We start from the raw sequence: 57,671 nt of genomic DNA, 5'->3' as shown, positions 1-57,671 counted from the left end.
TGTAGACCAGTAATCGAGTGCATAACTTTTTATCCGACCCAGATAAGCATCGTGAATTTCAAGGACCTCTCCGGGTTTGAGCTGATTCATGATTTCTTCTAAATCAATTTCCCTTACAGAGAACCTTTTTTCACTTTTCCATCTTTAAATCGCTCAACCGTTTCACTCTTTTGGTATACGCGATTATTCATTTTGAGGCGAGAGATAACATATAGATGGTTGAACTTTTTTCAAAACGGGGCAACTTTATTACAAACGGTTGAACTTTGTTTTAAATACACATAAACAACTTTCCTAAATGAGCATCATACGGACTTGTTGAAAGTAGCAAAATGGAACAACCTTATTGTAAGAATCTACCTTGAATAGGTAATTTTTAAATGACTTTATTGTCACTTATTTTCCGCATTTGTTGCTAAAATCTTTTTAGGGAAATGTACTCTTTTATTCCTTTACTCAAATCTTCTCTTCTATACTAACTTGTTTAATAAAATTTCAGCCCTATGCTTAACCCCTTTAGAACTGTGTTTAGCTTTCATCACTGAAACACTTTGCTCTTCAATACTTTTTAATGACTTACTTGTCCACGTACCACTATTATTCACAAGGTTTACTAACAATCTATCATAAATCGATTTCCAATCATTTATTACAAGTGATGATAAAATTAGCATTGATAAAGAGCGATCTTCTCGCTCAACTTCAATAATGTTGAATTTCTTACCACTTATCATATATACTTCTGCAACTACATACTTTCTTTTTGTAATATTGTCGCTTAATTTTGCAAATCTACGCTCTTCTATACCATCTGGTAACACATCCATAAATGCTAGTATCGTCCTCACTTCTGGATACTGTTCCATTATTTTAAGGACATTAATGAAGTCTTGTAATTCACCTTGTGTTTGAATTTCAGATAACATTTGATGTTCTATCCCTCTTGCTAGTTTTTGACCTCCAGTGTCTGCTGTAGATCGAATTGAATCATTATTGCCATAGTATTTCTTAGTATTTTCATCTTCTTTCATTCGCTGCTTTGAGGAACTACTTTTAATTCGTTTGATTTTAGGTACCGATGTATATTCATGTTTCAAATGATTCATTTGTACAAGGTCAAAATTTTCTGTAGAACCATCTAATTGTTCATTTAATGTAAATCCTTCTTCATCGTTCTTTTTATTCAGAGAGAGATAAGTATATTTCTTCGCCTCATTAGATTTCACTTGATCCTGTATTTCTGGATGTGAAATTGAAATATGTTCATATGGAATATGTTTATTTTTCACATTTACGATTTGTAGAACCGTCCACGTATTATTATTCTCTTTTACACGAGCTGTTATTGTAATCGGTTGTGTAAAACTCCATGCAAATTTCAAAGTCTTTTCCTGCAAAAAAGTAAAGGCTATATTTTCAAAGGCTTTTCGTAGATCGCGATTCGTTAGCAACCACACCAATTGATAAATGAACGTTGTCTTTGTGTATTTCAATTCATATTGTGATGAAAAGCTAAGATGAATTTTATTAGATTCATATGTTTCTGTGAAGAACTGAGGAAATGAATTCGATTCAAACAAGCGATATAAAAGGAAACCATTCGGAGCTAATATGCTACGCAATACTTCAATGACTGGTAAAATAACATTTTTGCCATTAAAAGAGAACACGAAACTACAGGAAGTTGCAGGATCACTGCTTCCTTGAATAGACCAAGGGCGTTCGTGATATTTAACAATATTAGGATAAATAGTCATATCGATTTCTTGTACACCTTTAGGAACTTGACTAGCCGTAATGATGCCATCAGTATAATAATGTTGGATTGCTAGGCATGGTAATGTACCCCAATCCATTAAAATACCTTCTGTACGACCTTGTGAGCGAAAATAAGCTTTAATCATCATTTTATGATCATATCGGAATGGCTCACCAATCCATATCAGTTGTGCTTTTTCTCCTTTAGCAAAAGGCCAAGTAATTTTAACCTGTTGTTTGTTCATTACTTTCCACTTCCTGTTTTATTCGTAAATATTCTTCCAAATACGGTTTTATTTCATGAAAATGATGTGACTTAACAGCGCTAATACGCTGTACTTTCCATAATACAACTGGTTCTTGCCTCTGTGACATTCGATCAATAATCTTACAACAACGTCTGATTTGGAATTGCTGAGTAGATTCCGTAGTTTCAGATAGCAGCTTTTTAGTCTGGGGGAGCTTATCAAGATGTTTCTCCAAGTTTGATAATATTCCAAGCCGTTTTCCAATAATCGAGATTGTAATTCGAACAGGTTTATCTAGTTCGATTAGCTCCTTGTAAAGCTTCTCCACTTTTGAGCAGTATTCTCGATCACGTGAGGCCCAATCGACAATTGCTTGGTTATTCTTCTTCTCCTGAATTATTATAGGCAACTGTTTAAACAGCCATTCTTTATCGTGATGATACAAGTACATATATTCTTTTGGAAAACACTTACGAATTTGTGTTCTTGAATAACTTGGGTATTGCCGCATTCCTTTTAATAATTGTTTTCGATAAATTAGCAACATCGAAGGAATATCGTTTTCTGATAATCCTTCTATTTTTATCTCTGAAGAAAGATATTTTTTAACCGTTTTCGAATCTACACCAAGCATTTTAGCTAATGTTCTTGTACTGTACGTCCCTTCGGCTTCCAACTCACGTAATTTAGCCTTCCAGACGTCTCCAAACGCTTTTATACGTCCAATACGATATTTATCTTCAGATAATCTATCAGGACCTTTTCTAGCGTAAATAAAGCCACAAGAGCATTCAAACGTACCAATGGGTGCTTTTGATTTAAAATCTCTCGTAACATTTACTTCAGGAATCACAAATTCCTTATAATGATTAGCTGCTTTATTTAAACAAGGCCATGGGCCACTACCGAAAGGACCTGTATCAGCTTCAACTTGTAAAAAGGAATCTACATCTTGCTCTAAGAAATAAAGCATAAGCAAATGACGGAAAGGATGGGCATGACGTTTAAGATTGCGTGTAATGACCTTCAGCCAATTATACTCATCATTTACATTGATTTCTGATTCGTACTTATCTAAAAATCCTTTTGGAAACTTTGATTGAAATGCCTTGTATAGCTCATTTTGCCGAATTCGGTTAGAGATTGTTATTAAATTACGCTCTCGTAAAAGAGCCCGATATTTAAGATTAATAGATTCCCTTGAAAATTGATGTATTGGAACTTGCAGCAGTTGATAAGCCATCTTTGCTAAAGCAATTTGAATGGCTACAAACTCTTTTGGTTCAACTTCTTGAATTATTGATAAGTTCATTAGCTTTTTATCGAATCGAAAAAACTCTATTCGGCTCTGCTTTGAAAAATCGACAGGATACTCCTTTAATTTCAATTCATGATACGCACAGAAATCAATCCCCTGTAGTTGATGCTCACGATGAATATAGGGCTCTCCATGCTGATCAATATCATTAGCTGCACATTCTGGACAATAATAGAGTCCGCCCTTTTTACAAATACCTCCTGCCACCATTCCAAGTCTTGTATAAAGTCCTTTTCCATCTCCTTGAACATCTTGTAGAAGTTCTTCTTGGCGTTGTTTGGAAAGAAACGGAGAATAGTAAGGGTAAATCGTATGCCTTGCTAATAGACTTTCAACAGAATAGTTGGAGCCTAATTGCTCAGCTAGTACAGAAAAATGGCTGCCAATCTCTACACTTGGTATAACAGAACGACTTTGAAATACTTCTTCCAACGTATCTTTGCAATCAATATTTCCACTGTAAAAGTGATAACGTGCGACCGCTGAATAAATCAATTCATCCGGATATGGATCAGTAAAGAATGGCAGCATGTGATTCCCTCCTAGTAGAATTCCTCCAAAGGATTTTTAATGTATCCATTTGCTTTTAATAATTCATAGGGGTGTTGCTTTTTGTCTAACGCTTGCTTTCTTAGCTTTAGCAATGGTAGAATCTCTGCATTTTTTGCTTTTGCCTTTGCTTTTTGATCTTTCTTTTGTTGATTTAATGCAATCGCTTGCTGAATCACATCTGATTTAAGTTGATGAAATTCAGTATCAAGTGGATTTTCCTCAACTATTTTTTGTGCGAGCTTTTTAATATCGTTTTCTTTCAAACTATCAAAAATACCAAGGGCTGCCTCTTCAACACTTAAGTTCCCAATCATGTCTTGACGTTTATACTCGATTGTATTTTGGCGCTCTTTAAATGCTTCTTGAATACGTCCTTTCATTTCAGTATTTCTCTTGTGATTCAGCATGACTTCATCCAAGTTAATCATAATATCTTCATATTTCATCATATCGGCAAAATTGTTTGTCCGTATAGCTGTCATCATTGGTTGAATCGTTTGCATATCTTCCCTAGCAGTCTTTTTTAATACTTGTGGTGAAATGATTTCAGCCGGGTTATCCTCATCAAATAATACTCGTTCTTGTGCTAGAATAAATAGATTCACGGCAACAGCAGTAATCCCTTGGCATTCATAATAAAATGCCTTCTTTGTCTCCTCTGTAAGCTCAGAATGGGTTTTTAAACACTGTAATTCCCAAAGTGTCTCTAGGAAAAACTCCCACTCTTCACTATTTTCGTCCATACGATCCCAAATAATAGCTCCATCACTTGCTGCCCGTCTTGCCTGTCTGAAGTTTCCTTTGAATAGTTTTTGTGCTTTAGAAGTACCGATTAGAACCGTAGGAATGCCAACTGTATTAGACAGTGTTACAAAAAAATTTAACATTTCTTCCTGTTCATTTTTGGAATGTAGTAAGTGCTGGATTTCATCAATTACTAGAACACCGATGCCGTACATACTTGCTAACGATGTCATGTGCAATAACATTGTCGATGTCACACGGTTCAAATAACCGTACTTTTCTAAATATCGAGTGCCTAGTAAATCATCAATTGCTTTGAAAAAGCTTTTGCAAAGTGTAGATAAACTTCCATCATACGGGCAGTCAATTTTAAGCCAAACAATTTGAGTTCGATTAAACGGTTGTCCTTTGTATTCTTCATGCTTGATCACTTGTGGATACATAAGCAAAAGACGTTCAATTGCTGTTGTTTTACCAATTCCAGAAATACCGATAATGGATAAGCTATCGGCAGTTGAACGAATATAATTTAGTCGTTCATCTATATATTTATGAGCTGTTTCCTCTTCTTCACGCAATTCATGCAACACCCGAACACGCTCTAGAAATGTTCTATCTAATGGATTTCGCGCCAAGTAACCTCTCCGAATCAATGTAGACAATCGGCGTTCTACCTCGAAATGAATTGGTAACGGCTGGATAAAATTCCTTACACGTTTTAAGACGTGATAACGAATATTCGTTTCACTTAACTTATCTTGCTCACTAATTCGTGGAGTCACCATAAATCGCTCTAGCACATCATCCTCATTAAATATAGGTGGAAGAGCTTCGATGAAAGGATTATTGGTATATTCATTTAAAAGTTGCTGCTTATAGACAGCTTTCTCAAAATCCCCTTTTAAGACAACCATGTCATTTGTCTTTCCCAAATTCCTCATCTCGCTTCTTCTTTAGTTTTTCCATAAGACGTGAGCCTGATTTCTTAGGTGGTGTTTCATCAATCTTCTCTTTTGTAACAAAGTCGATTACGTCAGCTGCTTCACTAACCTTATTAGGTGATAAATCAAACTTTTCAGCTTCACGATTTAACTGTTTTTCAACATCCTTGTTTTCACGAATAGCTGCTATTTTAGCTTTCTTACTAGTTGGCTGATTGAAAGATTCCTTTTTGTTCTTCACGGCTTTTTTTATAATCTTTTCTAATGCAGCATCAGTATTTACTGTAAGCTGGATCTGATTTGTTCGTTCCATTTCTTCTAGTTCATTCCGAAGTTGTTGCTGAAAGACAATTTCCTCCAAGAAATCCCCTTTATATTGCTGACTAGGTTCTAATAAAATACACGTCTCAAAATCTATTCCGTTATCGTGAGGGATATAAATTTTTTCAATATTTCGTGGGTCATAAACGATATCCACACTACGATTTTTCAACTTTAAATACCACTGTTCTTCAATCGCTTGGCGAGAGCCATACAGAAGATTTTTAAACTTGATCCCAGCTCTTGAAATTGTCGATTTTCCACGTGGAAGCACGTTCAAACGAAGAATATTTCGATCAACTGTTCTTAACCTTCCTTTGCGATTTTGAATGCCCCAATTCCATAAGTTAATTGGCGTTGGCACTAGTCCATCAGCTACCATTTCCTTTTCAACAGGATATTTATCAATGACCTTTTGGTTATGATGAAGCGCCATCATAATAATTAGAGATGTAAATTCCTTTAAATTCAGCGTAGCATTTAAACGATAATCCTGATCTCCACGTTCTCGATATTCCTTTTGAATTGCTCCGGGAGCTTTTTGCTTTACCTTCCCATTAAACGTACGGAATTTCCTTTCAACAATCCCTTTCAAATCTCCACGATAAGCTGTGGTATTCTCAATTTTAATATTAAGATTGTTAATTAAATTCTCTACAGAATAGCCTTCAAACTCCCCCCGGTCGGCGATAATAATTTCAGGCAAATGATGTGTTGGCCATTGCTCAGGTGTAATATCAATTCCGTATTGCTTACAGAACTCTACTTTGTCAGCAACCATATTATCTAAAGCCATCATTGCACCAATCCATGACGGCCCTTCTAGCCCAACATAAAGACCCGTAATAATACGTGAATATACATCAAGTACTGCATAAATAACTGGTCGCCCAATTACTTTATTTACGTCAAGCGAACTAACCAAGTAGATGTCTGCAATGGTAGCGTCAATTTGAAATCTAGTACCAGGACCATTGGTCTCGGATTTAGAATCGCTTATAATTGGTCGATGCTTCAACTCAAACTCTTTTGTACTCTTACGGAATTGTATATCTTTTGCCGGGTCCTCAAGCTTTTTAAACCAGTAATAAAACTGATTGTAAGAAGGAATACGACTAGCATCCCATATGTGATATTTCATTTCTCCATTTTCTTTATATCGGTCAGAATAGAAATCACGCAGGATAAAATGATAAACATCTTTCAACGAATAATTGTTTGAAGCACGATAGTATTTATTAATTGCAAGCTCAAATTGCACTTTCACTTCATCAGTAATATTAATACCAACCTGATATTCATTTGCTATATTCACTTTTCTAGGGCGACCTACTTTTTCTTTTTTTAAATCTTTTGCTTTCCCTTTGCCTCCAGAATTTGAGTAATCGGGTAATAAAGCATTCTTGGTCATACCTCGCTGCCAATAACGGCTTAATAACTTTTTGATCTTAAATGGACTTAGATTAGTTTTTTCTGCAATCTCTCGAATTTTCTTTTCTCTACCTTGCTTTTGAAGCAGCATCTCCATGTGTTGCAAACAATGTTGTTGGATGATTTCCCAGTCTTCTTCACGTTTACGGATTTGTACTTCTGTTAAGTCAATATCTGAAACAACTTTTGCATATGGATCACTAACAACAAGTAGTTCACTTTGCTGAATTTCCGTTGCTAGGTTCGAATATATTTCTTTCTTAGGCATCGAACTTGTCGCATCAATTTCTACAATAAACACATGCGGTTCTTCCATTTCGATAATACGAATTCGCTTAGACTCGGCAGTATATTGAAGCACTTGATTAATATAAATCATCCGTATTTCACCTTCTTCAGCTTGCTTTCATCAATGGATTTAATATCAATCTGTTGCTCTAAATTTAGTGGCTTAAGCATATCAATAACGATGACTTTTTGAGCAAGCAAATGATAAAAGAGTGTTACACCACTCCCAAAAGGTAAATGGGTATCGGTATCAAATTCATTCGTAATTGTACGGATATTTTGTTTGTTATTTAGTAGCCTTTGCATTAAAGATAAGGATAAATCTCCAATATGTAATGAACTCATTTCTTGGAATACATCATAATCTTGAATGTCATAATAATCATGAATGTAGCCAATGTTTCGTGCCATTATTTTAGATATTTCTTCCTCTGTAACAATGGTCCAATCGATATCCTTCCGTTGCCAATACTCTCTTTCAATCTCAAACTTTTCGAGTACACGTTCCTTCAGTAATTCATGCTTCATTTTGATTGTACGAGCTATTTCAAACACACCTTGTCCCATATCAACTGTTAATAAAAAATCCGTTGTCATCACAATCGGAACACCAGTTTTAGGATCAGTAGGATGTTTAATACCTAACTCATCTGCAATAACAATGGTTTCTTCTAATGGTAATAAAGGAAATTGTTCTCGGATATCAACAATGAAGTTTGAATATTCAGTTATATAAAAATAATTTTTTTCCAAATCCGACAGAAATTCATGCTGTCTGTTTGTTTTTATTCCTTTTAAACGAGTTGAACGACCCTTTGAAGATACATCTTGAATCTTTAACCAAGGTTTATAATCTACTCCAATACCGGCCCCTCGACCTTGTTTAATCCACTGTTCAATCTCAGATGTTCTTTTTCTTTTCGACATAAAAACACCCCTTTAGATAATCATATCTAAAGGGGGAAAACGGTGCAACTTTTTTATAAACGATTCGACTTTTTTCAAAACGGTTTAACTTTTTTCAAAACGATTCAACTTTATTTCAAACCCACAATTGGGTGGAACGCTTTTCGATGCTTGCGGGTAATGGATTTAAGCCAGCAGCTTTCACTATCCCGATTAATGGGAGATTGCAAGAGCGTTAGTAACTCATCACCATAAAAATGCTGAAATTGCTCACCAAGTGTATGTTGATCAACTTTTCCATTGACGTTGGCGAATCCCATTTGTTGGAGTAAATACTTATACGCCTTCTGTATCACTTCCCATGTTAAACGATAGCGATTATGTATCATCTTCATACTTTCGTTAGTAAGATAGACTAAGTGCTTCATTGTTTTATGAGTGTATTCAGATGTTTCTTTATGTGATAGTAAAATGCTTGTCGATGCACCCGTATAAGTGTGTTTATTAGTACCACGGAAAGGTACATAACTTGATAAAAGCAATCTTTCATGTTTTGGACAAACGAAAACACTGGGTAATTGATGTGAAAGATGCCAATAGGTTTCTCCATACCGTTTTATATCTTCGCTTACACAACAAGGACAGTAACGAAAATAATGAAATTCGGTAATCTTACTGGCCATGACTCCAGTCAACATATGAATGGAACCTTGCCCCTTTCCATCACGCATCGCATCGTACACCTTTTTCTTCACGTCCTGTTTCGCAAACGTTGTGTAATACAAATAAAACGTATGCTTCTCAATCCACTTATTTACATCAGGCATGTCAAAATGCTTCGTGCGATCATAAACCTTATTCAGATGTGTTGGCATATCTGGAACAGCCAGCATACTTGGTGTACCAAACAAATCTCTCATTGTCGCTTTTGGACTAATGTTACAGGAGCGATTGTGGTAACGTGCAAACCAGCTATAGAGCAGTTCATCTTCATAGAGAGTTGGAAAAAAGGATAGCATCTCAAAGCCCTCCTATATGGCAAACTCGTCTGACGGATTTTTAATATAATTCGAATCAAGTAAGGATTCATAAGCAGACCGTTTTTTCTTCTTGCCTTGATCAACAATGTGCTGAAGTTGGTTAGCGGTAACTTTCTTGTTACTTTTGGGTTTTTGTTGTTCTTCAATATAGATAAGAGCTTTTTGCATTAATTCAGCTTGAGACGACTCTGGATACCGTTTTAGAACATTAGTCGCTGCTTTTTCTGCTAGTTTGGCGTCTAAATCTAACCCGATCAGTGCTAGAATGACCTTTTCCAGGACAGAGGATTGTTGCTTTTGCCTCGCTTCAGTTTGTTTTTCCTTTTTCTTTTGTATAGTTGCTTTGAGGTCAATTTTGGGCGACCGATATTGGAGATACTCTTCAATATCCATTGGCATAATATCTTCATACTTTTCAAGCTCTGATGGTAATCCGGATTTAAGTGCCTTTAACATCGGTTGTACAAGCTTTAAATCGTCATTCGCAACCTTTCGGATCATGGCAGGTGTAATCGTTTCTTCTTCAGTTTCAATCGCACGACCTTGCGAAAGAGCAAATAATTTTACCGCAATGTCAACGATCCCTTGGCTTTGTTCATATAAGGTTTCGTTCAGTTCCTTTGTCAATTTGACTCGGTTTTTAGTCCACTGGTAGTTCCACATGCTTTCGATGAGAACATCCCAATCATCATCTTTTTTCATTTGCTGCCACACCATATCACCTTGACCACTGCCACGACGTGCTTGGCGGAAATCCTGCTGTAGGACACTTCTGGCTCTCATCGTGCCAATCATCATAACTGGAACCCCGATTTCATTAACTAATGTTACAAAGAAGTTCATCATTTTTTCAGATCCACTATCTTTTGCAGTTAACAAGTGTTGAATCTCATCAATAATCAAGGCTCCAATGCAATGTAGTCGTGCAATTTGTCCCATTCTCGTGACCATTGAACTAATGGAATTGCGTCTGCCCCCAAACCGATTATAGTAATTGGTTCCAAGCAATCGGTCAATCTTCAAGTAAAAGTCCATACATAAAGATTTAAGAGAACCGTCATGGGGACAGTTCAGTTTAAGCCAAACTATCTGGGTAAGGTTAACGGGGTGCTTATGGATAATTAATTGGGGATACAGGGACAAAATTCGTTCAATCGCTGTCGTTTTCCCAATCCCAGAGAACCCCATTAACGTAAAGCTTGAAGCTGTAGAGCGAATATCATATGGAACAGTCTGTCCCTTCATGACTTGATGAGCAGCATTTAACTGCTTTGTAAATTCAGGAGAAAGAGGATTGCGTCCAACGTATCCATAGCGTAAAAGCCTCGAAAACCGTTGCTCTAGATCAAGATGTTGCATGACTGGCTGAAAAAAGCGTTGTAACCGTGGTATGGCATGGTAACGCAGATGAGAGGCCAACATCCGTTCTTTTTCATCATAATCCGGATAATAGCTTAGCTCTTCAAATGCCTCTTCAAGAGAACGAATAGGCGGTAAGGCTTCAATCAAAGGATTGCCCTGAAAGTCAGTTAATTCTTGCTGATGATACGTCGCTACCTGAGCATTAGCTATTCCAATCTCTTGATTATCACTCATCTTTCTTTTGCTCCTTTCTTCGACGTAAAAATTCCTTAATGGATGGGCGTGCGTATTTTTGTTCATCATCGTTTTGATTAAATGGTAGAACTTCACCAGTCCTTTTGTTTGGTTTGTCATCCCCTAATTCGATGATTTCTTCTTTTTGACGTTCTTCTCGTTCCGCCTTGCGATGTTCTTTGATTGATCTCGTCTTTTCCGCCTTGCTAATGTCATTTGATTGCTGCTCATTTGCAAGCTTCACAGCAGGTTTAACGATATCATCAACTTCACTGATAAAATCGATTTCCTTTTGCAATTGGCCGTGCTCTGCCTGTTTGTGCAACTGCTTCTCATGTTCTAATAAATACGTAATCTCATCTAACGTTCGGTTGGCGTAACGCTTCTGGTGCTCTAGTAAATGACAAGCTTCGAACTGATAACCATCACTATCCAGTAAATAAACCGTAGACATGTCCCTCGGATCATAAGAAACCGTCACTTTCCAACTTCCTTTTTGTCTAGCCGTAGGAAACCATGACTCTTTTAATGCTCGTTCACAGCTGTAGAGCATATTTTTCAATTTGATTCCCTTAAACGTAACGGTCGCTTGAGATTGGGGTAATAAATGCAATTTGACCGTATCCTCTGAAAAATAGCGGAGCTTCCCAGAACGGTTTTGAATGCCCCAATTCCACAGTTCAAGAGGAGTAGGTTGTACTTCATCTCGGATCATATCCTCATCACGAAGATAGTCTTTTAAATAGTGTTTCGCATTGTAGTAGATCACTTGCTTGATAATCAGTTGTGTAAATTGTTCTAATGTAAGCTTCGCATCAAGGCGGTAGTCGCGAGCGCCACGCTCTTGGAAGTCCTTGTCCACATAGCCCGGTAAAAATGGCTTTACTTTACGCTGGATGGTGTCAAACTGCTTTTCGACAATTCCTTTCCAATCGGCTCGATATGGGGCCGCATTTTCTACATGAAGGTTAAAGGCAGAAATCAACCTCTCTACATGAAAGCCTTCTATCTCACCTCTATCCGCCAAAAGAACATCGGGAAGATTCTCACTTGGCCATGCCGATTTAGGAATATCTATGCCATAATCACGACAAAAGGCTTGCTTATCTGTAACTACATTCGTAAGTGCCATCATCGCTCCTGCCCAGGATGGACCTTCTAGGCCAATATACATTCCGACAACCATTCTGCTAAATACGTCCACGACAAGATAAACAACAGGTCTACCTATAATCCAGTCAGGATTATAGCGAGAGATTAAATAGACATCGGCAACGGTAGCGTCAATCTGGTATCGTGAACCAGGGCCAATTGCTTCCGTAGTAGAGGATCCCAGTACCGCTCGAAAATCTTTTTCGTACTTTTTACGACCTTGTCTCGAAATTGTTGATTCTTGAACGGTGTACTCCTTGTTGTACCAGTAGCGAAATTGAACGATAGTTGGCAATTTATCTTCATCTTCAAGGATAACTTTTGGAACACCGTTTTCGTAATAATAATCCTTTGCATAAAACTCACGAACCATCATTTTATAAGCATCTGTTAATTTATTTTTCTTTGTGGTCAAGTAGTATTTTTCTAAAGCAACTCGAAAGATTTTCTTCGTTTGCTCATTAATATTAATTCCTGATGTGTCTTGTTTTCTGGGACGCCCTCTCTTTTTGGAGCTTGCCTTTTTCTCTTTGCCCTTTCCCCCAGATTTATGATAGTCGGGTAATAGGGCATTAGGAGTTTTTCCTCTTTGCCAGTATTTCCGTAGGTATTTTCGAACGGCTGGATAAGAAACATTGTGCTCGTTCATTGCATTTTTAATATGTTCTGCTCGTTCATTTTTCTCGTAAATAGCCGGCTCATCTCGAACGATATTTCCAACAACAGCCCATGCATTGTCACGCATTTCTAAAATTTTTTCCGACTCTTCCACTTTTTTTAAAAACATAAACGGATCTTCTTTAATCTTAATAAACTGCTCTTGAATAATTTCGTCAATAAGCTCTGCTACTGATCGTTTAAAGGGTAGAGCTTTATCATCATAGATGTTAATCAAATAGGCAATGACGTTTCCTTCATCAATCCAAAGAATGCGAAAGGTGTCTTTTGTGTCTTTATCTTGCAATAACTCATTAACTAATAACATCATGTTGCCAACCTCTTTTCATTTGGCTCCTGAATGGGAAAATCTAAAACATTAATTGAATCAGAAATGTTAAAGGGAGTTTTTATATCAAACGATATCTTCTTAGTTGCAAGTAAATGCTTAAATAAAGACAAGGCACTGCCTTGTTCAAGATGATAGGTTTTATCAAAGTGGCGCAGGCTTTCACTTATTGTTTTTGTACAAGTTTGAAGGTAATGATAATAGTCAGAAATAAGTTGACGATCTAAAGAATCTGTCATTTCACCCGAGGAATGTAACCATCCAATATTCTTTACAGTATCACTCGGTATCTCCTTTTCGGTCACAATTCCCCAGTCCACTTTCATCTCATCCCAGTACTCACGCTCAATTTCAAACTTTTCAATGATTCGATTATCGTTAAGGTTGTCACTAGGCTTAATCGTTCGAGCCACGTATGATATGTTCTTCCCCTTTCTCAAAGTAATAAAAAAATCCGTCGTAAATACGATCGGAGTCTGAGATGTCGTATCTATAGGGTGTTTAATCTGTTTTTTTTCAGAAATTTTTAGGGTTTTTTCACGATTTAAAGGGTACTGTTCTCGAATATCAATCACTTCATCTGCCCATTCTAATAAATAAAAGTAATTACGCTCTAAATCAGATAGCAGATGGTGAATACGATTCGTTTTCCAACCTTTTATCCGGTGAGCACGTCCGGATGAAGGTACGTCCTGAATGGTCAACCAAGGTTTATAATTGGAGAGTTCACCTTGTCCCCGACCTTCTTTTTGATATCGGGCTATTTTAGATTCAGTCCACTGATTCTTTCGTTTCACCATATTAACCTCCTGATTATTGATAAAGGAATTTAGTGTAAAGGGCCAAGCTTAATAAATAATCGCGAATTTACTTCAAACGCATAAACATCATTTTCTTTAATTCCAAAGCATAATTTTAATACATTTCCTATTACTATTCCTTGATTTTTAATTATGTACTCACAAAAAAATCACGTGTTAGAAGTTACTTCCATCATACTCCTAAACACGCGATTTTTAAACAACTTTATTATGAATTAAACAACTTTATTATAAATTAAACAACTTTTTTATTACTTAACATTAATGTCACTCTTAATGGTATCTATTTGACCAAAGACGGAAGAGACTGTAGAAGACTATCAGAAACGACATAGCTTAGGATATACAGTTTCTGTTCGTCAGTTCGGTACTTTCACCCTAGAGACTGCACCCATGCTGGGCGCACCAAAAAGTCAGTAATAGCAAGGGTTATGCTATCACTGACCTATGACATTTCATATTAAAATTCTATGACAAATTATATTCAAGGTTGTGACATTTCATATTAAAATTCACACAAGACTAGACTATTTAGTTTGATGGAGACGAAATATCTCGAATACATCGCCGAGGATGGAAATTGTGATTGTATCCCTTCTTATAACCCCGTTTGTATACTTAACCTCAAAGACAAATGTAGCCGGACCATTTTTTAATGAAGTCCCACCTTCTATAAAGGATGGATCATACAACTCCCCTTTTCTTAAAATTGGACTAGAATCGGTCAGCTTCACCGTCTTTTTGTATAAGTTACCGTTGTTTTGATAACCTTCAAAATCTACAGTTAAATAATCTATTGGATAGTCTACTACATCAGCTTCTAGCAAGAACCGCTCTCCACTATAAAAATCTAGCGGGTTATGTCCTAAAGCGCTATGTTTGGACTCCCATTCAGGAGTATGAAGGACATTTCCTACAATTGTTAAATTGTATACATATATTGAGGTTGAGGCGGTTGCTGAATCACCAATTGTATCTGTAACAGTCTGCTTAAACGTGTAGTTACCAGGGATATCTGGTACATACGTAAAGTTAGGAGTCGTAAAGGTCACTTTGCTACCATCTGGTTTTGTGATTTCGTAGCGGTGTGTAATACTCTGTCCATCCGGATCAGAGGCTAGGCTAGTAACATTAATATTGTCCCCTATATAATATCTACTTTTGTCGAATTTAAAAGATGCAATCGGCGGGGTGTTTAACTGATATTCGCCATTAACAACAGTACGTGTATTCCCGACGTTGTCCTGCATTTGAGTATGAAGATACCATTTTCCGCTCTGTTTTTTTATAACAACATAATTCGCATTATTGGTCCAGTTTGACCATTGGCTGGCGCTCGGTGTATTTGGTGATTTTGTCCAAGCATAACGTGACCGCTTATACCCAGAATACGGGTCATTGAATTTCAAGCGAACTTCAATGTCGGATGACGACCACGGTCTACTTATAAAGTCGCTAGTGTCCTCTTTATTTTTATAGAGTACATTTGGTGCAATGTCATCCACTCTTACTCGCTTACCCGTACTTTTGTACCCACTATTATTACTAACATTATCCCTATAGTAATATTGAACATCATAAGTGTCGCCATGAGTTAAAGGTGTTATATTCCAACTAACATTTCCATAAGCTGTGTTTTCCGTTCTGTTTACAGAACTCACGTTTATACGAGAACTTGAATAGCCATTAAGTTCATAAAAATAGGATGAACTTTGATCAAAGTCGTGGACAGCTCGCTGGTCAACTCCACTACCATATAATCTTAAATATTGACGTTCGTTCCCAGAATTATAATCACGTTGTCGTAATCTTATTTGAACATTATCGTCGGACCGTACCCAATAATCGTTTCCGTCTATGTATCTAGCACCATAAATGTTACCTGCGATATGATCGGGAGCCTTTCCATCCACACCAATATAATATCCTGTATTTATATATCCCCTGTTATTCCCTACGTTATCTCGATAATAGCCTTGGACATTAAATTTTCTTCCATGTGAGTTATTTCTGGCTTGAACTTTATACCTATATTGAGCTGTCCAACCATAGTAAGGAGAGTAACCACTGATAATATTAGTATATTCTCCAGAATTAAACTCGTTTAAAGCTCCTTCAGAATTATCCCAATCATGATAAACTCTATTGTCGTTTCCATCACCATAAAGCCTTAAATAAGTTCTATCATGACCCGACATTTTCTCGTAGGAGACAAGCATTACATCAAAATAATCGCCGGGTCGTACCCAATACGTATTACCATCTATATATCTTGCATTATATATGGTTGGTGTTCTATGAGTAGGTGCAACTCCATCAACTCTTAAATTCATGCCTGTATCATTATACCCAACGGAATTATTGGCATTATCTCTATAATAATAAAGGATATTGTAACTCTGTCCGTGGGTTTTAGGTGTAACAGTCCAATTAACAGCCCCATACTGAGTGTTTTCAGTTCGGTTAGCTGCATGAATACTGACATTTGGATTTTTCATAAAATCGTTGTTGTACGATGTCCCTTCATAAAACTTATGTTGTGATCTCACGTCCACCCCACTTCCATCTAACCGCAAGTACTGATACTTATTACCCGATTCTCTATCTCGTTGTTTCAAGCGTATATACACGGTATCATTTGGCTGGGTCCAATAGTCATTCCCATTTTGATACATTTCAGACCACAAACTATCAGCAATATGGACAGGTGGATCATCATCAGGCAAAGTAATAGTAGTAGTATATTTTTGTCGATACTTAAAAAGGTTAATTTTAACTTGATATTTAATCCAAACTCCTCTACGGTACTTGTTCAAATTCCCAGATTCTGAACGCCACCAATAAGAGCCATTACTATATACCAATTTGTTTCTGTATGATGACCCCTTTGAAGCCCAGGAATCAGCGTTTACCACCCTTGACTCATCCCAACCATAATCTACTAATTGCCAATCGTATAATCCTAGAACAAAAGGATCTCCATAATAACGATCAGGAGCTTCACCAGGCATAGAATCGGACCATCTTCCAGCATAATAATAACTAGAGTTATTTGACATAAACCCTAAATAGTTATTATTATCCTTATCGTAATTACTTGCTCTACCGTAGGAAGTATAATAGGTCCAATCTACCTTTTGATCAACATCATAAAGGCCACCTGATTTTCGAGCGGTATAATCGACGTATTGCCCACTATCTGAGTCGTAATACCTTCCACTTATAGTAGATGGTTCATTTACATCACCTGTAGAGTTCACCCAATCGCTTGTCCAATATTTTGTTATTGTCTTTGTTCTTAGTTCTGCACTAACAGGTTCTGGCTGCATCACTGCTAATATAACATTCATAACTATTACCGTTAATGCAATTCGAACAACATATTTAAAGGACTTTTTTCTGACGTTCACTTTCCCACCTCCCTTCAAAGCGTTGAAATGTCAGGAAAGCTCCTTTGGCGAAAGAGCCAAGTCTATTCGATTGATTCCCTCGTCAAAAAAGCTTGCTCATTATCACTTAAAGTACTTCCCCTGTGATTACTTCCATCATATAGATGGAAGTAATCAACAAAGGAACATTATTGAAATCCTAAATGTCTATAGAGTCCAGGTTACAACTATTTCAGAACCCTTTTTCATCGCTTGTACATTACCTATTTCAGCGAATCCCGAGCTGTTGTTAATTACTTGATTTATGGCTTCTCCTATATTAGTTGTATTACCACCTAATGCACCAGCCCCTCTTACTCCTGCTTGAATATCGGCGTTAGATGAAGAGTTAAGGTACAAACTACTATGAGTAACACTTGCAATAGTCGTTCCATTGCGTTGGATTAATACAGATGAAGAACCATCAGCTGCTTGATAGCCACTAGGCAGAGCATTTTGAACAGCTTGAGCTGTTGAACTTAACTTAGGCTCTTGCGGTTCTGGCTCTGGCTCGGGAGCAGGCTCTTCTTCCTCTGGCTCAGGGGTAGTTTCTTCTGGTTGAGTTTCCTCTTCTTCCGGCTTAGGATCAGGTTTAGACTGAGTTTCCTCTTCTGGCTTCGGTTCCGGTTCAGGCTCGGTTTTTTCTTTTGTTGGCGAGCTTGTTTCCGTATTAGTTTGAGTAGAGGTATTTTCCTTGCTAGAAGTAGTATTAGTAGAAGTTTCACTTTCATCGCTCGATTGTTCAGTGGTGTTTGTTACTTTAGGTTCCGTTTCTTTTTGTTCCTCTTGAGTAACCTCTTCTTTTTTAACTACAGCTTTTTCCTCATTACAAGCTGTACTATCATCTTGGCAACCACTTTCTTGGATATCCTTGTCTTCTGTCTTTGAAGCTTTTTTTTCTTCGGTAGCCTTTTCATCAGTTTTTTCTTTAGCTGTGCTTGCTTTAACTTCCTTTTCCTCACTTGTCTCAACTTGTTCGCAATCGCAATCTTCTTGAGATTCATTTTTGCTTTGAGCACTATTCACGTTATCCTTGGTTCCACATCCAGAAACGACTAACAGTAGACTTATTATCAGAAAAGCAATTTTCATTTTCATTACTACGTCCCCCTTGAATTTATTAAGAATTATCTTTCCTTGCTCCGAACAAATGACGCGATCTTGTAGTCCTCTCCTCATTAAATGATCCCCTCTCTTCGGTTTTGTCTCCTACTCTAAATTTCGGGAAATAAAAAAGCGCTCTTTAGAAAGTAGATTAATAGACACACAAATAGTGCGCTAAAATCCACGTTCCAAAGAACGCTGTCGTTTGCTTACTTTCGACCCGCTAACCTAGAATAGGTTGCTACATAAATGAAATAGAGTAAGTATTAATAATTATTATACCATTAATACTATTTATTTCTAGCATTTTATTGGAAGTGGATGTATGAATTTAAGAGAGAACAATCATTCAAAATACTCATAGACTACAGTACGACGGATTGTAATACCGTCGCCCGCAAAATATCGGGGGCTAGTGGTAGATAGAACTGCTATAACACTTGGCCCGTTTAAGGTATCAATAATGGCATAGTCGGGATTATAATAGACCGAAGGAAAAGTTCTATTGCTATCATCCACAAATTCAATGTGTTCCAGGTAAAAGTCATCCTGATAGAAAGAGTCAGCAGTAGGGGTATAAACATAACCCATACCTGATGAAAGCTCCAAATTATCCTCCAAACTCTTCTTTAGATTTTCCATCGCCTGCACTTGATCAAACACAATCTTCCCTTGAGATAATTGTGACTCATCAAGGGCAAGCGCAGCATCATGTACAGCTAGTTCCAGAGCGTTTTTAACTTGTCTGGTAGCGGTCTTATCAGCGTCCATGTTATATTGCATAGACATAATACCAGCAAAAAGTAATATTAAAAACATTGCACGTAATGATTCTGACATTTAAAACACGCCCTTGCTAATTTAGATACTCACTTAATACTTTGGTTTTCTTGGTGAAAGTGTTTGGCCCTTGATTGAAAATATCAAATACAAATATAAATCCTCGTGGCACTTCAATACTTGCCTCTATGTAGTTATTTCTTGTGGTAAGCGTTTGTGTAGCTGTAATAGTAATAGTATCTTGATCAAAATTATAGTTATCGGCTAATTGCTGTTTCATATCATTAATAATTGCAGTGGTGAAACGACCTTCAATTGCTGCTTTTTTTGCTCCCTCATGTAATACCACTTCCACCGCTTCACGGTGAAGACTGTCTATGTAAGACAAAATAGGAGCAAACATAATATTTGCAGCTATAATGATGGTCATCCATTTACCTAATGTTGAAGACATAGCGGTCACTCCTTTTATTTAGTAAAGAAAGAGGAATAAATCCCCTTTCTTTACTACGTTTACAAAGTTAAGGGGTAGTTGTAGCAGAAGCTGGTAGATCAGTTGTTACCGAATCAATCTGCTGCTCGTATTCGCCAGCTTCTTTATCTGTCATTTTGTAAGCTACTCCGAATAGCAAAAGTCCTATACATAGAGCGGTGACCCCTATCTTGAGAAATGTGCTGAGTGTTTGATTCATGATAATTCCTCCTAATGTTTTGTTAATAATTTATAGTGTAGTTCTTCCACCACCCGATTACGGAGTAGTAGTTGCTGAAGTTGGTAAGTCAGTTGTTACAGAGTCAATTTTTTCTTCATACTCTCCTGCTTCTTTATCTGTCATCTTGTAAGCTACACCGAAGAGTAACAAACCAATACATAGAGCAGTGACCCCTATTTTAAGAAAGGTGCTAAGTGTTTGATTCATCAAGGTTCCCCCTTTTAAAGTTTATAAAGCTATATATAAATAGAGATTAACTCTATTAATACCAATGTGTGGGTAAAGAATATTTACGGAAGGTTAACTCTTTCCGCTTCAATCTTTTGTTCATATTCTCCAGCTTCTTTATCAAGCATGGAGTAGGCCACTCCGAAGAGTAACAAACCTATACATAAGGCTGTAATCCCTATTTTCATGAAGGTGCTGAGTGTCTCATTCATCTTTTATACCTCCTACTTTATTTGCAGATTATATTCATCTTCCAGAAGGTTTTTATGGTCGTAGTTCTTATCACTAAGAGATTGATAGATTACCCCTATTAACAAGACTGAGAGAATAATAGCTGTAATGGCAATGCCCATAAAGGTCGATAATGTTTTATTCATATAGATCTCCTCAATTAAGAGTTACTTTCGATATAATTACTAATATCATTCGAGATGTCGCCCATCTTTCCATATAATGCGCCAAAGATAAGCGCCCCAATCACAATTGCTGTGATAGCTATCTTCATGAAGGTGCTGAGTGTCTCATTCAATTTTACTCCCCTCCCTAAACAATGGTTTTACATATTGCTGTTATCCATCAGATAACTAACCATTACAATAATCACAACTAGAAAATCCAAAATTATTAGAAAGTGTGTTGTTTTTATAGGAATGGAAGCTAGATCGGTTGTTACTTTCCTTCGTCGCCGATAGTTCTCTATTTGAGAACGAACAAACATATCATTCATTCCTTTAAGCGACTTAAGGGCAGTTTCGATATTCACTTCATCCAGATTTTTCATTACACTAACTAAGGACTTTGCTTCCTGGGTTCCAATGTCTTTTGCAAACTTATCAAGTGCCACTTCTGGCCCTTCATCACTACTCCAGCTAGTAAGCAATATTGCAAAAGAACCACTAATAACGTCAAAAAAAGGTTTGATATTTCGCAAGATGTTGTAGGTGTTAATTCGAGAATTTGTCATACTTTCCAATTCGTTTATAAGAAGGTCATAAAGCATAAATACTTCTGCGTTTTTCTTAGCCTCTTTATAGTCAATCACCCTTTTCATCACATAAACAAAAAGAGAATATGGATTACTTGGTAATAATAGGACAAATGCAATGATAATACCGATTAATGTCCAGGTTTTGATTTCTCCCCCATAAAGGGCGGGTAAAACCAAATAATTAATGAGTAAGAATAGGATGAAAGCATAAAAGATAAGTTGATACTTAAATGCGTTTAATCCTAGAGGATAGTTTGCTTTTTTCATCCATTCTTCAGTTCCGGAGCGGCTGGCTGATTGTGCAAGTTTTTCTCTGTTCTTTTGAAGAGACTGTTTTATTCTTAACCTTGTTTGCATTCGCTCTGTTTGGGAGGCTAAACCCGTATAAATTAGAAGACTGGATGTAAGTGCCATAATGACTGCAAAAAAGTATATAAGATAAGGTAAAACCTTAAAGAATACAGCTTGTTCCATCTCACACCTCCTTAAATATCATTTTTGGGACGTTTTAACATCATTGCTATGAAAACGGAGAAGATAACTCCCACCAAGCAGATCACGAACAACGATAGTGTCCACTGATTACCAAATTGAAGTTGCACCCAGTCTTGGGGGCCAGATACAAAGTATCCTAATCCAATTGACATGATGAAAATTGGGATAGTAAGGAAACCGTTAAATACTGAATCAAGCGTATTAGACTTTTCCTGTTCCAGCATTTCTTCTGTGCCTTCAATTTGACTAGTTAATGTTAAAAGTGTCTTTAATACGTTTTCGTTATGGAGATAAGACTTTATAATAATATTTCCTAGCCTTTTTGCCCAACTACTCCCAGCTGTATAAACAAATAACTTAACAGAAAGTCTTAGTTCTTCTTCATTCCTAGATACCTGGAGGTCAGATATAAGCTTTAAGACAATCTTCCTTAATGTTTTATCCTTAATACCCTTTTGTGTTGCTACAAGCGCATGGTACATATCATAATGATGTGCATTGTAATTTTGCGTTAGAGATTGTACAATGGCCAGAAATTCTCCACCCATTAGAAAACGTAATTTTCGTAAGCGAATTTGTAACAACATATAAGGAATAGAACCAATCAGTAAACCTATTACTAATCCGAAAAAGGCGTCGTTGAATTTGAGAAATATCATAAGAAAGGAAAAGCTGAACAGTAATACTGTTATTACGACAAAAGATATAACATCTTGTTCAGAGTTTTCCTTACTAGTTGTCTTAGCCAGTAAATAAATGTGTTTCATGAAAGGACTAGAAAACTCAACATGACTTTTGTTGTTTTCGGTTCTAATCTTTCTTAACCGATACTTATATTGCCATTGGTTTAACTTCTCTTTTAATGGTGCTTTGATAATATGCTTAGTGGTGTTTAGAGCCACTATAATCAGCAATAGATACAAGATATAAAATACACCGTTACCCCAAATCCAGTGCATGAGTTCATCCATTGGCATCATCTCCTAATATTTCTTTTAGGATGTTATCTGCTAAGGCTTCGTACTTTGCCATTGGTGATACGTTCTCACGTTCTCTTAATAGCTTTACAAGTCTTTTAGTTTCTTCCATATCTTCCGCTGCCATTAGATAGAGTAACCTTTTGGATATATCGGATGAATAATAATATTCATCTGTGACACTACTGTAGCGAATAAGGTCCTTAGTAAAGTGCCTCTTCTTTTCTTCATCCCAGATAATCTCTGTAACTCCGATTACTCTTTTTCTTCTTCTGTCACGGTCGGCGCTCATAGTGACTATAATGTCTATGTTACGTGCAACCCGCTCCAGTTCATTTTCAAACTTACGGTTAGGGAATTCATCCAGAATGTGACGAGTAATCTGGGGTACAACATTTTGTATGTCTGTTAAATGATAGGTGGAGTAAGCCCCTCTTTCTCCTCTCTCACAAGCTTGTAAATATCCCTCCGTTTCCAATGAACGAATCTCACCAACCACAATACTGTCATGCTCCATCCTGAGCAACCTTGGCATAGCATGGTGTAGATCTCCCTCTTTTGCTTGCACTTCAAAACACAAGCGGTCGTTGAGTTGTTCCGTTAAGCCTAATTCAAAGTGTTTTTCCATAACTGCTAATACATAGTCAGGACTTCTTTCTCGAAGCATAGACTTCATAAATGTAGATTTAGCGGAGCGGACCCGGCCAGCAAATATAGTGTTGGGCATTGTTCTAGATAAGGCCCGGAAAATATCAACATCCTCTTCTTTAATTGTTTTAAGACGCGCCTGCTCATAAAGGCTAATGTCTTTAACAATAAATCTCCGAAACATAATGTAGTTTTCTCGTGCCCTCGGCTTCTGGATCATGGTAATACGACTGCCATCTTCTCTTTCGATTTCCAATTCTGGTACCTGTTCGTTAATAACAGCATCTTTTGTACGCATAGTAAAAGTTCGTTTAAGTCGCTCCACGGTATCAATATCTTCAAACTGCTCATCTTGCTTAACAAACTTACCGTCTATATCTATCCAAAGTTCTGTCCCTCGAACAACGGCTGCTTCACTCTTGGGGTATTTCTCCCATTTATAAAGGATACTTGTACCCCACACTTCATGGAATATAGCCTCAGCTAGAGAATCGTAGAAGTTTGGAAAGTCGATTGAAGTGATATTATGTTGCCTTAGCACTTCCATTATCCTTGAGATAAAATATCCCATTGCCTTTTCATCACCAATGATAGCAGCGTGTTGTAACTCTAGCCATTCATTTTCTTTTTCTTTTTGTTCAGTATCGGTTTTTTCTTCTTTTTCAAGAATTTTTCCTAAATCATCTCGGACAATTTGGCAGATTTGTTTGAAGGACTTCTTTCTTGCATAAGTAGTTACAGTAGTTTCTTGGAGTCCTTTTTCTTCAATTGTTTTACTTAACCAATCAGCGGGGTCATAAGGTGTTTCATTGACACCAAGACTAGACTCGATGTCCTCAATAGCTTGGTCCATTACATCTTCTGCTGTTTTAGTCACACCTTCTCCTCCTTTTTCTTACCAAATAGGCTACTGAAAATGCCCTTTTTGTTTTCCAGGTGATGTAATTCAACTGGTTTTTCAGACAACTGAGACTCCGAAATAATTAAGTTAGATATCGTGTCAATGTTCTTTTTATAATTTCCTTCTGCCACATCATATAGTAGACTTTTTTGGCGAATCGAAACTGCTCCTAAGATATCCATATCTGGTAATGTTGCAACACGGTTAATTTCTAGTTCTTCCTCTAAATCCTTTTCACTGATCAATGACATGTTAGGTTGGAACCTATTTAGAACAAGCATAAAATCAGACTTGGTACCCCCTGCTGGTTCGATCAACTGTTGGAAGGTATGAGGGAAATATCCTCTATACCCCTTGTCCTCTTGATTAGTAACAATAAAGCGAAGATTACTAGATACATAGGATTGTGAAGCGTTCGCCGTATCAAAGTGTGTGCCGCCATCGATTAAGATTAAATCGAATGTTTCTTTTGCTACGTCAATCAAATGAGCGATTTCGTCATTCTTATAAAACCTTTGCAGTTTTATGTCTCTGTTTCCAGCTAAATGATAAAAGTCACCATGCTGAGAAACGGCTTCTCCTAACTTAACAGGGGTAAGACTTTTCGTTTTGAGTTCCACTTTCAAATCATTAAGGTACTTTCCTTCGTATTGTAGGAAGTAATCTGCTGGGTCCCAGGCGTTAAGGCTCAATACCAATACTTTTTCATGGACTCTTTGAGAAATAGACTTTGCTATGCTTAATACTGTTGTACTGACTCCTACACCGCTATGAGTACCGAAAAAGCTAACAATTCGTTTACTTGCGTATTCTCCTTTATTGCAAACTACATTCATTACTTCACTTACAACTTGCTCTATGGTGTAACGTTCATTTATGGGAGTTACCCTGTGAGCGGCGCATATTCTTTCAATATGCTTTGTTGATATATGGCTCTTTATATCGTGCAATTTATAAAACATAGGTATGTTTGGAAACTTGTCTCGTATATAGGCTAATTCTTGGTGAGGAGTAAACTTTCCATCAACAAGGAGAGCACTTAGCTCTAAACTTGTGTTATGATCTTCCTTCACTTGGTCCATGACAACGGCTGTTTCAATTTCTTCTTCATTCTGGAACAGTTCCTTATATTTACTGTCGTGACTTACCACACCAATATACATGCAGGTACCTCCTTATCAGTTGTAGGTAATATAGAGCAACTTATCCTCGTCAATGACAGCTCGCATTAACTTTTGAAAGTTCTCTTCATTCAAAATAACTTCTAGATCCGATATATTAGCGGTAGCATTCAATCGTTCTCCTTTTTTAACGGTACCGCCTTTCGCACTTACCACTTCTTTATTGGAAGCGTCCTTTACATACACAACTCTTACATCTTTAAGAAGCGGTTCTTTCAGTGCTTCCTTCTTAACCTTTTCATCCACTTCCTCACTGGTTACAACCTTGCCCTCTTGTTTGGCTCCTTGTTCTTCTACAAACGAGCTGCTAATGGTATAAATATCAATCTGGTCTTTTCTTCTTAGGGAACCAGGCATGGCGAAAATCATATCACTTACTATCGGTCGAATTGCCTCTCCTTCTGATTCATCAGGGATAAGGTTATCGAAATCAACCATCTTCTTGGAAACCATTGCGTTACCAACAAGTAGGTTTGCAGCATCATAACCGATAATGGTCTTCATATCTTCGGCAAATACCACACCACCTACTAAGTCTTGCTTTCTTCGTCTTTCGATTTTTAATTTATCTCTCGTAATGGGTTCTTTCGCATTAATATGAGTTCCAGCTTTCACTACAACCACTTCAACACTGTCGATTTTGTCTTTAATGAATTGGTCATATATAGGAATAGCTGCCAGTAGAATAATGCCTGTCAAGATACCCAAAATAATTTTCGTATTTGGTTTCATATGTACCTCCTGAATTAAGCTTTATTTACGGTGATTTTTTTATTGAAAATTCCTTTGAAAAAGCTGTTTTGCTTAGAATACTTTTTCAAAAATTCTTTTGGTAATAACTCGGTGATTATAGGTTGCAAAGCATTGTTAGCCATTTCTTTATATTTACTATGGTCGTTAATAAATCCGCCTTTATATTGACAGTCGAACACTTCATTACTTGGGAAATCGGGAACAAGTCCTAAAAACTTATCTTTATATAAGTCTTGGATAATCTCATTTTTTAGTAAGCTTTTATCAAAGCGGTTCCCAATTAAAGAGCTCTTATCTTGTTGAATTAACTCACGATAAACATTCGTTTGCTTGTTATCCGGATCTTCAAGGAATTGAATGTTACTTAAGTCCGGCTCAATAACAAAGAAAGCATTTGTTGCAATATCGAATATGTCTTTGTAAATTTCTCTGTGCCAATCAGTACCTACATCAACTATGGTGACTGTAGACTGTGAAGCAAGCAGAATTTTAATGAAGACGTCGAAGGGAATTTCCTTTAGATCATAAATAGGTTCATTCTCTGGATGTTTGACCACCATATTAATATCTTCAAGAGTCCAATCAAAAACGCTCGGCTTCTTTGGGTCAATTTCTTTCGTAAATTGATAAAACTTGCTGCGGTAGTCTGGGTTTAATTCATGGCCGATAAAGCGGTCATAAGAATAAGCGGGTGAATAAGGACTTTCTACGTAAGTGACACTCACTCCAATTTTCGCTAATTCTCTTGCTAAAAGATGAGAGATAAAGGTGCTTCCGCTACGGGAGAAAGGACCGCCAATCATGATCAGTTTCTTTTCTACCGGAACACCTACCACTTTTTCAACTTGGTTTAGTACCTGGATGTTATAGTCCTTTTTCACAACTTGTTTATTAACGACATTTACTTTCTTCTCTACTACTTTATTTACGACTGGTTTTGGGGCTTTTTCAGCCTTTCGTTGTTGTTTATCTTTAGTGGCTGCAACCTCTTCTTTGTCCTGTGGCTCTGTTCCTTCTTCAGGTTCCTCGTCCTCTTCTTCAGATTCGTTGTCAGAGGGGGCGTTCACCCTTTTAGTAGAAGTTTTAAATTTAGAAACTCGTGAAAACCTGGGTTTATCCTTTAATTGCTCAATCATCTGCACGATATCAATGGAGTTATCGTTAAAAATGTCTAAAACATTACTATCTACAAGATAACTAAGAAAAGGTTCTCCTTTTTTTCTTTCACATAAGAAAACTACTCTAATAGAATCGTCATAGCTTTCCCGCAGGGTTTGAATAAAGGTCAACCATTCCTCTTCCCGGTCTTCCTTGGAAATCATATCCGTTGGTAAATAGTAATCATGAACAATAAGTATGTCTGGTTTTTCTAAATCAACAATTTCAAGCAAGTAACGATGGTGCATTACTTCCTGCTCCAACACAGTGAAATCACTTTTCTCTGATAGGTTATTGCGTATAATCTTGCTGTAATCGGTATTTCCTATAGCTAATAAAATTTTGCTCATTACTTTTCACTCCGTTTGGTAATACATAAAAAAACCCCGAAAAAATCACGAATGAACAAAATGTTAAGAAAACATTGTTTCATGATCTTTTCGGGGTTTTCCCGTCATATTAAATTTGGGTTCCCAGCTATGGGTGAGATAGCCGGGAATTCTTCAGAAAGGTCTTTCTTAAAAAACTTTAAGAAAGAATGTTTATACATGAAGTTTATCACTCCCTGTTATAGTCGTCAACCTTCTTACTATCGGAAAGGTGGCCACTATCTGTATTCTCAACCATCGTTATAAAATGTGTTACCAGGGATGGTTCATACCAAACCCCTCTTAGTTTATTCAGCTGATTTATGGACCATTCAAGAGGGAACGCTTTTTTATAGCTGCGCATATTGGTCATGGCATCAAAACTATCCACAATCCGTAACATTTGAGCATTCCAGGGGATATTATCCCCGCTTATTTGAGAAGGATACCCACTACCATCGTAATTTTCATGATGATATAAAACTCCGTGTAAAAGCAGCTGTGGGTATCCTTCTTTTTTTAATAACTTATACCCGTTTAGACTATGGTCTTTAATGTGATTATACTCTAAATCAGTGAGTTTACCCTTTTTTGTTAGCACTTCTTTGTCAGTAAACAACTTCCCAATGTCATGGAGTAAGCCGAGTTTATAAAGCCCTGCTAACTTCTCTTTAGGGATGTTTAGAAATTTACCAAACTTCCACAAAATTGTTGCAACCCTAAGCGAATGTTGATATGAATTTGGATCATGTTGGTGTAGACTTTCTAATAGTTTTACATGACGCTGTACCATATTGATTTGTTGCATTTTTACCTCCAACATTATTTCTTCATCAGAAAATCCATTCGCACCCTTTTTAATCCATCTTTATGAGGCATATAAAAGGCGGTGTCCAGTCCTTCCTCAAGCATATCTTCTTCCACACACACCCATATAGTAAAAGGAAAGGTGTCCAACAATAAATCTGACTGAAGTTTTTGCGCTAATGATAAAGTAGAAGCAAAGAGAACCACAGGAGACATGTTATTTGCAAAGTCGGTTACTGGGATTTTCCCTTCTTCATCACAAACATGTTTCCAACTATTTAATTTATCTTTTAAATAGCCTACAAAGTCCTGGCTCATCTGTGCTCTTTCAATCAATAGATTTAGGTTTCCTCGTGGGGTTTGTATCTCAGCTACCCCCATAGGCTTTTTAATTCGTGGATTATCGCTAACTAACGCATTCCATTTCCAATTACGCGCCGCTTTAGCCTCAATCAACCTGCAGCGTAATTCATTTACCGCTACATAGCGTTGAACAGCACCTACACCTAGTGTGTCCCATCTGTTTGGGTCCATGAAGAAATCTTTATTATAGTAATGCTTTAATAATTTGTATCCCGCTATACCAAGTACAAAAGGAGCGGGTGGTTTATATGAATCTTCTTCTGATTTAATTCTTACTTTCCATCTCTCCACTAATCCTACCTTGCGAAATCTCTCCAGTCGTTGAGATACATCGGAACGTGAAATTTTAGATGATAAGTACCTTCTTAATTGATCTTCGTTACAGCAAATGGCATCCCCTAATACTTTTATAATCATAATATCTGTATCGTCAATTCGTCGTTTAAGATAAAGAGATAAAACGGCTTCTATCGTCACATAAGGATAATAACCCTTTGGTAAAAATTTATATCCTGTTATAAGCGGGTGGTCCCAAAATGGTACCTCACCCCGCTTATTATAATAAAATGGATATTCTAACGTCTCATTCTGTGCTAATTCAACGCTCATTATTCAAACAGGAAAGCTCCTACGTCTTTCCGCTTTCTTTTACCACGAGGGTATCCAATGATAACAACCTTACAGTGACGTTTCTCTTTATCAATCGTTCGAACTTTACAACTAACAATATCTCCTACAACAGGTTCCTCGATATAGCTAGGTTTCATCCCTTTCACCTCTAATCCTACATCTAGCTGAACAAAAATACCGTGAATAGGATTAACTTCACTAATCTTGCCGGCAATAGCTTCCATATCCTTTAATTGCTCCAATTGCTCAAATGGATCTTCTGTTGCAGCTTTACGACTTACCTGTACCATGTTGCGTTCTTTATCGATACGTAAAACCTTTACTTCTACAGTGGTACCACGTTCAATCTGTGAAGAAATATCTCTAATTCGTCCATGGTCCCAATCGTATTTAAGCATGAAGCAGTCAACGCCATTAACTTTAACAAAGATTCGTTCGGTTTGTGGGTTAAATCCGGAGATAACCCCTGTATATAGTCGCTCAGATAATTCATCCTTCTGATTCAAATAATCGAGTTCATCCCAAAACAAGTTTTTCTTAATTTCATCTGCTTTCTTAACACTTACAATTGCCATCTTATTTTCTAGATCCAGTTGTTCAACGATAAACTCTTGAATAGTACCAACAAATCCAGTTAGCGATTTAAAGTCGTGGTCCATAAATTCACTAGCTGGGCAGTAAGCCTTGATCCCACCCGGCAGCAAAAAGATAGCTACTTCGACTTCTTTAGTTACTACTCTTCCATTTTCTTGAATAGGCATTTTGCGAAACGCTACAGATCTTACTACCCCTTTGGTGATTTCATTATTTCGCTTAATCCTAGCGAGTGTTTCTAATTCTTCTTGGCTACTCCAAGATTGTCCTAAAACTTCCTCTGGCATGAGAGCCCCTCCTTAAGTTAATGCTTTGAATCAATATTTTTGAGTAAGAAAACAAAAACACCCCAAACCTATAGTTAGATGGCCGTTTTAGGCACTAACACAAGTTTGGGGTGTCCCAGTATTATTTAATTGAATTGAATTTATTTGTTTCCTTACTCTCGTATTACATTAAATACTACAATATATTTATTTAAATGGCAACTTTCTTTTTTAACCTAATTTCTACAAGCAAGGGTTTTCCCTTACTCATAATCCTCCATAATTGAGCTGAGATCATTATTGTTAGAGGTGGGTTCATTATCAGATTTAACCTTGTCTGTCTCCTTTTTAATTTCATTTAAAAGTTGATTATGTTCCTCTGACAACTCGCTAACTGAAGGTTCAGCATTACCCTCTGTCTCATCCCTTCCTTCAGTGTCATCCTGTTCACCAAATACATTACCAAGCGGGTCGAAATCCTCATCAATAGGGATATCAGTTGTCTCCACTTTTTGTGGATGGACAGTCTCCGTATCAAGTTTATCTTTATTAATTTCTTCCGTAACTGTGTCCTCTTTATTAAAGACAGCTATAGGAGCGGGTTTAGAAAAAGAGTTTGGACTTATACCCTCAACAACCTCTTGATTCTTTGTAGAATTTCTTTTCCTCAAACGATTGCTCGTCGGATAATCAATTGGCCGTTTTCGTTGAGTATCCAGCTCGGCAACTATTTCAACTTCTTCACCTTGCTCTCCCTCTTCATTACTTTGGTCTTCCGATTCCTCTTCCTCGATTGGAGTATCCACTAGGACTGGCTCATGTGTTAGCATTCGATCCCTTTCAGATAACCATAAAGCACCGTTTTCTTCTACAACAGCCATAACCGCTTTGTTGAACTCTGGTTTAGGTACAAAGTTTGCGTCAATTTGTCTGACTGGCATAGGACGATTGTTTTTAACAATTTTAACAGCTGCTTGAAACTGTTTCTGAAAGATAATATCACTTGGCGATAGTATTGCCTCTTTGGTTTTAGCAAATGAGTTACCAGCCCTTAAGGATGGAGATTCTTGCAAAGGGGAAACGGTTTGTTCACTTTGTGTTTCTTCAAATCGTTCCTCTTCACCAAAAATAGCCGAGAATAATTGAGCATCATAATCTGGAATATCACCATAAACCATTTTGTGACGTAATGTACCCAGTAACGTGTGCATATAAGTCTCACCATACTTATCAGCCAACTGTGAAACTGTCTGAGCAACAACCGTAACAATTGTTTTATATTTCCGCGATTGAGCGGGGAATTCTTTAAATGGACGATAAATGAAATCCGGAAATTCATCCACCAGGATATGATGAAAGTTAGAAGAGTTTGGTGTTCTTCTAAACACGGCGTTCTGTAAACTAAGCAGAACCAATTTCCCTAAAATATTGGATAAGCCTGCCAACTCTCCCTTAGCAGTGTTGAGTAGGAGGACCCCACCATACTCTAAATGCTTGTCGAAATCGAAGTTGGATTTACCGAACAACACACGACGAATGAGTTTGTTTGCCCCTATATCATTTAGTATGTTTCTTAAACCTTGGACATACTCCGCTTTTGCGTCATAATAAGCGATTTCTCCCCTATAATCACCGGTTGTTATTTGTTCTGGTTGGCCTTGTCTATTTGTTTTAGGTAAAAGGTTTAGGTCAAACCATTCATCCACTTGTTGGACAATCTTCCAATGATTTCGTTCATCACGATCTTCTATCTGTTCAATATCATCTGGGAAAGTACCCTTTAATTTAACGTGCATTTGTCTGACCAGTTGGGAATTGTTGTACATATCAAGCAGCATATCAAAAGTTACTTCTTTATCTGGTTCATGCAATTTTAATAAATATATATAATGCTTTAGATGGTTCCTTTCCGATTGTTGAAAGAAGAAGTTACCACCATCTCCGCCTTCAGCAAGTCCTTCGATAACCATTGCGAATGCTTCTGCAACTTGGTCAACAGGGCCTTGCATAGGATTAATGTTTGGTGTATTTGGATTTGTTGGGTCAATATAAAAGACCGACTCTTCCGGAATTTTATGTGCTTTAACAAGTTGAAATGTTTTCTGACATAAATCGTTCGAAGGTTCAATAACCGAAATCCCATTTAGGTACATTCCTTTAACTTCCTCAGTATGATAATCCTCTCTTTGTGACTGCTTAGGAAAATCATTAATGAAACGAGTCATCCAATGCAAATCTTGATTAAGTATAGGTAATACCAGTGCAGCTGTCTTACCTGTTCCGATACTACCAATAATTACGTTATTTAGCGTTCTATCTTTACCAGGCTGTATAATTAATTCATTTGTTTCTGAATCAGGCCCCAATTCCACATCTGGCCAATTCTCATCTTCCCCCATTCTGAAAAACCTTTGGAGAAATCGTGACTTAAACTCAAATTCTTCGAAAACTTCTTTTAAGGTGTCATTATGAAGTGAGTATTGCCCACCCAGCCATATAAGCAATAACGTGATAACAATACCTGGAAGAAATACTAACAAAATCATCAAATTATCGGTATTACCAATTAAAACACTATGCCAAACATTAACTACATCAACTTCCGCTACTCTTTCTTGCAGGTAAGGTACTACTGAATTGTAAATAGGAGCAGTTATCATCCAAGTATAATAAGCGGTAATACCAAAGAACATCTGAAAGAAAATAAATGTTCTCCACACCATTTTTTGGAATGTCTTTACCTTGGTTGAAACTAACCATGCAAATATTGAAACAACGGTTGTCACTACTAGTCCCAATAATGAAGGGTGAAGCGGATTCCCAAATAACAAAAAAACAGGAATCGAATCGGTGAATTGTCCTACCATGAGAAATATATAATTGGCCAGCGCCCTAATGGATAACCAAAAGGAAACTAGCAATAATATTATAGTCAGGATCAACGGCGACTTCTTAATTAAAACTTCTTTCAAAAGTTGTCACCTCCCTAGTAAATGGTTTTTCGGGCGGGGATTGATAAAATATTGGTTCTGTCTCTATGTTATTTAACCAATTCTCAGTAGAACCCCACAGAACAAAATCATAATTATCCGCTACTGCGTCATTTTCAAATTCTTCTTCTTTTGGGTAGAAGGCAATGATTTTATCTATTTTCCTTTTGTATCCCCCGTCTTTATTCAAATGGGACAGAAAATGAAGCCTATCAACAGATGCTGCATTTCCTTCATCCATCAGCAAAAACAGCACGTTTTTTGTTAGTGAACCCGCTCTATTTGTGAGGGCGACCGCTCTATCCGCATACATTTCTTTCGGAACTTTTGAGGTATATACACTTGAATTGTCGAGAGTTTCAAATTTGCAATCAAAATGTTCGTTAGAGTGTTCAAGAGCGTCGATAGCTGTATCTACTTCCAGTTCAATACCATCATTGGTGAACGGTTTATTTCCTAAAAGAATATTTAAGTTAGCTTTAGAAGTTCTTCCCAGTGATGTAGCGAAAACGGAAAGGTTGGAGATTCGCTCCTTACCAATAAGTAAATTTTTTATGTTATAAGAACGTATTTTTCTATTCTTTGGGTATATTTTTTCTGTTGATATAGAATCATCTAATATTCCAATCATAACAATATGTTCCTTATCTGGTTCCTTTCTTGCTATTTCCATGTACCTATCTAATTTTCCTTTGATTTGAGAGAGTCCCTCACTTGCAGTATCAGATTCTATATAAAGCAACCTATTCCCCTTTTTCAGGACCCAATCAGGAAGTAACCTCTCAGTATCTTTGTCAATATTTCCTTTCAGCTCATTATATTCATAAGCACGGGGGGAATAAGAGTCTATTAATGGTTCCTCTATATCTAATTTCCTAAAATACAATGTGTGATTAGCTAAAGCTGTTATCACCATTTCTTTTATTCCGGCATTATGATCCCTTTGATTAGTAGAGTGTTCAGATGTGTAGCCATCAGTAAATCCACTCACATTGATATTTTCCCAATATGAAGGCAAGTAATTATTTTCCACGAGAAGGGAAACTCCTTTATTTGTTATTCTTACAATCTTGGGTGGATTACCAAATTTTTTCTTAATGGTATAGGTCATAATTATCCCTTTTTCTTTCCATTTATATAATTTTGATTTAACTGTTTCCTGAGAGGCGGGTTGGAATAAATTATGGTATTTGGTTATCTGAGTAGACTCTAAAATCCTTTGGGTAGCAATCAATTTTAATAAGTTCAATTCAAATTCTGCCAACCATAATCCCTGCCCGTTTGGCCCAGTCTTAACTCTTAATATCTTCTTTTCTCTTCCTTTCTGCACTTCTCTTCCTCCCTTTAACAAAAAAACCCCCAACAAATAAAAACTGTTCCACAGCCTTTATCCATTGAGGGTTGTTCCCTAAAGTATTTAATTTATTATTTAGATGGCACCAGGAATTATATCACTTTCTTCCACAGATATCCATACTGACTCAAGTAAATCTATATACAAAATTATGTATAAAGTTACATGAACAACACTTTGCAATTTTCTCCTTGTTTTAAAGTGAATGTGTTAAATACAGATATTTTTTAAAGTACATGGAGAGTTTGGGAAAAGTGATAATTCGGGCTCTAAATTTAGGTAAAATATTACCTTTTTGACACAGGAAAGTCAAGGTTACATAAAAGAAAAATATGCCTTTCTATCATGGGTTGAAGTTCATACGCAACCGTATTAACCTCAGCGTATGAAGTATAGTTCATACGCTTGGGCCGAAAAAATCAAGGAAATAAAGCCATTGTTAATCAAAGGCAATATAATAAAAAAAGGAACTGATTTGAAAGATTGTAAATCTATAAATTACTCAAATGGTATGCAAAACGCTAATTGATTTTAACATGGATATATATTCTGATTATGACACACCATTTTTACTATTTGCTTAGTGTTCACCAGTCATCCCTCCCCCCTGCTCCCCTTTCCTTATAAAAAACGACCACACGACCAGAAAGTCCAAAGATAATATCCGGAATATCAAAAAAAATATAAATGTGGAAGGAAGAGGTTTTACTGGTATAAGGTTTTTAGAATTACTTTCATGAAAATAAAACGGATCAAACATAACAAAAACAACAAATAACACAGTAGCAATTATCCCATCATTTATTGACGCAATTAATGCCGCAATATAAAACATTTGATATAAAAGGGTTTAACGGGTATTTGTTTTGAGATATTTTTAAGTTGACCAAATGTATTTTTAAGTGATATTCTATATTTACGCAATAACTTACGCAGTAATTGAGTGTAATAACATCAATGATTTAAGCAATTATGACGGTTATTACCCGCACTTACTTCAGCAACTAAAATTCAAAGGGGGTTGCCATATTTGACTAAGGAAGACATCCTGGATACTTTAAGTCAACGCCTGGGAGATGCTATGTACATATTGATCGTTTTAAAAGATGGTCCATTACTAAAAGAAAAAATCCCAGAACACGTAAACGAGTATTACCAACAAAAGATGGGCGAACCAGAGAAAGAAGTTATTTCCTCAAGACATAAATTAGACATTTTGACAGCGAAGTTAGAAGGTGCCGGTCTGGTAAATGTTCAAGAAGTAGGACGAGCAAGAATGTTTGAACGCTCTAAGCTTGCTGACGAATTAAGCAGACACATGAAATTAACCAAAAAATAGGTAGTAAAGGAGAAGATTAAATGTCAACAACTCTTACTCAGCAGAAACTTTTAGATCGATCTGATATTAGTTTTTCAATGAAGTTTGGTTACTTAGGTTTAGGGATGGGTGGCTGCTCTATTGCAGCTGAATGTGCCAATATCAAGACAAACGTAAAGAACGGTAACTATCCATACAACGGTCTTTTAATTAATACTAACAATATGGACTTTGAAAAGATTAATATCAAGAATCCAAACATCGAAAAGCTTCCTATAGGCTCTGGAAAAGGTGCTGGACGAGATATCGAAGTTGGGGAAAATGCCTTCTTAGATCATCAAAATGATGTTATTTCTGCAGTAAAAAGGCAATTCATGGACAGAGATTTCATATGGATTGTTGCAGGATTAGGGGGCGGAACTGGTACTGGTAGTGTAATTGAAGCTATTAAACTATTACACAAGAACGGTTATCAAAGAAAATTCGGGTTAATTCTTACATTACCAAGGAATAAAGAAGGAGCAACAGTCATAAGTAATGCCTTAGAACGTTTACAGAAAATCTCACAAGCTATGAAAGGTCTAGGTTCTATTATTTTAGTGGATAACCAAAAACTATATGATAAATACATTAAACAGAACCCTAATGCTTCCCTCTCGGAATATTTGGAGTTTAGCAACCAATTCATATCCGATACGTTACATGAATTAAATGTTGTAACAGCAAGCTTCAAGCCATATGGAGATTCTCATTTCGACTCAAGTGAATTTGAGAACTTAATTAAAACACCTGGTGTCTTGTCTTTATCTAAGTTTTCTATTGAAGAACGAAAAATCGATCTGGAAAACGAGTCTAGTTATCTACCACCTTTAGAAGAGTCCATTGAAAGTGGTATTCTCTCCGACGGGTATAAATTGAAGAATGCTCAACGTGCTGCTACAAGTGTAATTGCTAATAAATACACTGCTGAACGTATTTTCACATTAGGCTTTACGGATAGAATTGAGAATATAGTTGATGATAAAGCTCCGCTAGCTGGTGAAAAACCGATTGCCACTTACGTTGATGAAAAAGCAAAAGGAGTTCATTTCTATACCGTATTTGCTGGATTGAATCTCCCTACTCGAGTCAATGAATTGGTGAAAGAAAATGAAAGGTTAATGGAATTACAAGAGAAAGAAACAGAGGAAGATGACGTCTTCGCTTCCCTACAGACTTTCACCCGAAAAAAAAGAATAGATAATGAATCTGACGACTTAGATTCTTTACTTAGTACATCTAACTCAAGTAAAAGTCAAGATACAGATAAAAAGAATAGTAAAGATGAAATTCACAATCCTATTGATGATCTCTAAGAATTCCAACTATAAGGAATGCCCCGCTCCGTTAGTGAGCGGGGTTATTTATTATGGATTATAATCCCCCTAAATTATAGTCATTTTTAGATGAATAATGTTATGGTTATCATTTTAATTATGTAGATATCGTATAACCCTTAGTTGGCAGCATTTTAGTTCCCTATTATCGCATTGCAAATTGAGATTACCAAGTAATATCAAGTAATTAAAGAAGTAACTATAGTTTCCAAATTATTTTTTAACCTTTAACCAGGCCTCTTCTAAATATCTCATTCAATTCTACAGCGCTATGAGAAAATCAACTTCGATCACAAGCGCAATAAGAAACGAATGCCATCGCATCAAGGCGCTATACCCCTGTAAACGAATTATAGCTAATGCGCTATAAAGCGTTTGTGTAGCGATAGAATGTAATTGAACGTAATGCAATGTCATTAAATATATCCTTGCGCTCCCTTGCGTTTGAGTTACGCTATACTATGTCCGCGTAGCGTATTAGCTATATATCGTTTGTGAAGTGATAGCGCACATAAATTCCTTGATTTATGTGGGTTTGAAAGGTAATATGAAGATAAATTATTGTAGATATCCGCAATAGCGGGGAGTGATTAAAAAATGGAAATCGATATGAAAGATCTATTAGAAGAAAAGTTTGAGGACGATCCTTTAAGGCGAGAAATAAAAATAAATAAACTGGAAAATGACCTATACACTGACAGCATTTTGAGTATGCACCCAGATACCACTTATAGCACAGTGGAAGCAGGGGATATTATAGGAAGAAAGGACAGTACGTTAAGGAATTATTTTAGAACAGAGCTGTTGGAGTACATAGGACCAGATAAGTTCGGGAAATATTACCGATTAGATTATATTAGCGTATTTAAATTACATATGATTTTATTGCTAGTGGAAAAAGCTAATAAATCCACGTCAGATTTAGCTTATTTTTGTGGTTTAGCACCTTTAGTATCGACAGGTAATAATAAAAGAAATGGTCAAGGCAATAACTCCAATACTCCATCAACTAATAATAATCAAATGCTTCAAGAGATGGATCAATTAAAAAGGATTATGTTTATACAAACATTAAGGGCAAAGCTTGCAGATGAAAAATCGAGCTTGACGAATTTAGAAGTAAAAATATCTAATACTCAAAGAGAAATCGACTCATTAGAAAAAAATATTGAACTGGCTACTTTAAAGCACCAAAATGAAAAAGTGGAACGAAAATATCACCGGATGTTAGATTATTCATTAAAGAACACAGTGGCCAAAAATACTGGTACTCAAAAATGGAGTTTAAAAAACCTTTTTAAAGGTCCGGAATCTTCTGGTGAGATAGACGTGGACAAGGTCATGAAAGAAGCCGTGGAGATAGCCAATAATGAGAGGGAAGAAGAAGCAAATAAGGAAATTGAACAGAATAAGCAATTATTAGAAGAGAAGAAGAAATCTATAGAGGTTCTTAATGATAATCTGCAGCAACAAAAAGAAAAAGTAGCTGATGCAGAGAGAAAGATGATTGATTATCAGAAAAATCCTGATCAGTTATCTTCCGAACATTTATCTCAATTATTACTAAGTGATTCATCTACCCAACAAGAGTGAAAATAAATATTTGCAATATTCTGAAATTATGATATACTGACTTTATCTAATAATCGAGGTGATGGACATGTTGTATTTACTAAAGGAAAATACAAAGAAAGTACTTGATAATTTTGTCGTTGGTTTATCAGTTGTAGTCACAATAGCGGCCATCATGCTAAACTTTTTAAATTAAAATTGTGTGTATAGATCAAAAAGCAAAGCCCATAATTCGGGTTTTGCTTTTTTAGATTTTAAGAGAAATTCCTAGACAATACGAGGGGAATGAATATAATACCCCTTAGTGACCAAGTAGCGTTTAGGTGAAGGATTTTAGGGTATTGGATTACTCTAAAATCCTATAAGTAAATGAGCGCGGTTCACCAAGAAAGATAAGGTTGAACTTTCAAGTGCAAAATAGCAAGTTAAAAATGACAAAAATACAAAAAAATTTGCTAACTTTGGTGTGAAGTAGATGTTGCTAACTGAGAGGTGGTATATTAATTATAAGTAGCAGAAAGGGGAGGTGATTTCATTATGCCTTTTGGATACACGAAACATTTAGAGGACCAAGGGAAAAGTCAAGGTACAGTTGCTGGGTACTTGAAGACCATTGATATGTTTTTTGTTTATCTCGATTCAGTTTACGGAAAACAAAAGGAAATTTATGAAATTTCCCCTAAAGATATAAAAGGGTTCTTAGAAGCGAAGTTAGCATCTGGAAATGAAGTTAAAACTGTTAACAAACACTTGACGATACTAAAAGGATTTTTCGATTACTTATGGAAAATAGGTAAAGCTCCCATAGATCCAGCAGTGAAAATCCCCAGATATAAAGTAGGGGAAGAGAAGCCTAGCATATTAATGTATGAGGATTTATTAGATATCCTTCCACAGGTAATTCATAATCCAGACTATAATTCCTTACGTAAAACGATATTTATTTTAGCAATAAAAGGTTTACGTAGCTCTGAATTTCAAATACCAAAAGAGAACGTTATTGATAAAAACAATATAATTGAAATCATGCTTAAAAAACATGTTGTACGATTAGAGGGAATAGAAGCTGAAGAATTCTTATCTTATTATTTTGAAGCACAATTAAATGGTTCCAATTACCTTTTCATTACAAGGAAACATGATGACTCGATTGTACCTGTAGAGAATATGTCTATCTACATGCACTTAAACGTTATCTCAAACGATTATGATTTTCCTACAAAGCTAACTTTAAACTCAATTCGCCATGCTTATGCTTATTATCTTTACACAAAAGAACGAATGACCATTGAACAAATAGGTAACAAACTTGGAATAGAAAGTGAAAGTGCAGCAAATCTTGTTAAAACAAGCCAAGAAAGACATAGGAAAGGAAAAGAATTACTTGAAATAGAGGCGGAAAACATAGTAGAATAAACCTTATAAATTAATATTAAGGGTAAGAGCCCAAATAGCACTGTCTATAACTGTGTCTATTTGGGCTCTTTTTGTGCAAAGGAGGATCATTTAATGTGAATATGAATTTCTCAGATAAATCGAGTGCTTTGAAAAACTTAGTAATTGCTTCATTGATAAGTGAAGGGGAACTTTTAGATATCAATGGAGAGTCAGAATTACATGTACCCTTTACGAGAGAAAAGTCCGTGTATCTGTACAATTACTTAAGAAATAATAATCTGAAAGAATACGTATCGGTGGAGCCTCGAAAAGAACAGTTTAAGATTAATTTAAATGAAGAATTAAGATGTCTTGTGAGCAAATGGTTTATCAAGGGAACTAAAATTTTTAGCAAAAATCTGGGCCTTTTATTAAATTTCAATGCCATAATTCTTTGTATTAATCTTTTCGGCACCCGAAAATTAGAAGGTATTGGCATATCTACCACTGTTCATAAGGACTTCTTAAAAACACTTTCGTATTGTATCGAAAAAATGCTTAGTTTATCAGTAATACCAGGGAAGAATCAGTTGAAGATACCAGAAGTACCCGTTTTATTGTTAGAAACAATGGATAAGATTTCAACTATTGAGAGTACAGAGATCGCAAATTATTTAACTAATGCAGAAAAAAACAAGTTAAGGGAAGCCATATTCCATAAAGGTGGAAAAAGTTATGTATAAGAAAGGGATAAGCATATGGTTATTAACTATTATTCTTTTAGTTGGATGCAATAGTGATAAATTGGTAGATAAGGCTAAAGAAATGAATTCAACTAACGATGAAACGAATCAGAAAGTAGAGAAAGAATTAAAAGAAAAAAATGAAGAGTTATACAAACAATTAGAGCGTCCATTAGACGAGGTTATTCAAGATAATGATTTAGATCAAGTCGAAGTGATAAAGAATGAAGAAGACGTACAAGTAAAAACTTCTTATTCTAATGCGAACGAATTTGCTAAATACGCGGGAAAACAGTTATATATGTTTCAAACTTTAGAATTAACTCCAAACGGGTTTTATGAATTTTTAAAAAGCCATGCTTCATCATCAAGGTTAAAAAAAATGGTTAAAGAAAAAGATTCAGCTATATTGGTTTTTACCAATGTTCAGTCTTTATATAAACAGAACGGAACACCTAATTCTTATCAATTGTCTAAAGTGAACTTTAATCGAAATAAAAGAGAGGGGTATTTTTATAGAAAAATAATTAAAAATACTACTGAAGAATTCTATATAACTACTATTGTAAAAGAAGATGGTGTCTGGAAGTTCGAAGAAGATAGTCCCTCACCACCGTTTGAAATTAAAGAAACGTTAAATAAGGAGGATGAGTAGAATGATTGAAACGGCAAATAAAGAAGATCTTTTTACCTATACCGAGAAAAAACTAAGCTCTCATTTTCAAAATAGCGGTGAGTTCAATAGATTTTTTAAAGTGATGTATGATTATTATTCTAATAAACTCAATGTTTTTATTAAAGTTGAGGATAAAGAAGTATATGAATCCAAGTTATTCCAAAGTGCTAAATCCCAATTTTTTAATGGATATTACATAGTACGGGAATTTCTAGCAGATGAAAATACTAACTTACCAGATGAATGGTTATCTCAGCCGGAAGGATTTATTACAGAAGAAATTCCAGGAATCATAAAATCTGCAGCTGGAAATAATTTTGAGGAAGTTATTTTATCAGAAGATATGCACAATCTGATACTATGGGCAGTAACTAGATATGAGGATTTACACGCCCTTTTAAAACAAACAGCCTTTGATATCGTTTGTTTAGGGGCAAAGCAAGCAATATTAGATGAAAGAGATAATAAAGGTATCCCAAAACCTCAAACAGCTATCCCAGGCTTACTAGGTGATTTTGACGACTTTATGTTTTTAACTCCCCAGCATTACTTTCAGGCAGAGGTGAAAACAGATGAAACCGAAATCTGGTCACTCAACTGGTGGTCCTCATTGGCCAAAGAAGATTCAAAAGCTGGCGAAGTAACATTAATAAAGATTCCTGGTGAAAATAACGTACAATATGCACTTAACTTATATTTAACTAAAGAAATCGATGAACACGAGAGGGAAAGGATACTAGCACTTCTGTTAATGACTTTAATGGATAAAAATGATATACCTAGAAACGATATTATGGTTCGATTTGCAGTGGTGGAAGACTTTTATATTTTAGTACAAGAATGATAAGAGGATCAATAAATGAAGGCGGTAATACCATGTATGAAGAGTTGTTAAAAGCTATTAACTTAAATAATAGGGTAATCTTTTTAGGTAATGTAAATGCTGGAACATCTCAAGTTATGAAAATCTTATTGTCGATGAATGTGATTGAAAATAGGACGCTGATAGAATTTGAAAAAGATATCGAGTTTATTAATAAAAACCTTATTACAAACCCATCTATTGAATTCAGACCTTACAAAAGCTATGTAGAAATTCCGAGTATAATTGATAGCTTAGAAGGCAAACCTTACATGGCTGTTGTGAATACGGAAGAAGAGTATAGAGAGAAACCTAATTTCAATACTTACATTGGTCAAGCGTTCGATAAAGCCGTATATTTTAAAGGAGCAAATGACTATTCCATTAATGATGTAGGTTAAGGATGATATAATTATGATATACAATGAAGGACGATTTAGTGTCGGGTTGTTAAATGCTTTACTATTAAGTATCCCTTTATGGATGTCCATATTGGGATGGTTCAACATTCTAAACAACTTCTTAAATGGATAGTAAAAAAAGAGCCTCTAATTATATTAGAAGCTCTTTTTTACTATTAAACTGGTTGACTTTTCATATAACCTTTTTTAGCGTGGAAGAATGTAATGTGATTGGAAATGGTTCCATTTTCAAACAACTGGTTTAAGTATGTAGATACTCCCATTGCTGCCATACGATTAGTTAATAACCGCTGTGGGTCACTAGCCACCAATTCAGAGCAAGCAATTTGAGAGGGAGCTATCTCATCCTTATCTTCCAAAATGTCCGGGAACACTTCTCCTGTAGGAGAAAGTAAAGTCTCTCCATTGAGTTTTAAACCACAAACAATTTGGCCACTCCATCCGCTATTTTGGTATGCCTCTTTTTCTTTATCTTCCCAGTCTTTCATAGGGCGGTTAGGGAAATCATTAGGAACATTAACACTTTCGTTTCCTACATCAATATATAAGACACGTCCCGCCTCTTCAAAGAATTGGTGAAAAATCTGACGGGAATAGTTATTATCTACACATCCTATAATAACAGGTAAGTATAATACTTCTCTTGAATATCCGATTTGTTGATAATCGGTATTGAACAGCCCCTTAAGTGAAGATACATCTTCAATATAAGATTCAGAGAAACTACTAATCCCAATATTATAAGCTGCTCGATAACGTCTAGCTAATACATCCGCTTTCTTTTGCCCAATATCTCTTTCGACAAAGAGTTGATTTTTTAAATTTTTGGCCTCAACTAAATCAGGATCAGCAATTAAATAATGTCCCCTTTGTTTAAAAATAGAGAGCATCTGCGCAATATGTTGAACCAGGGGTCCACCAGTTCCGCCAACTCCTATTTGGATAATGAAGGGGTATAATTGCTTTCGCGTGGTCCCAAAATCCGGTTTTAATAAGTCTATATGATTACTCATCACACAACCTCCACAACGTGAAGGTCATGTTGAGTATCCATTATAGAAAACGGATTCTCAAATATAGACCAAGGGTTTAATTTGATATGCAAACCACTTTCTATATTAAAGGTCCTCACCGTGATTTCTGGAAAAAACTTATCAAGTCTACCCACTATTGCATACAAAATAGGGGCTCTTTCACTTTCATCATCCTGGAGAGACGGAGATGGACTCATTTGATGGTGAGAGTGTATTTCCATACATTTCACACATCTTTTTTCCAATGTTTTTAAAGCAGTATCTATTGGATCTTCCGTAACTTCTACCCAAAGATGATGTACCGTCTGTTTAGGTATATCCATGAAAAACTCTTGAGTATCCAGGTCAAAATAAATATCTGCATGAAATTCTGTGCTATATTCATCAGAATAATATTTAGAGATAGATATAAACTCACGGAGAATATTAAAAGGAATCTTATGAAAAGAAAGTAAAGGGCCCGTATGGGACTCTTTACTTTCATCATTTACAGAAAGACCTTTCTTCTTTGCTTGAAGGATAACAGAAACAACATTCTTTTTCTTGATGTAAACAAGTTGTGCTCCTGTTTCCAATACTGGATAATCCTTTTTCAAGCGATTTTTAAGGTCGTTCTCCTTAATTTTTCTAAATTCCTTTTCTCCAGTTTCCTTATTTTTCTTAGCCAATCCGTTTGTCAATTCTTCTAGAGTGAAGTAATCCGTTACCGAAATAACTTCGGTGTAGAAGTAAATAGTAGTCTGATCATTTATTTCAAACGTATCACCAGCTGAGCTACTTTTAGTTGACGAGGAAGAACCAGATTTCTTTTTCAATTCTTCCGCTTGCTTGGCTGCTTCTGCTTGCTTTTCTAATCGTTCCTGTTCCTCGCGCTTTTTCTTTTCGGCGTACTCGTCCTCAATCCCGAATAGTGAAAAAATATTTGTTTGTTCTACATTATTATTCATTTTTCTCCTCCTCGTATAATATGTTTAAGAGCTCATCTTAGAGGAATTTCCAGTTGGATCCGGATCCCCTTGAAGGCCCTCTTCGCATTTCGCGAAATGTTTTTGGTTTATAGGTAATGAGAAAGTCATAGCTTCCTCATTCACATAAGTTTTTGTTTTTGCTTCACCCGTGAATGGGGAAGCGTGACAAACATGTTGTATAGATTGTTCCTTAATTAAGATCGCAGATGAGTTTTCTCATACTGCTTATTAAAGATACCCAAAAATAAAATAGGTGGAATGGCGGAGGATGGGGGAAGCCCCATTTCAATACTCCGTCATTTTTTAATAGTTTTCTTTTTTTTAATAGACTTTCAGACCTGCCCATAGGACAATGATTGGGACAGAACTTTTTTAGGAGATTGCTTCTCCTCCTTGCGGCCATATTGGACTGCTTATTTAGCCTGCTACCCGTCGTTCATCACGAAAGGTCTAACCACTGGATGCGCCGTTCAGAATAAGGAATGTAGCGATAAATGGTCTTTTTCTGAATCGAGTGCTAATAACGAGGCAGACATCGATGATTCCGATGGGCACCCAGGTCTGAAAAAGTTTTGATTATTAGATACCACCATAGGAGGTGATGGCTATGTCTCAATTGCTTGTCGGTTTAGACGTGAGTATGAAGTCTCATCATGTCCATTTCATGAAAGAAGATGGTACTTCAATTACTGATTTTTCCGTTTCAAATGATGAACACGGGGCCGATACCCTGATTCAAAAAATGAAAGAAACGGCGGAAAAAAATCAAATACGTCAATTAAAGATAGGTTTAGAAGCTACGAGTAATTACGGTTGGCATGTCGCACATTATTTAAAAGAACAACTTTCTTCAGAGAAAGAAAATATATCAACATCCATTTATGTGCTCAATGCACGTAAAGTCGCTCGCTTCAAAAAAGGCTACGATACCTTGCCTAAAAATGACCGAATAGATGCCTGGGTGATCGCTGACCACCTGCGATTCGGACGACTGCCTAATGAAATGAAAGATGCCATTCACTATGAAGCGTTGCAGCGTCTTACCAGAACTCGGTTTCATTTAGCGAAAGAAATTGCACGAAATAAAACGTACTTTTTAAATCAATTATTCATAAAGTTTAGTGGCATGCGTCAAGACAATCCTTTTTCCAATACCTTTGGAGCGACTAGTCTCGCGGTGATTCAAGAATTGGAACCTGAAACGATTACGAAGATGTCCCTACAGGAATTAGTCGATTTCATCCAAGAGAAAGGGAAAAATCGATTTCAAAATCCCGAAGAAGTGGCCAGTTACTTACAAAAAGTCGCCCGCTCTTCTTATCGGTTAAATAAAACGTTACAAGATCCAGTCAATCTATCGATGACGGTTATTATCAGCACCATCCAGCACATGGAGAGCCAGATCAAACGCTTAGATAAAGAGATAGCCAAGCTCATGAAAGGGATCCCACAAACGTTAACTTCCGTTAAAGGAATTGGAGACGTTTATGCAGCTGGTCTAATTGCCGAAATAGGCGATATCAAGCGTTTCAAAGACCATCATGCCTTAGCTAAATATGCAGGGCTCGTATGGAATCAATATCAATCTGGCGAATATGAAGCAGAAGAAACCAGTCGCATGAAAACAGGGAACAAATATTTACGCTATTATTTGGTTCAAGCTGCAGATTCCATTCGTAGAAGCGACAGTGACTATAAATCGTTTTACCAAAAGAAATATCAAGAAGTAACCAAGCATCAACATAAAAGAGCTCTCGTCTTAACCGCAAGAAAATTAGTACGATTGGTTTTTTCGCTACTAAAAACCAATCAATTATATATTTCACCCGAAAGGAGAGGGTCTTAAACGATACTCACCTTTCATCCGATGATATTCTTACATCCATTTTTCGGAAAATGTTGTAAGGTTTCTTTGGTGTACCCTTTTTTATGGTTAAGACGATATAGAGTAAAAATAATTTCCAAATCTTTATGATTTTACTCTTGACTATTTACCACTGTGCTAGAAATTTAATTTATTCTGCATTCAGATTGAAAAACTCTTTTACAGTTGAGTTCATTGGTATGAGCAAATCATCATCAAACTCTCTATCTATAAATTTATTAAATAACTCACTTAATCCCGCTCCAGCCAGTGACATAGTTCCATAATCATCTCCGAAGGGAGCAGCAAAGAATAGGTAATGCACAGAATCCAGTTGAGACAGACAATCTATCTTCGGAAACTGATTAGTACCCATGCAAACCTCTCCTGAAGAATGATGAACATTAGAATAAGGGAAATAAAATACTCCTGTATTTTCATTAATTCTCCCGCTATCTTTCACCGCAACAATTTTTAAGCTACGAATTGATTCACCTACAATACTGTACTTGAAAATCATACGAGGGAAACCAATAGTTACTTGCTTTTTGCGATATTCCACTGGTATTTTTCTCTTTGGTAATTCAATCAAGACCTCGTATCCTCTTATAGTAGATACGAGCTTTATACAATTATTCGGTAATATAGGTGTCTCATGTCTAACTCCATCAGTGGAAGAACTAGATAGCGACTTAATAAAATCGCTTAAAGACATTTTATATTCACCCAAAATTACACCGTTTGCTTGCTTTTGCGTAATATCAACAAGGTCTGTAAAACTACGCAATCTGTCTGTTATCCTGATTAGGAATTCCATCTGGTTCACTCTCCAATTTATTAATTAACTCGATAGCCTTTTTCTTCACCTCGACTAAAGAGGAAGCTAATTCATGCAGCATTCCAGGGAACCATACAAGAGATGCTATACCATTGTTTGCTGGTAATACATCAAAGGTAGCTTCTGTATAGTTGTCTTGATGAGAAACTCTATCTACAAATTCATTAAATTGCTCTCCAAGTTTACTGTTAAGAACCTTCTCCAAAATCGGGTCTTTCATAATTAGTGTGTATTCTGGAGCGCCTTCATTCTCGAAAAGTTCTCTATAAGAGTCTTCATACTCAATATCCGTGTCATACCATTCCACATCTCTAAACAATTGCTTTGCTCCTTGATGAAAAATATCTAAGGAAACATCCATTTGATAATTAATATCAACCATGAATGTCTTTACAGCGAATTGTTTTACGTTTACACCTACGTCATGAAATGTTTTTAGCATGGCCAGATTGGAGATAGAGTGTTCTAAAGACGTTTTTTCGTAAATATCAATCTCCACTTTAAATTCCTCCTCTATCAGATGAATATTTCTTCTTCATCAGTTGAATAGATTTTATTTTTAGCATGGAATAGGTCGAAAATAGCGTGCTCCACACGGTTGTAGATAATAAAAGGGTTATGTGGATCTACTATAAACACTTCTTCTCCTTCATCTATTGGAGCTAGTGCGATACATTCCATAGCTTCTAGGCAATAAATCACATCATGATAAGAAAAACTGTCAAAATCGATATCCTCAATGAAATCATGATTCCAAACATTTCGGACAACATTAACCTTACCGGTTTCAACTTCGGTTTCTACAGCTTTCTTTTGATGTTTTTTGATCATCCTCTCAAACTTAGAAATATCAAAGTCCATTTCTTCATCTCCTTGATTAGAAGGGGAGCGTAATAACACTCCCTCAAGATTCAATAGTGCGAACAGGTAATATTAGCTGTACTTCCTCTAAATCAGAAGTATCAGACGATGGGGAAAGTAAGAATGGACGCATACTATCGGTATACTTAAAGTCCACTTCCTCACACTCCAGAGCCTTTAACGAGTCGATGGCGTATTTAACCGCAAAAGATATGGTAAATCCATCTTCACCTTCTAGAGACTCATAAGGAATATCAATCCTACCTTTACCTGTTTGTGCTTGATGGCTGGATAAGCATGCTTCCCCGTTAACATGGAGTTTAGCTGTTCCTTTTGTATTGCCATCTGAAGCATTCGCAATATCATAAATCTGTTCTAATCCACTGAGAAACTCTTTTCTATTAATCCTCATGTTCGCTTTAAAGTCGCTGGGTATTAATCTGGATGTCTCTGGATAGTTGCCCTCAATTAATCTGGTTAAGTAAATGGTAGGACCATTACGAAAAGCAAGCAGTTGTCCATTATCGGCAAACACCTCAACCTCATAATCCAAATCAAATAGCTTAATAGCATTTTCCAAAGACTTTGCAGGCACTACCAGTTGTATATCCGCTGAATTTGATGTTTTATGCGTTACTCGCGAAAGTCTATGACTATCTGTAGCGACTAACTTTATACAATCACCTTGAATATCGCAAAAAACACCCTTTAATACTGGTCGAGTATCTTTGTCACTAGCTGCAAATGCAGTCTTTTTTATAAAGTCTTTAAACTGATTTCCATTAAAAACAAGAGTGGGTTTTTCCAAATCAACTTTTGGAAACTTTGGGTATTCTTCCGGATCTAACCCATTAAGATCGAATTCACCTTTTCCAGACCGGATAGTAGTTGTAAATCCATCCAAAGTAAAAGTTATCTCTTTTCGTGACTTTTTCACGATATCGACAACTTGTTTTTGGAGAACAGTTTTACCTGTTTCATAAACCTTTACGTTTTCACCATCTACTGGAATACAATGACTAATCGTTTCGTTAGTGTCAGAACCGGTTAATTTAATCTCTTGTTCAGTAACTTCCATCAATATCCCTTGTAAAATAGGTAAAGTTGATTTTGCAGCAATAACCTTCGATACTTTAGTAAGACCCTCTACCAATACTGCTTTTTTGACATCAAATTTCATTCAAAATTCCTCCCAAAAGTTTTATATTTTTACTTTCAAAATAAAGAAAGCACAAAAGAGGGGAGATAAACCCTTCCTTTGTGCTAACTCTCTATGCTAAGCGGAATGTTGGTTATTTCGATTAAGAAATTCCTGCCTAGCAATTTGTATAATCTTTTTAACTTCCTCTCCGTTAAGATTGAAGAAAAGGCTCATTAAATTATCAACCTTCATATTTGTCTTAACGATTTGTGCATAATTTACAATCTCATCAATACTAATTTGGCTTTTTTGAGCAGCAGCACAGATATCTCTAACAGGTTTCAAAGCATTATAATAATTGCTTAGTTGACCCATAGAAGCTTTCTGTTTAATATCAGCCGGATTTTGAATACTAGAGTTGTTCGCTTTATTGAATATACGAACAATGTAATCAGGTTTATCACTTAAACCAACTTGATACTCGAAACGATTTATAAAAGTAAGAAGTTGATTCCTATCCGGTTGACCATTTGATTGCTGTTGCCCTTGTTGACTTTGGTTTGGATTCCCTCTCTTGGTATTTCCCTGTTTTCCTTTAAAACCTTCAGGCAAGGCCCAATCTGGAAGTTTTGGATCATTCCAGGAACCTCTAATATTCTTCTTCTTATCTTGATAGAAGTTATTCCCTTTACGTGTATCCTGGAAGATTTCAACACATTCTTCTTGAAGGTTATACAAGTACCTTCCGATTCCCCATTGAACAGCTGCTCTTTTTAAAGCACTACTCAATCCGCCTTTTGTTGCTTCGACATTGGTTAAATCAGCACCATCCCACTTAATTCGAGACTTACTATCAGAAAACCAAATCCGAATACCACATATAACTCCATTATGAAGCGTTTGGTATTCATCTTCCCAATTAGCAATTCCTAAAACAGTGTCCAGACGGTTCATAATGGCACGACTCTCAACATAAGGAACAACCCAGGCATATACTTTGTTGTTGGATTGAAAGCCCCTAGTAACACGCCATTCAATGTCTTCAGGTGGAAACGGTTCAGCCAATCTCCTTTGTATTTCCTCCATGTTCATACAATTTTCTTCACCCAATATAAACACCCTTTCAAAAAGTTTTTTATATTCACCCATCCAAAGTCTTTTAAACGCAAAAAAGCCTTTGAAGTTTCATGTATTACAGACGCACGTATGGCATCTATAATATCCATGAACCTCAAAGGCTCCTAATTGTTTAATAAATAACCCGCTAACCTCATAGAAGGTTGCAAAAAACTTAAAATGAAATGAATATAATAATAGTATATATGATTAATATAAAATGCTCAATCATTTATTTTTAGGACCAGGTAAAGATTCAAGTCTTTTTTTTAAAGATAGAGTTGTGCTATACTAATAAAAACGAATTCACAAATAAATTATATTAAGCGATAACCGCTAACAGCCCACTTATTATGGGATTGTTGGCGGTTTTTTATTTTTCTATATAAAAAATAGCAAGGTGGTTTTGCATAGTGATAACTCAATTTGAAGAAATAAACGAAATAGAAGACGATCATGAAAGATTAATTATTCTCCGCAAGAGGTTAGGAAAAACTCAATACCAACTCGCAATGGAATTAGGCTATTCTGAAAGCTATATAGGACAGGTAGAGAATTATAAACAACCTTTTAGTGATAAGTTAAGAGCCCGAATAAACCATTACTTGGTGCAAGAGAAGGTGAAAGAAAAGGATGCAACAGATCTTTTTAGCAATTTCGGATAAAACCTATTTAGAAGAGATTAACAACAAGCTGAAGCATGATGAATCCATGACTCTAAGTGAAATTAACACTATTGAAGAACTGGATAACACATTAAAAGAGGATTACTTTCTTATTATAGTGGATGAGGGATTTGTTCCAGAATTAAAAGACATTAAGGATAAAGTAAAACATGGTGAGGTATGTTACATCAGTTCGAAATATCAAGATAAAACAGCGAAAGGGGATAACCTCATTTCCACTTGTACAGATCTCCAAGGATTAAATAAATGGCTACATGCTTTACGCCTGACAAATCCGGAAGTAAGAAGATCCAATATACATAGGAAACCATCAACAGAACAACCTTCGTCCGACAAAAATAAAGCCAAAGATAAGAGTGAAAAAGAAGTAGCGGACACTAAAGATAAGGATGAGGAAACAAAAACTGATATAAAAGAAACCAAAAAGAATAACACAACTAAAAATAAAAAAATTAATGAAGCACAACCATCAATAGAAGAGGCAGAAGGCAACGAAGTAAATAACTCTAGCCCGGTAGATGTAAAAGAACCATGGCCTGAAATTGATAAAAATGTAACGGAGCAAATCGAGAGAGACAGTAAGGTTATTAAAGATTATGAAAGGGATATGGATTTTATAGAAGTATTTGATGAAGCTCCATGGGGTACCAATCGAACCGTTGGGTTTTGGTCACCTTTACATCGAATGGGAGTTACATCCTTGGTTATGAATTTTGCTATATATATGGCTAAATACAATATCCGTATAGCTGTTTTTGAAGATATAACACGTTATCCCTCTATGAGGGAGGTATTAAAACGGTATAACTCTATGCCCGAAAATTGGAGATCCTTTTTAGCTGTCTTAGAAGATAAAACCATTCACCCAAAAAAATCAGTATGGCCATACAAGGGAGTGAATTGGCTACCTTTAGATGAATGGGAATATGACAAATATACCTGGGATGAATACCATCTTAAGAGATACATGAGGATAGGGAAGAGGTTTGATTTTCTGTTGGTTGATTTACCTGCAGGGGAAATGTCCCCAGAAACGTTAAAGACCTTAGAATATTTAGATGAGCTTTGGATTGTTACAGATGGCACTTATGAACAAGTGGTTGAAAATTACTCGGAGTTTCAATCTATTCTAAAGGAACATAATGTAGAGACAAAATTAGTATTTAATAAGCATTATCCAAAAACCAAGGAAAGAAAAAAACCAAAGGAAATTGACTATAACGTTATTGCTAAAATTCCTGATATCGGAAAAGAGATGTATTTAAACAAATTCGATAAAAAACCTCTTATCGAGAAAAAAGCAGTGTACGAGCAATTAGAAGAATCATACGAAAAACTTTACCAAGAACTAAAACAACACTATGAAATGAGGAAGCGAACACCTACATTACTTTCTAAGATATTTTCAAAAATACTTTCTAATTCAGCCCATTGATTTACCAAACTATTGATTAGAGGGGAATACTAATGGTATAGTTTAATCAATTAATGCTTTTATTCTCTTTTTTTGCAACCTATAAATAGGTTAGCGGGTAAATGATTAAACTAGAGCGGTCTTTGGACTGGTAGAATGCACTCTAAGTGTGCAAAAAATCTACTTCCAGAGACCGCTTTTTTTGAATGGAGGTGAGAAGGGTGAATGAGATTAAACTAAAAGATCTTAAGAAAGTGCTTATGGTGAATGTTGGTTATATCCGCTTAGGTTCCCATACAAAGAGGAGAATGAATAAAAGAGGTTATACAAAAGGGGATATGGTTAGTGGAGTAATGACTGGTGAAATAGTAGAAGTGCAATATGGCTTTAATTATGAGCTGAGGAAGAGCTGCTTCACTTATGTTGTAGAAGGTAAAGATACCAGTGGCAATCCTATTGTTATTGTTGTTTCCGAAGAAGGTAGATATAAGTTTCTGGTAGTAACTGTCATGCCTCCTACTGATCGCAACAGATTTATAGATTGCATTTAGGGTGAGTTGAAAAAAACGTTAAGAAAGGATGTTTATAATTGAGTAGAGGTATGCGAAGAACGCGTATTCCTGGGTGGTATGAGTTTAGCCGAATTGCATGTCCTATATGTGGTCATGCTGGGGGGTGTATGCAACACAAGGATGGTAATGCTATTGCATGTATCCGAATAGAAAGTGACCGGTACTTCAGCAAGAATTCTAGTCTTCCCTCTTATCTTCACTTTTTGAAAGGTGATAAGAAGAGAAAAAAGATTAATGATAACTTAGTAGAGTCACATCAAGGGGAAAAGAAGAAAGGTGACTTAACACTCCATAATGTGTACACTGCGATGTTAAGTTATTTGGATTTAGATACTGATCATTATGAGCATCTAACTTCCCACAAAAGAAGACTTACCGATGAACAGATTGACGAAAGGGAGTACCGCTCCTTTCCTGAAAAGCCGTGGTCTATTGTAAAACAAATGCAACAGGATTATGGACTTGACAACTTCAAAGGAGTTCCAGGTTTTTATGAGGAAGAAGGGAAGTACGGGAAATTTTGGTCTTTAACCAGTATGAATGGTATTTTGATTCCCTTCCGGAATTATAAGAAACAAATTGTAGGTTTTCAATATAGAATAGATAACCCACCAAATGATGTGAAGGTACAGGATCGTAAACACGGACTTCGTGCGAGGGTTATTAAACAGCCTAATATCGTTCAAGTGCATTATGAAGGGGAAATTATACTTGAACAAGAGTTTGAATTAAATAAGCCTATTACAATTCAATATAATAAGAATACAGGAGCTTTAAACGATATTCTTGGTTGGGTAACTTTAAAAAAAGGAAACCGCTATTATTGGCTTAGTTCAGCTAACAAACCTAAAGGTACTGGTTCTGGTGATCCCGCTCCAGTGCATGTTTCTGTACCTTTAAAAAAATTCTCTCATTGGGAAACAGGGAAAACGTTAAAAGCAAAAAAAATATGGCTCTCTGAGGGTCCATTAAAAACCGATATCGCTAGTGACTTAATAGGAAAGGTGCTTAAACCGGAAAAAATAGAAGCCCATGGAGATACCTTTTTAGCACTTCCTGGAGTAAATGCTTGGAGACTAGCCCTTCCCATTATGAAAGAAATGGGGGTAGAGGAAATAAATTTATGTTTTGATGCTGACGTGGTTAGTAATATCCAAGTTAAGACTATTCTTATGGAGTGTACGAAAGAATTAAAAAAAGAAGGATATCATGTAAACATGGTAATTTGGAATGAAAAAGACGGAAAAGGAATTGACGATTTACTTTTAAACAACAAAATTCCTCAATTTAAATCCCTTTTCTAAACTCCTTGTGTTGTCCAGTGACATTAAAGATAGTAAATTTACAATAAAGTTGGTAATTTTACATTAAGGTCAGTAAAGAAATTGCATTTAATAAGTCCCGATGGCTGTTTCAGCGAATCGGGATTTTTTTAGAATTCAGCCAACTAACCATAATGATAATTAAGAGAGAATATGGTAAAATATATGTATTCAGGAGGTTCCAAATGAATCGATTAAACCCATTGAATGACTTTTTATTCAAGAAATTGTTCGGAGATGAAAAGGATAAGGATATTCTTATAGGATTTTTAAATGCAATACTCAATTCAGATATTGTAAATTTGACGATTGAGAAGGAAAATCTAGATAGAATTAACAAAGAAGAAAAGTTAGGGATTTTAGATATAAAAGCTAAAACAAAATCAGGTGAAAAATTTAACATTGAAGTTCAATTGTTAAATCAAAAGAATATGATACCAAGAACACTCTTCTATTGGTCAAAGCTTTTTGTGGAAGACTTTGAATCAGGTAATCCTTATTCATCACTTCAAAAAACCGTGACCATCAATATTCTTGGGTTTAAAATGGAGGAATTACGGAATGAATATTTTCATTCCACTTATAATTTACGTGAGTGTCAATCTAAAAACTTATTGACGGACTTGCTAGAAATCCATTTCATTGAGTTTCAAAAATTCGAGGAAATAAGCTATAATGTGAATAATCCCTTACATCGCTGGTTATTATTTTTAAAAGAGGATATTCCTGAAAATAAGTTAAGGGAGGTTATCAGTATGGATGTAATTCTTAATAAAGCTGAACAAAAATTATTAAAATTAAGTGCTGATCCTGAAACTAGAAAAGAGTATGAGCGGAGAGCAAAAGCTCTTTCGGATGAAAGAAGCAGATTAGAGGATGCTGAAAATGCCGGGATTTTAAAAGTAGCCAAAAGCCTACTTGATAACGGTATGCCGCTATATGAAGTATCCAAGCATACACCTTATAATGCCGAGGAATTAGAGCGATTGCTTAAAAGATATAATTTAATACAATGACCCTTCCACCAGTAATCTGGTGGTTTTTTTGTTATTAAGCATTATTTTACGCTTTTATTTACCAACTTTAATGTAAATGGAAATTTTGTGCTTTCGAATAAAACCCGTGTTATTATAGGGTTTTGTATTTACCAACTTTAATGTAAACGAACAATAACGCCCTAAAAAATGTAAAAATAGTACACAACTTTATTTTTATAAAACATCCTATGCGCTGCGTAGGAGTTTTTCTTTTTCATAGAATAATAGTTGCATTTTCTCTATAAATCTACTAACATAAATATATAGTAATTATATAATTAAATAGGTACGGGAAAACCCCGAAAAGATCATGAATATGCTGGCAGCAGCATTATTTCATTCGTGATTTTTTCGGGGTTTTTTTGTTCCCAAAAATAAGGAGGTGGCATCAATATGATAGCTAACAAAACAAAAAAACTGTTCACTCTGTTAAGTCTTATGGCGGTTCTTACATTTAGTCTTGTCGTTGTAAGCCCGGAGAGTGCATTTGCAGGTGCTTGGAATAAAGCGGGCATCACTCCCGACGGAAGCATCGAAAACAGCGGAATATATGATGATTTGGATAAGTTGGTATATTTCGTGATGGCTTTAGGAGGATTTTGGATACTGGCGTGTCTAATCTTCGCTGGTATCAAGCTAGCAGCTTCCCAAGGTAATCCCCAAGGAAGAACACAAGGGTTTATCGGTTTAGGAATGGCATTCATTGGCGGTTGGGTGATAATGAAAGCATATGACATAGCTGGATGGATCGCCGGCTTTGGTGCTTAATACATAAGTCACCAGCATTTATAATCATTAATCAGATTCATTCGCCCCTCTAGTACTTAGAGGGGTCTATTTTTAGAGATAAGTAGGTGAAATAGCATGAGAAAAGTAACCGTTCCTATAGATATGTCAAGTGAGCAAAAAACGATATTGGGTATTTTTTCTAAACGGCAATTGATTTACTTGGTTGTTGGTGGGGCAATAATTTACTCTTATATACCCTTCGTATTTAATCTTATTCCTAACTTCTTTGTTAGCATCTTTCTATGTATATTCTCCGCATTACCAGTTGCGGTTTTAACAGGAGTTTTAGGTTTCCTAAAAAAATCAAAATATAATCTTAACTATGACCATTACTTACTCATTAAAATGGGATACAAAAATCAGATTGGTGTATGGAGAAAAGGCCCATTCACAAAAAATCAATAATCGGAGGGATATAGGTGTCAGAACTTCTAATAATGGGGTTGTTCGGATTAGCCATTTATGTGTTTGCACGGAAAATGGAAAAAAAACCAATCCTCCCCTGGAAAGAAAGCAGTCATACCAGTGAGGTAAAATTCACGGCTAAGAAAGAGAAAATGAATAAACATTCCATTCCTTTAGACCAGGAACCGGATATCTTTCGCAATTTATTGAATGAAATCAAGGAAATTGATAGCCACATGATCCGACATAAAGACAATACATTTGTCCTCATGGCCGAAGTTGAGCCGGTTAACTACTTTTTGTTAAGCCAAGATGAACAAGAAGCAATCGATGTAACCTTCGAAAGATGGTTAGCTCAAACCAATTATAATATTCAATTCTATCTGCAGAATAGATATATTGATTTATCTGAGCCAATCGAAGAAATGCG

At 36.1% G+C, this 57,671-nt stretch carries 53 protein-coding genes (1 of these 53 only partly in view); 17 read left to right on the top strand and 36 right to left on the bottom strand.

All coding sequences use genetic code 11. The features are described 5' to 3' along the window. Positions 1–470: 470 nt before the first annotated feature. The 29 genes from NC797_RS07350 to NC797_RS07210 form a co-directional block, all read right to left on the bottom strand. Positions 471–2,003 carry a Tn7-like element transposition protein TnsE gene (locus tag NC797_RS07350; RefSeq protein WP_272436128.1) on the bottom strand — a complete coding sequence of 511 codons (1,533 nt, stop codon included), beginning with the start codon at positions 2,001–2,003 and terminating at the stop codon, positions 471–473. Next, positions 1,984–3,855 carry a TnsD family transposase gene (locus NC797_RS07345; RefSeq protein WP_272436127.1) on the bottom strand — a complete coding sequence of 624 codons (1,872 nt, stop codon included), beginning with the start codon at positions 3,853–3,855 and terminating at the stop codon, positions 1,984–1,986. The genes NC797_RS07350 and NC797_RS07345 overlap by 20 nt, the downstream gene beginning before the upstream one ends. Before the next feature lie 11 nt (positions 3,856–3,866). After that, positions 3,867–5,561, bottom strand: coding sequence for an ATP-binding protein (locus NC797_RS07340; RefSeq protein WP_272436126.1), 1,695 nt, complete (start codon positions 5,559–5,561; stop codon positions 3,867–3,869). Continuing rightward, positions 5,536–7,692, bottom strand: coding sequence for a Mu transposase C-terminal domain-containing protein (locus NC797_RS07335; protein ID WP_272436125.1), 2,157 nt, complete (start codon positions 7,690–7,692; stop codon positions 5,536–5,538). Before NC797_RS07335 ends, NC797_RS07340 begins: the two co-directional genes overlap by 26 nt. Next, positions 7,689–8,528, bottom strand: a complete 840-nt coding sequence (locus NC797_RS07330; RefSeq protein ID WP_272436124.1) for a TnsA endonuclease N-terminal domain-containing protein — start codon at positions 8,526–8,528, stop codon at positions 7,689–7,691. Before NC797_RS07330 ends, NC797_RS07335 begins: the two co-directional genes overlap by 4 nt. Before the next feature lie 110 nt (positions 8,529–8,638). Continuing rightward, entirely contained in the window at positions 8,639–9,526 is an 888-nt protein-coding gene (locus NC797_RS07325) for a TnsD family Tn7-like transposition protein (protein WP_272436123.1), read from the bottom strand. 12 nt (positions 9,527–9,538) lie between these two features. Further along, complete coding sequence (locus tag NC797_RS07320; protein WP_272436122.1) at positions 9,539–11,143, bottom strand: ATP-binding protein; 1,605 nt, start codon at positions 11,141–11,143, stop codon at positions 9,539–9,541. Next, positions 11,136–13,283 carry a transposase gene (locus NC797_RS07315; RefSeq protein WP_272436121.1) on the bottom strand — a complete coding sequence of 716 codons (2,148 nt, stop codon included), beginning with the start codon at positions 13,281–13,283 and terminating at the stop codon, positions 11,136–11,138. Before NC797_RS07315 ends, NC797_RS07320 begins: the two co-directional genes overlap by 8 nt. Next, complete coding sequence (locus NC797_RS07310) at positions 13,280–14,101, bottom strand: TnsA endonuclease C-terminal domain-containing protein (RefSeq protein ID WP_272436120.1); 822 nt, start codon at positions 14,099–14,101, stop codon at positions 13,280–13,282. The genes NC797_RS07315 and NC797_RS07310 overlap by 4 nt, the downstream gene beginning before the upstream one ends. Positions 14,102–14,649: 548 nt before the next feature. After that, the gene (locus tag NC797_RS07305; protein ID WP_272436119.1) at positions 14,650–17,532 is read right to left on the bottom strand and encodes a hypothetical protein; all 2,883 of its coding nucleotides are present in this window, start codon (positions 17,530–17,532) and stop codon (positions 14,650–14,652) included. A 186-nt stretch (positions 17,533–17,718) separates the two neighbouring features. After that, the gene (locus NC797_RS07300; RefSeq protein WP_272436118.1) at positions 17,719–18,648 is read right to left on the bottom strand and encodes a hypothetical protein; all 930 of its coding nucleotides are present in this window, start codon (positions 18,646–18,648) and stop codon (positions 17,719–17,721) included. Between the two features lie 351 nt (positions 18,649–18,999). Then, positions 19,000–19,494 carry a peptidase M23 gene (locus tag NC797_RS07295; protein ID WP_272436117.1) on the bottom strand — a complete coding sequence of 165 codons (495 nt, stop codon included), beginning with the start codon at positions 19,492–19,494 and terminating at the stop codon, positions 19,000–19,002. Positions 19,495–19,510: 16 nt separating this feature from the next. After that, positions 19,511–19,888 (bottom strand): hypothetical protein, encoded by a 378-nt coding sequence (locus NC797_RS07290; protein ID WP_272436116.1) that lies wholly within the window; start codon positions 19,886–19,888, stop codon positions 19,511–19,513. 67 nt (positions 19,889–19,955) lie between these two features. Next, positions 19,956–20,126, bottom strand: coding sequence for a hypothetical protein (locus NC797_RS07285; RefSeq protein ID WP_272436115.1), 171 nt, complete (start codon positions 20,124–20,126; stop codon positions 19,956–19,958). Between the two features lie 57 nt (positions 20,127–20,183). Further along, entirely contained in the window at positions 20,184–20,354 is a 171-nt protein-coding gene (locus NC797_RS07280; protein WP_272436114.1) for a hypothetical protein, read from the bottom strand. A gap of 83 nt (positions 20,355–20,437) precedes the next feature. Continuing rightward, entirely contained in the window at positions 20,438–20,587 is a 150-nt protein-coding gene (locus tag NC797_RS07275; protein WP_272436113.1) for a hypothetical protein, read from the bottom strand. A 12-nt stretch (positions 20,588–20,599) separates the two neighbouring features. Next, positions 20,600–20,752 carry a hypothetical protein gene (locus tag NC797_RS07270; protein WP_272436112.1) on the bottom strand — a complete coding sequence of 51 codons (153 nt, stop codon included), beginning with the start codon at positions 20,750–20,752 and terminating at the stop codon, positions 20,600–20,602. A gap of 14 nt (positions 20,753–20,766) precedes the next feature. Next, positions 20,767–20,904: a hypothetical protein gene (locus tag NC797_RS07265; protein WP_272436111.1), complete on the bottom strand. Its 138-nt coding sequence runs from the start codon at positions 20,902–20,904 to the stop codon at positions 20,767–20,769. A gap of 27 nt (positions 20,905–20,931) precedes the next feature. Further along, positions 20,932–21,837 (bottom strand): hypothetical protein, encoded by a 906-nt coding sequence (locus NC797_RS07260; protein ID WP_272436110.1) that lies wholly within the window; start codon positions 21,835–21,837, stop codon positions 20,932–20,934. Positions 21,838–21,848: 11 nt separating this feature from the next. Then, entirely contained in the window at positions 21,849–22,829 is a 981-nt protein-coding gene (locus NC797_RS07255; RefSeq protein ID WP_272436109.1) for a hypothetical protein, read from the bottom strand. Then, positions 22,822–24,360, bottom strand: a complete 1,539-nt coding sequence (locus tag NC797_RS07250; RefSeq protein WP_272436108.1) for an ATPase, T2SS/T4P/T4SS family — start codon at positions 24,358–24,360, stop codon at positions 22,822–22,824. The genes NC797_RS07255 and NC797_RS07250 overlap by 8 nt, the downstream gene beginning before the upstream one ends. Continuing rightward, positions 24,357–25,547, bottom strand: a complete 1,191-nt coding sequence (locus NC797_RS07245) for a P-loop NTPase family protein (protein ID WP_272436107.1) — start codon at positions 25,545–25,547, stop codon at positions 24,357–24,359. Before NC797_RS07245 ends, NC797_RS07250 begins: the two co-directional genes overlap by 4 nt. Positions 25,548–25,562: 15 nt before the next feature. After that, positions 25,563–26,297: a hypothetical protein gene (locus NC797_RS07240; RefSeq protein ID WP_272436106.1), complete on the bottom strand. Its 735-nt coding sequence runs from the start codon at positions 26,295–26,297 to the stop codon at positions 25,563–25,565. Between the two features lie 14 nt (positions 26,298–26,311). Further along, positions 26,312–27,826 carry a hypothetical protein gene (locus tag NC797_RS07235; protein ID WP_272436105.1) on the bottom strand — a complete coding sequence of 505 codons (1,515 nt, stop codon included), beginning with the start codon at positions 27,824–27,826 and terminating at the stop codon, positions 26,312–26,314. A gap of 208 nt (positions 27,827–28,034) precedes the next feature. After that, complete coding sequence (locus NC797_RS07230; RefSeq protein ID WP_272436104.1) at positions 28,035–28,652, bottom strand: HD-GYP domain-containing protein; 618 nt, start codon at positions 28,650–28,652, stop codon at positions 28,035–28,037. 14 nt (positions 28,653–28,666) lie between these two features. Next, positions 28,667–29,623, bottom strand: a complete 957-nt coding sequence (locus NC797_RS07225; protein WP_272436103.1) for a replication-relaxation family protein — start codon at positions 29,621–29,623, stop codon at positions 28,667–28,669. Further along, positions 29,623–30,525 (bottom strand): S1 RNA-binding domain-containing protein, encoded by a 903-nt coding sequence (locus NC797_RS07220; protein WP_272436102.1) that lies wholly within the window; start codon positions 30,523–30,525, stop codon positions 29,623–29,625. The genes NC797_RS07225 and NC797_RS07220 overlap by 1 nt, the downstream gene beginning before the upstream one ends. Before the next feature lie 242 nt (positions 30,526–30,767). Then, positions 30,768–33,476 carry a type IV secretory system conjugative DNA transfer family protein gene (locus NC797_RS07215; RefSeq protein WP_272436101.1) on the bottom strand — a complete coding sequence of 903 codons (2,709 nt, stop codon included), beginning with the start codon at positions 33,474–33,476 and terminating at the stop codon, positions 30,768–30,770. After that, positions 33,457–34,824 carry a replication-relaxation family protein gene (locus tag NC797_RS07210; RefSeq protein ID WP_272436100.1) on the bottom strand — a complete coding sequence of 456 codons (1,368 nt, stop codon included), beginning with the start codon at positions 34,822–34,824 and terminating at the stop codon, positions 33,457–33,459. The genes NC797_RS07215 and NC797_RS07210 overlap by 20 nt, the downstream gene beginning before the upstream one ends. Before the next feature lie 1,054 nt (positions 34,825–35,878). Between NC797_RS07210 and NC797_RS07205 the strand changes: the two genes are divergently transcribed. The 8 genes from NC797_RS07205 (at position 35,879) to NC797_RS07170 (ending at position 43,173) form a co-directional block, all read left to right on the top strand. Next, positions 35,879–36,187 (top strand): hypothetical protein, encoded by a 309-nt coding sequence (locus tag NC797_RS07205; protein ID WP_272436099.1) that lies wholly within the window; start codon positions 35,879–35,881, stop codon positions 36,185–36,187. Between the two features lie 20 nt (positions 36,188–36,207). Continuing rightward, the gene (locus tag NC797_RS07200) at positions 36,208–37,521 is read left to right on the top strand and encodes an FtsZ/tubulin family protein (protein ID WP_272436098.1); all 1,314 of its coding nucleotides are present in this window, start codon (positions 36,208–36,210) and stop codon (positions 37,519–37,521) included. A 618-nt stretch (positions 37,522–38,139) separates the two neighbouring features. Then, complete coding sequence (locus tag NC797_RS07195; protein WP_272436097.1) at positions 38,140–39,135, top strand: coiled-coil domain-containing protein; 996 nt, start codon at positions 38,140–38,142, stop codon at positions 39,133–39,135. Positions 39,136–39,651: 516 nt separating this feature from the next. Beyond that, positions 39,652–40,530: a tyrosine-type recombinase/integrase gene (locus NC797_RS07190; RefSeq protein ID WP_272436096.1), complete on the top strand. Its 879-nt coding sequence runs from the start codon at positions 39,652–39,654 to the stop codon at positions 40,528–40,530. Between the two features lie 95 nt (positions 40,531–40,625). Next, positions 40,626–41,234, top strand: coding sequence for a hypothetical protein (locus NC797_RS07185; protein ID WP_272436095.1), 609 nt, complete (start codon positions 40,626–40,628; stop codon positions 41,232–41,234). Continuing rightward, positions 41,227–41,889: a hypothetical protein gene (locus NC797_RS07180; protein WP_272436094.1), complete on the top strand. Its 663-nt coding sequence runs from the start codon at positions 41,227–41,229 to the stop codon at positions 41,887–41,889. Before NC797_RS07185 ends, NC797_RS07180 begins: the two co-directional genes overlap by 8 nt. A 1-nt stretch (position 41,890) precedes the next feature. Further along, a complete protein-coding gene (locus tag NC797_RS07175) occupies positions 41,891–42,754 on the top strand; it encodes a hypothetical protein (protein ID WP_272436093.1) in 864 nt (287 codons plus the stop codon). 32 nt (positions 42,755–42,786) lie between these two features. Beyond that, positions 42,787–43,173, top strand: a complete 387-nt coding sequence (locus NC797_RS07170; protein ID WP_272436092.1) for a hypothetical protein — start codon at positions 42,787–42,789, stop codon at positions 43,171–43,173. Positions 43,174–43,349: 176 nt separating this feature from the next. Here NC797_RS07170 and NC797_RS07165 read toward each other — a convergent pair whose 3' ends face one another. Together NC797_RS07165 and NC797_RS07160 are read right to left on the bottom strand one after the other, a co-directional pair. Further along, positions 43,350–44,207 carry a ThiF family adenylyltransferase gene (locus NC797_RS07165; protein WP_272436091.1) on the bottom strand — a complete coding sequence of 286 codons (858 nt, stop codon included), beginning with the start codon at positions 44,205–44,207 and terminating at the stop codon, positions 43,350–43,352. Then, positions 44,207–45,175: a hypothetical protein gene (locus tag NC797_RS07160; protein ID WP_272436090.1), complete on the bottom strand. Its 969-nt coding sequence runs from the start codon at positions 45,173–45,175 to the stop codon at positions 44,207–44,209. The genes NC797_RS07165 and NC797_RS07160 overlap by 1 nt, the downstream gene beginning before the upstream one ends. 628 nt (positions 45,176–45,803) lie before the next feature. Here NC797_RS07160 and NC797_RS07155 point away from each other — a divergent pair. Next, entirely contained in the window at positions 45,804–47,042 is a 1,239-nt protein-coding gene (locus NC797_RS07155; RefSeq protein WP_272436089.1) for an IS110 family RNA-guided transposase, read from the top strand. A gap of 169 nt (positions 47,043–47,211) precedes the next feature. Here the strand turns inward: NC797_RS07155 and NC797_RS07150 are convergent, their stop codons facing one another. From NC797_RS07150 to NC797_RS07130, 5 genes are all read right to left on the bottom strand, one after another. Next, positions 47,212–47,847 (bottom strand): hypothetical protein, encoded by a 636-nt coding sequence (locus tag NC797_RS07150; RefSeq protein ID WP_272436088.1) that lies wholly within the window; start codon positions 47,845–47,847, stop codon positions 47,212–47,214. Then, positions 47,840–48,397 carry a hypothetical protein gene (locus NC797_RS07145; RefSeq protein WP_272436087.1) on the bottom strand — a complete coding sequence of 186 codons (558 nt, stop codon included), beginning with the start codon at positions 48,395–48,397 and terminating at the stop codon, positions 47,840–47,842. Before NC797_RS07145 ends, NC797_RS07150 begins: the two co-directional genes overlap by 8 nt. Positions 48,398–48,414: 17 nt before the next feature. After that, positions 48,415–48,759 (bottom strand): hypothetical protein, encoded by a 345-nt coding sequence (locus NC797_RS07140; RefSeq protein WP_272436086.1) that lies wholly within the window; start codon positions 48,757–48,759, stop codon positions 48,415–48,417. A gap of 43 nt (positions 48,760–48,802) precedes the next feature. Further along, positions 48,803–49,939: a DNA polymerase III subunit beta gene (gene dnaN / locus NC797_RS07135; RefSeq protein ID WP_272436085.1), complete on the bottom strand. Its 1,137-nt coding sequence runs from the start codon at positions 49,937–49,939 to the stop codon at positions 48,803–48,805. Positions 49,940–50,035: 96 nt separating this feature from the next. Then, positions 50,036–51,010: a Rad52/Rad22 family DNA repair protein gene (locus NC797_RS07130; RefSeq protein ID WP_272436084.1), complete on the bottom strand. Its 975-nt coding sequence runs from the start codon at positions 51,008–51,010 to the stop codon at positions 50,036–50,038. A 419-nt stretch (positions 51,011–51,429) separates the two neighbouring features. On the opposite strand from NC797_RS07130, the gene NC797_RS07125 reads away from it, so the two are divergent. From NC797_RS07125 to NC797_RS07090, 8 genes are all read left to right on the top strand, one after another. After that, positions 51,430–51,681, top strand: coding sequence for a helix-turn-helix transcriptional regulator (locus NC797_RS07125; protein ID WP_272436083.1), 252 nt, complete (start codon positions 51,430–51,432; stop codon positions 51,679–51,681). Beyond that, entirely contained in the window at positions 51,650–53,137 is a 1,488-nt protein-coding gene (locus tag NC797_RS07120) for a hypothetical protein (protein WP_272436082.1), read from the top strand. Before NC797_RS07125 ends, NC797_RS07120 begins: the two co-directional genes overlap by 32 nt. A gap of 200 nt (positions 53,138–53,337) precedes the next feature. After that, positions 53,338–53,667, top strand: coding sequence for a DUF4258 domain-containing protein (locus NC797_RS07115; protein WP_272436081.1), 330 nt, complete (start codon positions 53,338–53,340; stop codon positions 53,665–53,667). 38 nt (positions 53,668–53,705) lie between these two features. Next, positions 53,706–54,992 carry a DUF3854 domain-containing protein gene (locus NC797_RS07110; protein WP_272436080.1) on the top strand — a complete coding sequence of 429 codons (1,287 nt, stop codon included), beginning with the start codon at positions 53,706–53,708 and terminating at the stop codon, positions 54,990–54,992. Between the two features lie 203 nt (positions 54,993–55,195). Further along, positions 55,196–56,026 (top strand): Rpn family recombination-promoting nuclease/putative transposase, encoded by an 831-nt coding sequence (locus tag NC797_RS07105; protein ID WP_272436079.1) that lies wholly within the window; start codon positions 55,196–55,198, stop codon positions 56,024–56,026. Between the two features lie 414 nt (positions 56,027–56,440). After that, positions 56,441–56,815, top strand: a complete 375-nt coding sequence (locus NC797_RS07100) for a hypothetical protein (RefSeq protein ID WP_272436078.1) — start codon at positions 56,441–56,443, stop codon at positions 56,813–56,815. Between the two features lie 96 nt (positions 56,816–56,911). Then, on the top strand, positions 56,912–57,241 hold the full coding sequence (locus NC797_RS07095) for a PrgI family protein (RefSeq protein ID WP_272436077.1): 330 nt from the start codon (positions 56,912–56,914) through the stop codon (positions 57,239–57,241). Positions 57,242–57,255: 14 nt separating this feature from the next. Next, on the top strand, positions 57,256–57,671 hold the start of the coding sequence (locus NC797_RS07090; protein WP_272436076.1) for a TraC family protein. It continues 478 nt past the right edge of the window; only the first 416 of its 894 coding nucleotides appear in the window; the start codon lies at positions 57,256–57,258; the stop codon falls past the right edge of the window.

The sequence above is a fragment of the Terrihalobacillus insolitus genome (genome assembly GCF_028416575.1).
In the GTDB taxonomy this organism is placed as follows: Bacteria; Bacillota; Bacilli; order Bacillales; family Amphibacillaceae; genus Terrihalobacillus; species Terrihalobacillus insolitus.
This window is presented reverse-complemented; position numbering and strand designations above follow the sequence as displayed.

Excerpts from the sequence above, each read along its gene's own strand:
- NC797_RS07310 (WP_272436120.1), bottom strand. The coding sequence starts at position 14,101 with ATGGTGAAACGAAAGAATCAGTGGACTGAATCTAAAATAGCCCGATAT.
- NC797_RS07340 (WP_272436126.1), bottom strand. The coding sequence starts at position 5,561 with ATGAGGAATTTGGGAAAGACAAATGACATGGTTGTCTTAAAAGGGGAT.
- NC797_RS07220 (WP_272436102.1), bottom strand. The coding sequence starts at position 30,525 with ATGCCAGAGGAAGTTTTAGGACAATCTTGGAGTAGCCAAGAAGAATTA.
- NC797_RS07330 (WP_272436124.1), bottom strand. The coding sequence starts at position 8,528 with ATGTCGAAAAGAAAAAGAACATCTGAGATTGAACAGTGGATTAAACAA.
- NC797_RS07170 (WP_272436092.1), top strand. The coding sequence starts at position 42,787 with ATGTATGAAGAGTTGTTAAAAGCTATTAACTTAAATAATAGGGTAATC.
- NC797_RS07315 (WP_272436121.1), bottom strand. The coding sequence starts at position 13,283 with ATGATGTTATTAGTTAATGAGTTATTGCAAGATAAAGACACAAAAGAC.
- NC797_RS07260 (WP_272436110.1), bottom strand. The coding sequence starts at position 21,837 with ATGGAACAAGCTGTATTCTTTAAGGTTTTACCTTATCTTATATACTTT.
- NC797_RS07200 (WP_272436098.1), top strand. The coding sequence starts at position 36,208 with ATGTCAACAACTCTTACTCAGCAGAAACTTTTAGATCGATCTGATATT.
- NC797_RS07155 (WP_272436089.1), top strand. The coding sequence starts at position 45,804 with ATGTCTCAATTGCTTGTCGGTTTAGACGTGAGTATGAAGTCTCATCAT.
- NC797_RS07300 (WP_272436118.1), bottom strand. The coding sequence starts at position 18,648 with ATGAAAATGAAAATTGCTTTTCTGATAATAAGTCTACTGTTAGTCGTT.
- NC797_RS07235 (WP_272436105.1), bottom strand. The coding sequence starts at position 27,826 with ATGAGCAAAATTTTATTAGCTATAGGAAATACCGATTACAGCAAGATT.
- NC797_RS07190 (WP_272436096.1), top strand. The coding sequence starts at position 39,652 with ATGCCTTTTGGATACACGAAACATTTAGAGGACCAAGGGAAAAGTCAA.
- NC797_RS07105 (WP_272436079.1), top strand. The coding sequence starts at position 55,196 with ATGAATCGATTAAACCCATTGAATGACTTTTTATTCAAGAAATTGTTC.
- dnaN (WP_272436085.1), bottom strand. The coding sequence starts at position 49,939 with ATGAAATTTGATGTCAAAAAAGCAGTATTGGTAGAGGGTCTTACTAAA.
- NC797_RS07270 (WP_272436112.1), bottom strand. The coding sequence starts at position 20,752 with ATGAATAAAACATTATCGACCTTTATGGGCATTGCCATTACAGCTATT.
- NC797_RS07335 (WP_272436125.1), bottom strand. The coding sequence starts at position 7,692 with ATGATTTATATTAATCAAGTGCTTCAATATACTGCCGAGTCTAAGCGA.
- NC797_RS07290 (WP_272436116.1), bottom strand. The coding sequence starts at position 19,888 with ATGTCTTCAACATTAGGTAAATGGATGACCATCATTATAGCTGCAAAT.
- NC797_RS07255 (WP_272436109.1), bottom strand. The coding sequence starts at position 22,829 with ATGGATGAACTCATGCACTGGATTTGGGGTAACGGTGTATTTTATATC.
- NC797_RS07180 (WP_272436094.1), top strand. The coding sequence starts at position 41,227 with ATGTATAAGAAAGGGATAAGCATATGGTTATTAACTATTATTCTTTTA.
- NC797_RS07280 (WP_272436114.1), bottom strand. The coding sequence starts at position 20,354 with ATGAATCAAACACTTAGCACCTTTCTTAAAATAGGGGTCACTGCTCTA.
- NC797_RS07175 (WP_272436093.1), top strand. The coding sequence starts at position 41,891 with ATGATTGAAACGGCAAATAAAGAAGATCTTTTTACCTATACCGAGAAA.
- NC797_RS07350 (WP_272436128.1), bottom strand. The coding sequence starts at position 2,003 with ATGAACAAACAACAGGTTAAAATTACTTGGCCTTTTGCTAAAGGAGAA.
- NC797_RS07245 (WP_272436107.1), bottom strand. The coding sequence starts at position 25,547 with ATGTATATTGGTGTGGTAAGTCACGACAGTAAATATAAGGAACTGTTC.
- NC797_RS07095 (WP_272436077.1), top strand. The coding sequence starts at position 56,912 with ATGAGAAAAGTAACCGTTCCTATAGATATGTCAAGTGAGCAAAAAACG.
- NC797_RS07295 (WP_272436117.1), bottom strand. The coding sequence starts at position 19,494 with ATGTCAGAATCATTACGTGCAATGTTTTTAATATTACTTTTTGCTGGT.
- NC797_RS07160 (WP_272436090.1), bottom strand. The coding sequence starts at position 45,175 with ATGAATAATAATGTAGAACAAACAAATATTTTTTCACTATTCGGGATT.
- NC797_RS07230 (WP_272436104.1), bottom strand. The coding sequence starts at position 28,652 with ATGCAACAAATCAATATGGTACAGCGTCATGTAAAACTATTAGAAAGT.
- NC797_RS07285 (WP_272436115.1), bottom strand. The coding sequence starts at position 20,126 with ATGAATCAAACACTCAGCACATTTCTCAAGATAGGGGTCACCGCTCTA.
- NC797_RS07325 (WP_272436123.1), bottom strand. The coding sequence starts at position 9,526 with ATGCTATCCTTTTTTCCAACTCTCTATGAAGATGAACTGCTCTATAGC.
- NC797_RS07225 (WP_272436103.1), bottom strand. The coding sequence starts at position 29,623 with ATGAGCGTTGAATTAGCACAGAATGAGACGTTAGAATATCCATTTTAT.
- NC797_RS07120 (WP_272436082.1), top strand. The coding sequence starts at position 51,650 with ATGCAACAGATCTTTTTAGCAATTTCGGATAAAACCTATTTAGAAGAG.
- NC797_RS07275 (WP_272436113.1), bottom strand. The coding sequence starts at position 20,587 with ATGAATGAGACACTCAGCACCTTCATGAAAATAGGGATTACAGCCTTA.
- NC797_RS07195 (WP_272436097.1), top strand. The coding sequence starts at position 38,140 with ATGGAAATCGATATGAAAGATCTATTAGAAGAAAAGTTTGAGGACGAT.
- NC797_RS07100 (WP_272436078.1), top strand. The coding sequence starts at position 56,441 with ATGATAGCTAACAAAACAAAAAAACTGTTCACTCTGTTAAGTCTTATG.
- NC797_RS07320 (WP_272436122.1), bottom strand. The coding sequence starts at position 11,143 with ATGAGTGATAATCAAGAGATTGGAATAGCTAATGCTCAGGTAGCGACG.
- NC797_RS07165 (WP_272436091.1), bottom strand. The coding sequence starts at position 44,207 with ATGAGTAATCATATAGACTTATTAAAACCGGATTTTGGGACCACGCGA.
- NC797_RS07240 (WP_272436106.1), bottom strand. The coding sequence starts at position 26,297 with ATGAAACCAAATACGAAAATTATTTTGGGTATCTTGACAGGCATTATT.
- NC797_RS07140 (WP_272436086.1), bottom strand. The coding sequence starts at position 48,759 with ATGGACTTTGATATTTCTAAGTTTGAGAGGATGATCAAAAAACATCAA.
- NC797_RS07345 (WP_272436127.1), bottom strand. The coding sequence starts at position 3,855 with ATGCTGCCATTCTTTACTGATCCATATCCGGATGAATTGATTTATTCA.